The sequence below is a fragment of the Polaribacter sp. Hel_I_88 genome (assembly GCF_000687935.1).
Classification (GTDB): domain Bacteria; phylum Bacteroidota; class Bacteroidia; order Flavobacteriales; family Flavobacteriaceae; genus Polaribacter.
Window position 1 is genome coordinate 1,672,471 of the sequence record NZ_JHZZ01000001.1, and the last position, 57,671, is coordinate 1,730,141.

Annotated in this window: 54 protein-coding genes (2 of these 54 only partly in view); 35 read left to right on the forward strand and 19 right to left on the reverse strand. The window is 29.4% G+C overall.

Going from position 1 to position 57,671, the window contains the following annotated elements; translation table 11 throughout:
• The 8 genes from P161_RS0107535 to P161_RS0107570 all read left to right on the forward strand — a co-directional run.
• On the forward strand, positions 1-61 hold the end of the coding sequence (locus P161_RS0107535) for a SusC/RagA family TonB-linked outer membrane protein (RefSeq protein ID WP_026776406.1). Its footprint begins 3,170 nt before the window's first position; the window shows 61 of its 3,231 coding nt (coding positions 3,171-3,231); the start codon falls outside the window, past its left edge; the stop codon is at positions 59-61.
• A 6-nt stretch (positions 62-67) separates the two neighbouring features.
• Entirely contained in the window at positions 68-1,648 is a 1,581-nt protein-coding gene (locus tag P161_RS0107540) for a RagB/SusD family nutrient uptake outer membrane protein (RefSeq protein WP_026776407.1), read from the forward strand.
• Between the two features lie 12 nt (positions 1,649-1,660).
• A complete protein-coding gene (locus P161_RS0107545; protein WP_231494718.1) occupies positions 1,661-2,851 on the forward strand; it encodes a PKD domain-containing protein in 1,191 nt (396 codons plus the stop codon).
• A gap of 23 nt (positions 2,852-2,874) precedes the next feature.
• Positions 2,875-4,377, forward strand: a complete 1,503-nt coding sequence (locus P161_RS19070; RefSeq protein ID WP_051605697.1) for a PKD domain-containing protein — start codon at positions 2,875-2,877, stop codon at positions 4,375-4,377.
• Positions 4,378-4,531: 154 nt separating this feature from the next.
• Positions 4,532-5,236 (forward strand): FadR/GntR family transcriptional regulator, encoded by a 705-nt coding sequence (locus P161_RS0107555; RefSeq protein ID WP_026776409.1) that lies wholly within the window; start codon positions 4,532-4,534, stop codon positions 5,234-5,236.
• 146 nt (positions 5,237-5,382) lie between these two features.
• Complete coding sequence (locus tag P161_RS0107560) at positions 5,383-6,681, forward strand: MFS transporter (RefSeq protein ID WP_026776410.1); 1,299 nt, start codon at positions 5,383-5,385, stop codon at positions 6,679-6,681.
• A 35-nt stretch (positions 6,682-6,716) separates the two neighbouring features.
• The gene (locus P161_RS0107565; protein WP_026776411.1) at positions 6,717-7,481 is read left to right on the forward strand and encodes an SDR family NAD(P)-dependent oxidoreductase; all 765 of its coding nucleotides are present in this window, start codon (positions 6,717-6,719) and stop codon (positions 7,479-7,481) included.
• A 105-nt stretch (positions 7,482-7,586) separates the two neighbouring features.
• Positions 7,587-8,438, forward strand: coding sequence for a DMT family transporter (locus P161_RS0107570; protein WP_231494719.1), 852 nt, complete (start codon positions 7,587-7,589; stop codon positions 8,436-8,438).
• A gap of 187 nt (positions 8,439-8,625) precedes the next feature.
• On the opposite strand, the gene P161_RS0107575 is transcribed toward P161_RS0107570, so the two are convergent.
• The gene (locus P161_RS0107575; RefSeq protein WP_026776413.1) at positions 8,626-9,489 is read right to left on the reverse strand and encodes an RNA polymerase sigma factor RpoD/SigA; all 864 of its coding nucleotides are present in this window, start codon (positions 9,487-9,489) and stop codon (positions 8,626-8,628) included.
• Positions 9,490-9,517: 28 nt separating this feature from the next.
• Complete coding sequence (locus P161_RS0107580; protein WP_026776414.1) at positions 9,518-9,709, reverse strand: hypothetical protein; 192 nt, start codon at positions 9,707-9,709, stop codon at positions 9,518-9,520.
• Positions 9,710-10,106: 397 nt separating this feature from the next.
• Here P161_RS0107580 and P161_RS0107585 point away from each other — a divergent pair, with 397 nt between their 5' ends.
• Positions 10,107-10,598 (forward strand): hypothetical protein, encoded by a 492-nt coding sequence (locus P161_RS0107585; protein WP_155810442.1) that lies wholly within the window; start codon positions 10,107-10,109, stop codon positions 10,596-10,598.
• Between the two features lie 62 nt (positions 10,599-10,660).
• Complete coding sequence (locus P161_RS0107590; protein ID WP_026776416.1) at positions 10,661-11,008, forward strand: phage holin family protein; 348 nt, start codon at positions 10,661-10,663, stop codon at positions 11,006-11,008.
• Here the strand turns inward: P161_RS0107590 and P161_RS0107595 are convergent, their stop codons facing one another.
• Complete coding sequence (locus P161_RS0107595; protein ID WP_026776417.1) at positions 11,009-11,971, reverse strand: L-threonylcarbamoyladenylate synthase; 963 nt, start codon at positions 11,969-11,971, stop codon at positions 11,009-11,011.
• Between the two features lie 38 nt (positions 11,972-12,009).
• Positions 12,010-13,680: an RluA family pseudouridine synthase gene (locus tag P161_RS0107600; RefSeq protein WP_026776418.1), complete on the reverse strand. Its 1,671-nt coding sequence runs from the start codon at positions 13,678-13,680 to the stop codon at positions 12,010-12,012.
• Positions 13,681-13,849: 169 nt separating this feature from the next.
• On the opposite strand from P161_RS0107600, the gene P161_RS0107605 reads away from it, so the two are divergent.
• Positions 13,850-14,563, forward strand: coding sequence for a hypothetical protein (locus P161_RS0107605; RefSeq protein WP_026776419.1), 714 nt, complete (start codon positions 13,850-13,852; stop codon positions 14,561-14,563).
• 100 nt (positions 14,564-14,663) lie between these two features.
• Here P161_RS0107605 and P161_RS0107610 read toward each other — a convergent pair whose 3' ends face one another.
• The 3 genes from P161_RS0107610 to P161_RS0107620 form a co-directional block, all read right to left on the reverse strand.
• Complete coding sequence (locus P161_RS0107610) at positions 14,664-15,047, reverse strand: hypothetical protein (RefSeq protein ID WP_026776420.1); 384 nt, start codon at positions 15,045-15,047, stop codon at positions 14,664-14,666.
• A gap of 264 nt (positions 15,048-15,311) precedes the next feature.
• On the reverse strand, positions 15,312-18,155 hold the full coding sequence (polA, locus tag P161_RS0107615; protein ID WP_026776421.1) for a DNA polymerase I: 2,844 nt from the start codon (positions 18,153-18,155) through the stop codon (positions 15,312-15,314).
• Between the two features lie 343 nt (positions 18,156-18,498).
• Positions 18,499-19,329, reverse strand: a complete 831-nt coding sequence (locus tag P161_RS0107620) for a sterol desaturase family protein (RefSeq protein ID WP_231494720.1) — start codon at positions 19,327-19,329, stop codon at positions 18,499-18,501.
• Between the two features lie 103 nt (positions 19,330-19,432).
• On the opposite strand from P161_RS0107620, the gene P161_RS0107625 reads away from it, so the two are divergent.
• Together P161_RS0107625 and P161_RS0107630 are read left to right on the forward strand one after the other, a co-directional pair.
• The gene (locus P161_RS0107625) at positions 19,433-20,656 is read left to right on the forward strand and encodes a metallophosphoesterase (RefSeq protein WP_026776423.1); all 1,224 of its coding nucleotides are present in this window, start codon (positions 19,433-19,435) and stop codon (positions 20,654-20,656) included.
• 86 nt (positions 20,657-20,742) lie between these two features.
• Positions 20,743-21,036, forward strand: a complete 294-nt coding sequence (locus P161_RS0107630; RefSeq protein WP_026776424.1) for a co-chaperone YbbN — start codon at positions 20,743-20,745, stop codon at positions 21,034-21,036.
• A gap of 47 nt (positions 21,037-21,083) precedes the next feature.
• Here the strand turns inward: P161_RS0107630 and P161_RS0107635 are convergent, their stop codons facing one another.
• Genes P161_RS0107635 through P161_RS0107645 form a run of 3 tightly spaced genes read right to left on the reverse strand, consistent with a single transcriptional unit; the run spans position 21,084 to position 22,466 of the window.
• The gene (locus tag P161_RS0107635) at positions 21,084-21,428 is read right to left on the reverse strand and encodes a DUF5615 family PIN-like protein (RefSeq protein ID WP_026776425.1); all 345 of its coding nucleotides are present in this window, start codon (positions 21,426-21,428) and stop codon (positions 21,084-21,086) included.
• Positions 21,425-21,646 carry a DUF433 domain-containing protein gene (locus P161_RS0107640; protein WP_026776426.1) on the reverse strand — a complete coding sequence of 74 codons (222 nt, stop codon included), beginning with the start codon at positions 21,644-21,646 and terminating at the stop codon, positions 21,425-21,427. The genes P161_RS0107635 and P161_RS0107640 overlap by 4 nt, the downstream gene beginning before the upstream one ends.
• A gap of 28 nt (positions 21,647-21,674) precedes the next feature.
• Entirely contained in the window at positions 21,675-22,466 is a 792-nt protein-coding gene (locus tag P161_RS0107645; RefSeq protein ID WP_026776427.1) for a universal stress protein, read from the reverse strand.
• Between the two features lie 92 nt (positions 22,467-22,558).
• Here P161_RS0107645 and P161_RS0107650 point away from each other — a divergent pair, with 92 nt between their 5' ends.
• The 4 genes from P161_RS0107650 (at position 22,559) to P161_RS0107665 (ending at position 26,698) form a co-directional block, all read left to right on the forward strand.
• On the forward strand, positions 22,559-23,890 hold the full coding sequence (locus P161_RS0107650; RefSeq protein ID WP_026776428.1) for an MATE family efflux transporter: 1,332 nt from the start codon (positions 22,559-22,561) through the stop codon (positions 23,888-23,890).
• A 56-nt stretch (positions 23,891-23,946) separates the two neighbouring features.
• Positions 23,947-24,411: a hypothetical protein gene (locus P161_RS0107655; RefSeq protein WP_026776429.1), complete on the forward strand. Its 465-nt coding sequence runs from the start codon at positions 23,947-23,949 to the stop codon at positions 24,409-24,411.
• Between the two features lie 63 nt (positions 24,412-24,474).
• Positions 24,475-25,872: a HAMP domain-containing sensor histidine kinase gene (locus tag P161_RS0107660; protein WP_231494779.1), complete on the forward strand. Its 1,398-nt coding sequence runs from the start codon at positions 24,475-24,477 to the stop codon at positions 25,870-25,872.
• 43 nt (positions 25,873-25,915) lie between these two features.
• Complete coding sequence (locus tag P161_RS0107665; protein ID WP_026776431.1) at positions 25,916-26,698, forward strand: enoyl-CoA hydratase/isomerase family protein; 783 nt, start codon at positions 25,916-25,918, stop codon at positions 26,696-26,698.
• Between the two features lie 380 nt (positions 26,699-27,078).
• On the opposite strand, the gene P161_RS0107670 is transcribed toward P161_RS0107665, so the two are convergent.
• Entirely contained in the window at positions 27,079-27,432 is a 354-nt protein-coding gene (locus tag P161_RS0107670; protein WP_026776432.1) for a hypothetical protein, read from the reverse strand.
• 10 nt (positions 27,433-27,442) lie between these two features.
• Complete coding sequence (locus tag P161_RS0107675) at positions 27,443-27,895, reverse strand: pyridoxamine 5'-phosphate oxidase family protein (protein WP_026776433.1); 453 nt, start codon at positions 27,893-27,895, stop codon at positions 27,443-27,445.
• Positions 27,896-28,236: 341 nt separating this feature from the next.
• Between P161_RS0107675 and P161_RS0107680 the strand changes: the two genes are divergently transcribed.
• The 5 genes from P161_RS0107680 (at position 28,237) to P161_RS0107700 (ending at position 33,319) form a co-directional block, all read left to right on the forward strand.
• Positions 28,237-29,481, forward strand: a complete 1,245-nt coding sequence (locus P161_RS0107680) for a PAS domain-containing sensor histidine kinase (RefSeq protein WP_026776434.1) — start codon at positions 28,237-28,239, stop codon at positions 29,479-29,481.
• A complete protein-coding gene (locus tag P161_RS0107685; protein WP_026776435.1) occupies positions 29,478-30,539 on the forward strand; it encodes a response regulator in 1,062 nt (353 codons plus the stop codon). Before P161_RS0107680 ends, P161_RS0107685 begins: the two co-directional genes overlap by 4 nt.
• Positions 30,540-30,646: 107 nt before the next feature.
• Entirely contained in the window at positions 30,647-31,489 is an 843-nt protein-coding gene (locus P161_RS0107690) for a universal stress protein (RefSeq protein ID WP_026776436.1), read from the forward strand.
• Positions 31,490-32,049: 560 nt separating this feature from the next.
• A complete protein-coding gene (gene raiA, locus P161_RS0107695) occupies positions 32,050-32,352 on the forward strand; it encodes a ribosome-associated translation inhibitor RaiA (RefSeq protein WP_026776437.1) in 303 nt (100 codons plus the stop codon).
• 124 nt (positions 32,353-32,476) lie between these two features.
• Positions 32,477-33,319, forward strand: a complete 843-nt coding sequence (locus tag P161_RS0107700; RefSeq protein WP_026776438.1) for a universal stress protein — start codon at positions 32,477-32,479, stop codon at positions 33,317-33,319.
• 203 nt (positions 33,320-33,522) lie between these two features.
• Here P161_RS0107700 and gldD read toward each other — a convergent pair whose 3' ends face one another.
• From gldD to mutY, 4 genes are all read right to left on the reverse strand, one after another.
• On the reverse strand, positions 33,523-34,089 hold the full coding sequence (gene gldD / locus P161_RS0107705; RefSeq protein ID WP_026776439.1) for a gliding motility lipoprotein GldD: 567 nt from the start codon (positions 34,087-34,089) through the stop codon (positions 33,523-33,525).
• The gene (locus P161_RS0107710) at positions 34,082-35,410 is read right to left on the reverse strand and encodes a gliding motility-associated protein GldE (RefSeq protein ID WP_026776440.1); all 1,329 of its coding nucleotides are present in this window, start codon (positions 35,408-35,410) and stop codon (positions 34,082-34,084) included. The genes gldD and P161_RS0107710 overlap by 8 nt, the downstream gene beginning before the upstream one ends.
• 87 nt (positions 35,411-35,497) lie before the next feature.
• Positions 35,498-35,944, reverse strand: coding sequence for a single-stranded DNA-binding protein (locus tag P161_RS0107715; RefSeq protein WP_036841336.1), 447 nt, complete (start codon positions 35,942-35,944; stop codon positions 35,498-35,500).
• Between the two features lie 113 nt (positions 35,945-36,057).
• A complete protein-coding gene (mutY, locus tag P161_RS0107720) occupies positions 36,058-37,104 on the reverse strand; it encodes an A/G-specific adenine glycosylase (protein ID WP_026776442.1) in 1,047 nt (348 codons plus the stop codon).
• A gap of 141 nt (positions 37,105-37,245) precedes the next feature.
• Between mutY and P161_RS0107725 the strand changes: the two genes are divergently transcribed.
• The 5 genes from P161_RS0107725 (at position 37,246) to P161_RS0107745 (ending at position 44,441) form a co-directional block, all read left to right on the forward strand.
• Positions 37,246-37,536, forward strand: coding sequence for an HU family DNA-binding protein (locus tag P161_RS0107725; protein ID WP_026776443.1), 291 nt, complete (start codon positions 37,246-37,248; stop codon positions 37,534-37,536).
• Between the two features lie 318 nt (positions 37,537-37,854).
• Positions 37,855-39,405, forward strand: coding sequence for a ribonuclease E/G (locus P161_RS0107730; protein ID WP_026776444.1), 1,551 nt, complete (start codon positions 37,855-37,857; stop codon positions 39,403-39,405).
• Positions 39,406-39,590: 185 nt separating this feature from the next.
• Positions 39,591-40,703 carry a PepSY domain-containing protein gene (locus tag P161_RS0107735; RefSeq protein WP_026776445.1) on the forward strand — a complete coding sequence of 371 codons (1,113 nt, stop codon included), beginning with the start codon at positions 39,591-39,593 and terminating at the stop codon, positions 40,701-40,703.
• A gap of 96 nt (positions 40,704-40,799) precedes the next feature.
• Positions 40,800-43,172, forward strand: a complete 2,373-nt coding sequence (locus tag P161_RS0107740) for a TonB-dependent receptor (RefSeq protein WP_026776446.1) — start codon at positions 40,800-40,802, stop codon at positions 43,170-43,172.
• A 15-nt stretch (positions 43,173-43,187) separates the two neighbouring features.
• Complete coding sequence (locus P161_RS0107745) at positions 43,188-44,441, forward strand: DUF4374 domain-containing protein (protein ID WP_026776447.1); 1,254 nt, start codon at positions 43,188-43,190, stop codon at positions 44,439-44,441.
• Between the two features lie 370 nt (positions 44,442-44,811).
• Here P161_RS0107745 and P161_RS0107750 read toward each other — a convergent pair whose 3' ends face one another.
• On the reverse strand, positions 44,812-45,861 hold the full coding sequence (locus P161_RS0107750; protein ID WP_026776448.1) for an endonuclease: 1,050 nt from the start codon (positions 45,859-45,861) through the stop codon (positions 44,812-44,814).
• 126 nt (positions 45,862-45,987) lie between these two features.
• Here P161_RS0107750 and P161_RS0107755 point away from each other — a divergent pair, with 126 nt between their 5' ends.
• The 7 genes from P161_RS0107755 to truB all read left to right on the forward strand — a co-directional run bounded on the left by P161_RS0107755 (position 45,988) and on the right by truB (position 53,575).
• A complete protein-coding gene (locus P161_RS0107755; protein WP_026776449.1) occupies positions 45,988-48,738 on the forward strand; it encodes a TonB-dependent receptor in 2,751 nt (916 codons plus the stop codon).
• A gap of 18 nt (positions 48,739-48,756) precedes the next feature.
• Positions 48,757-50,178, forward strand: a complete 1,422-nt coding sequence (locus P161_RS0107760; protein WP_026776450.1) for a DUF5689 domain-containing protein — start codon at positions 48,757-48,759, stop codon at positions 50,176-50,178.
• A gap of 7 nt (positions 50,179-50,185) precedes the next feature.
• Complete coding sequence (gene mce / locus P161_RS0107765) at positions 50,186-50,584, forward strand: methylmalonyl-CoA epimerase (protein ID WP_026776451.1); 399 nt, start codon at positions 50,186-50,188, stop codon at positions 50,582-50,584.
• Positions 50,585-50,819: 235 nt separating this feature from the next.
• Positions 50,820-51,698 carry an ABC transporter permease gene (locus P161_RS0107770; protein WP_026776452.1) on the forward strand — a complete coding sequence of 293 codons (879 nt, stop codon included), beginning with the start codon at positions 50,820-50,822 and terminating at the stop codon, positions 51,696-51,698.
• Between the two features lie 4 nt (positions 51,699-51,702).
• Entirely contained in the window at positions 51,703-51,945 is a 243-nt protein-coding gene (locus tag P161_RS0107775; protein WP_026776453.1) for a DUF3098 domain-containing protein, read from the forward strand.
• 3 nt (positions 51,946-51,948) lie between these two features.
• Entirely contained in the window at positions 51,949-52,743 is a 795-nt protein-coding gene (locus tag P161_RS0107780) for an undecaprenyl-diphosphate phosphatase (protein ID WP_026776454.1), read from the forward strand.
• 133 nt (positions 52,744-52,876) lie between these two features.
• Entirely contained in the window at positions 52,877-53,575 is a 699-nt protein-coding gene (gene truB / locus P161_RS0107785; RefSeq protein WP_026776455.1) for a tRNA pseudouridine(55) synthase TruB, read from the forward strand.
• A 167-nt stretch (positions 53,576-53,742) separates the two neighbouring features.
• Here truB and P161_RS0107790 read toward each other — a convergent pair whose 3' ends face one another.
• Positions 53,743-54,189: a hypothetical protein gene (locus P161_RS0107790; protein ID WP_026776456.1), complete on the reverse strand. Its 447-nt coding sequence runs from the start codon at positions 54,187-54,189 to the stop codon at positions 53,743-53,745.
• A gap of 71 nt (positions 54,190-54,260) precedes the next feature.
• Positions 54,261-55,046, reverse strand: coding sequence for an amidohydrolase (locus P161_RS0107795; protein ID WP_026776457.1), 786 nt, complete (start codon positions 55,044-55,046; stop codon positions 54,261-54,263).
• A gap of 78 nt (positions 55,047-55,124) precedes the next feature.
• Here P161_RS0107795 and P161_RS0107800 point away from each other — a divergent pair, with 78 nt between their 5' ends.
• Positions 55,125-57,671, forward strand: the 5' portion of a protein-coding gene (locus P161_RS0107800) for a PD-(D/E)XK nuclease family protein (RefSeq protein ID WP_026776458.1). 192 nt of this gene lie beyond the right edge of the window; the window shows 2,547 of its 2,739 coding nt (coding positions 1-2,547); it begins with the start codon at positions 55,125-55,127; its stop codon lies off the right edge, out of view.

Sequence of the window (57,671 nt, forward strand, 5' to 3'; positions counted from 1 at the left end):
TCAAAGAGGAGATGGACCAATTGTTAAAACGGTTTCTGCAGGTATTAACTTTCAATTTTAAAAAATTATGAAAAATATATATAAAAATTTAATCGTTTGTTTTTCTTTCATAACACTATTCTCTAGTTGTGAAACTGAATTAGACTTACAAAACCCAACTGCACTTTCTTTAGAAGAATTATTGCAAACAGATGATGGTTTTATAATGTTATCAAATGGAATATTAGACGCATATCAAAAAGTACCAGCTAACGAATTTTATTTAACAGAATTAAGATCAGATAATTCTAGAGCGAATTCAGAAAATGGTAATTTCCCACTAATTAGCTCTTATAATGTAGAGCCTAATAATGGAGATGTTGCAGCATATTACTCAAACAATATGCATACCATTAAACATGCAAATACTATTATAGACAATCGCTTTTTAGCTCCAGAAAGCCAACAATACACTGTTGGTGAAGCATACTTTATGAGAGCATTGTGTCATTTTAATTTGGTAAGAGCTTATCAAAATATACCTTATATCGATAAAGTTTTAGACATTACAAAAGAAGAAGCTTTACAGTATAAACAATTACCAGAAGCAGAGGTTTACGCAAAAATTATTGAAGATTTTAAAACCTCAATTGCTTATTTAGATAATGCAGAACAAAATAAATATAGACCATCTAAAGGAGCAGCAATTTGTTTAGCAGCAAAAGCATATTTAAGTCAGCCATCACCTAACTATAGTGAAGCAGAACTTTTATTAGCCTCTGTTGTTGAGAATAATGGATCTTATGGTTACGATTTAATTTTTACTGAAAGAGCTGCTGCTACAGATTTTAATGGAAATGGAATTGTTAGTGATAGTGAATATAATGCAACTTTAGCAATTGATTTTGGAAACGTTTTTGGAAACGACTTTAATGGAGATTATGCTGAAGAAGAAATAGTATTGGATGGCTCTTGGGCAAATACTGGAATAGAAAAAAATAAAGAAATCATTTTTTCTATAGCTTATGATTTGGTGAATAGTGATAATTATGTAACTGCAGATAGTGGTTTAGGAGATCAAGTAGAAACTGATTCTGAGTCGTTTAGTTTTGCAATGACGTTGCAAGGACCTTCAAATGGAGTTAATATTGCTACAAATGAACTTTTAGAAGTAATGACGCCAGAATTACAACCTGTAAGATTTAATGCTACATTTATAGCACTATCTTATAATCCAACTATTTTAACAAACGATACATTTAATGCTAAATTTCCTACAAATGGTGAAATTGGCGACAATGATTGGATAATTTTAAGATATGCAGATGTGTTGTTATTATATTCAGAAGCAATCTTAGCAGGAGCAGAATCTACAACAGATGAAAGAGCAATAGAAGCCTATAATAAAGTAAGAAGAAGAGCTGGTTTAGAAGAAAATTCTAATTTTGTTCTTACCAAACAAGAATTATTAGATGAAAGAAGAGCCGAATTTGTTTTTGAAAATCAGCGTTTATTTGATTTAATTAGATTTGGAGAGGCAGATAATGTATTAAGACAATTCTCAATAGATAACAGTTTAAATTATACAAGCGAAAAGAAATACCTTCCTTTTCCTCAAAGAGAAATAGACAATTTACCTGGTTTTTACAACCAAAATAACGGATACTAAAATAATATAATGATGAAAAAACATATAAAAAATTTAAAATATATTGTGTTAGTGGTGTTAGTTTCGCTAACCTCTTGTTTAGATGATTCTTTGCCAAATGTTGGTGATTTGCCAGATTTTACAAATCCAACACCTTTTTACAACGTAGAAGATGTTTCAACGTCTAGCTTTGACTGTAATGATGTAGAGATTTCTGCAAATTATGATTTTAATTTTCAGGCAGGTTCTAACCTAGCTGTAAATGGTACACAATATCAATGGGCTGTTACACCTTCTGATGGAGTAACTTTTATCAACAAAGATTTACCTATTCTTAAACAAGCTATTCAAGGAGAATTAGCTACAGTTGTAGCTATTGAAAACGAAATCGCTAAATTAGAATTTAAATTACCTTGTGAAACAAATGCTGCAAGAATTGCTGTTTTAGAATCACAAATTGCAGGTTTAAAGGCAGATTTACAAACCGCTAACAATAACCTTTCAGAAACAACCTTACAAAATGTTGCTAATTTAGAGGCACAAATTGCTGCTTTACCAGCTGCAACTTTACAAGATAGAGAATTAATTTTCTCATTCCCAAAGCCAGATGTGTACACAGTAAGTTTAACAGTTACAGATGATCTTGGAAAATCAGAAACAACAGAAAAATTAATTACCGTAAATCAAGCAGTACCAACAATTGCAATTCCAGAAATAGGAGAAGCAAGTTTTGAAGATGGTAGTTTATTTGATGGTACAGGAGATGGTAGAGATTCTTGGAGATCTCCAAGTAGCTCAAGATGGGGTTCTGTTTTTCAAATTAATACAGATTCTAATGGAAGAGGTGAAGGAAATGATTTACCTGATGGAGTTCAAGCAGCTAAATTTCCTGCAGACGGAACTAGAACTGGTTATCAAGAAATAGCTTTAACACCAGGAGCAACTTATGTTTTAACATACTTTACAACTTTTGATGGTTTAAACACTTTTGGAGATTTAACAGTAGCAATTGTAAGCACAAATGCAAATAGTCTTGATGAAGCTAGATTAGCAGTAAATACAATAGCTTCTAGAACAGATAATAATGTGGGTAGAGTAGACAATGTGTTTAAAAAGCATGCACTTACATTTGAAGCTGGTACTAATGAATCTGCTATTATTCTAATAACAAATACAGGAGTAGAAAGTAGATTGGATGCTTTTGAAATAATCGTTAAACAATAACATAGAGTCTAAAATTTAATATTATGATTTATAATAAATTAATTAAAAAATTCTACAGAAGTCTTTTTGCATTACTTGTTATTTCTATAAGTTTTGCATCTTGCTACGATTCTGGTTTCGAAGAATTTGTACCACCAACAGGAAACGTAAATAATATACAACCCACAACCCTTTTTACAGCCACAACAAATGCTGATGATAATTTAGGGGTGATTTTTAGAAGTTATTCAACAGATGCAGCTTCATATTTGTGGGATTTTGGAGATGGTAACACATCTACAGAGGCAAACCCAGATTATGTTTATTCAGCAGGAGGTTTATATCAAGTAAAATTAACAACAACAAGTGCAGAAGGTTTAATAGGTAAAGATTCTACAAATGTAGCACCTATATTTATTGATTTTAGTTTTACCAGTATAGACTCTCAAGTAACATTTACAAATATTACAGATGGAGCAGCCAGTTTGGTTTGGAATTTTGGTGATGGAGAATCAGTAAGTTGGGAAGCTGAAGATACGCAAACAGATCCAGATTTTAGTCCAGTACATACCTATGATACTGCAGATGTTTTTGATGTAACTTTAACTGCTACTACTTTTTCAGGTAGAGAAGTTTCTGTTACAAAAAAAGTAGAAGGCTTAGTTTTAGCTGCAATACCAGATTTTTCTTTTTCTTCTAATGGATTAAGAGCAGAATTTACAGATGAATCTCTTTTAGCAGAATCTTATAGTTGGAATTTTGGGGATGGAGCAACATCAACAGAAAAAGATCCTGTTCATATTTATGCTGCAACAGGAACTTATGATGTAACTTTAACAATTACAAATACAGCAAATGTAGAAAGAAGTATTACCAAGGTAGTACCAATTGGTGGTGTAAAACCAACATTTAAAGCAATTGTTCTAAATGGTACAGGAGACGAGTTTCAAGGTACAACTGGAGATAATGCAGATGCTTGGGATATGACTCCAAACAGTACAGTAAATGATGATGATTTAGGCACAATAGATAGTCCTTATAGAGCAATTTGGTTTAATTCAGATTTAGATGATTGGTTGGCAGCAAATTGTGTAGATACAGATGAGCAACCTGGCTCTACAAGTGATGGTAACAAATTTGCAGGTTTAGGAGATAGAGGTTTAAAAATTAATGAACCTTGTAGAAGATTATATCAAGTTGTAACTGTAGAAGCAGGTGTAGAATATAGCTTTACCATTCAATCTCGCTCAGAATCAGATGATACTCAAACAGAGGTGTTTATTTTAAATAATGAAATTACAAGTGAAGACGCTATTAATACAGTAGCTGAGAGAGATGCAAATGCAGATGCTTATTTTTTAATCGATAATGATTTTAATAGCTCTAAAGCATCAAGTTCTGATAATACTTTTACAACAACTACATTTGGTTTTAAAGCATCTACAAATAAAGTTGTTATTTATGTTAGAGCAATTTCAGCAAATACAATTGATGGTTCTAGAGAGGTTTTTTATGATAATATTGATATAATTACCCCTGGTTTTTAAATTAGAAGTCTTATAATTACAATAAAATTATGCTACTTAGTATACATCAAAATAAAACTGAGTAGCATAAAAAAAATTTAATTTTTAATATAAAACTCTAAAAACTAATTATTAATTAAATTTTATCTTTGCGTATAATTTAACAAAACGAAATATGAAACTAGAGGCTCTTTCAAAATCTGACAACTCTGTTATTCAAAAAAATATAATATCTAAAATTAAAGATTTAATAAACTTTAAAAATTTAGAACCAGGAGATAAATTACCTTCTGAAAGAATGTTGTCGGAAAAATTCGAAGTATCTAGAGGCAATGTTAGAGAAGCAATACAAAAACTAGAATTTTACGGTCTTCTGAAATCGATTCCACAAAGTGGCACATTTGTAGCAAATATTGGAGTAATTGCTATGAATGGAATGATAGAGGACATTTTAAGATTAGAAGAACCAGAATTTAAATCTTTAGTTGAAACAAGAATCTTATTAGAATTAAAAACGGTAAGATTAGCATCAACAAGAAGAACTGAAGAAGACTTAAAAAAGTTAGAGCAGGCTTTGCATGCTTACAGAGATAAAGTTTTAAATGGCGAAGATGCTGTTCAAGAAGATTTATTATTTCATTTAGCTATTGCAAAAGCAAGTGGTAATAGTACTATGAATAATTTTATGTTAATAATTATTCCTGAGATTATTACAAATTTTCAAAAGTATCATGTGTGTGATGCAGGTTTGTCTAGAAGAGGTATCACAGACCATCAAGCAATTTTTGATGCAATTAAAAGCCAAGATCCACAATTGGCTAAACAAAAAATGAAAGAACATTTTAAAGAATTGTATATGTATTGTTATAATTTGACATAGAATTTCTTAAAAATCTACTTTAATTACACCTTATTTAAACATTTCTTAAAAATTATTTTTTTAATAGATGTTTTTTTAATATAAAATCATTAGATTTGGTAAACCAAACTGGTGAACCAATTTTGGTGTTAATTTAAAATTAAAACATGAAAGTAAAAGGTTTAAGATGGTGGGTTGTTGGTCTTGTGGCTTTAGCAGCAGTTATCAATTATATAGATAGACAAGCATTTGGAGCTTTATGGCCAGATATTGCAAATGACTTGTTTCCAGAAATGGATAAAGATGGTCATAAAGCAATTTATGGAACAATATCAACAGTATTTATAATCTCTTATGCTGCAGGACAAGCTTTATTTGGTAAAATTTTTGATTGGATAGGCACAAGAATAGGTTTTGCACTTTCAATTGGGGTTTGGTCAATAGCTACATTTCTTCATGCATTTGCCCAAGGCTTATTAAGTTTTTCAATATTTAGATCAATATTAGGTATTGCAGAAGCTGGTAACTGGCCTGGTGCTGCAAAAGCTAATGCTGAGTGGTTTCCAACAAATGAAAGAGCACTTGCACAAGGTATTTTTAATTCTGGAGCAGCTGTTGGAGGCATAGTAGCGTATCCTGTAATTGGTTTATTGTCAGTCTATTTTGATTGGCAAGCAATATTTATAGTGGTTGCTGTTCTTGGTTTTTTATGGTTATTACCTTGGTTGTTTATCGTAAAAGGTGTGCCAAATGCACATCCTTGGTTATCTGAAACTGAAAAATTATATATACTTTCTGGACAAAAAAATCAAGAAATTGATGAAGAAGGTAACTACGAAGAAGAATACACACCAGATACTAAAAAATTATTTAAACACAAGGAAAGTTGGGGTGTTGTAATAGCTTCAGCAGCAATTGATCCAATTTGGTGGCTTTTTATTGTTTGGATACCAATTTATTTATCCGAAGTTTTTGGAATGGATGTAAAAGAAATAGCATTCTCAGCCTGGGTACCTTATGTTGGAGCAATGATAGGAGCAATTTTTGGAGGTTTGCTTGCTAAAAATAGATTGTCATCTGGCTGGTCTGTAGATAAAACAAGAAAAATGACAATCACTTTGGGTTGTGCCATTATGATTCCTTGCTTTTTTCTATTAAAAGATCCAGGAACAGCAATTAATGCAGTAATTATTATGGCTGTTTTACTTTTTGGTTTTCAAGTTGCAATCGGAAACATACAAACGTTGCCAAGTGATTTATTTAGTGGCAAAATTGTTGGTACACTTTCTGGCTTTGCAGGTATGGCTGCCAAACTTGGTGCAGCAGGATTAACCATTTTAGTAACGTTTATAACAACAGGAGGTAACTACACACCTGCATTTTTAATTGGTGGTGCATTAGCCATAATAGCATTATTAGCTGTTTGGGTATTATGCCCCAAAATAGCACCTTTAAAAGAGAAATAAATTAAAAAGAATTATTAAAGAATAAATTAAATAATATGAGTAATACAAATGGTAATGTAGCAATTATAACAGGAGCTACAGGAGGAATAGGTTTTGAAGTAGCAAAAAGATTAGGTAAAGATGGCTACATTGTTATTTTAAATGGTATTGATGATGCAGCTGGAGCTGAAAGATTAAAAGAGCTAACAGATAGTGGAATTACAGCTGAGTATTATGGTTTTGATGTTACAGATGAACATGCAGTAACTTCTCATATTACTAAAATAGGAGAAAAGTACGGAAAAATTGATGTGTTGGTTAACAATGCTGGTGGTTTAGGAGGTAGATCTCGTTTTGAAGAAATGACAACTGAATTTTATAGGTTTGTAATGGCTTTGAATTTAGATTCAGCATTTTTTGCTTCTAGAGCAGCAATTCCTTTCTTAAAGAAAAGTGATAATGCATCAATCATAAATTATACTTCGAACGCTGGTTGGAATGCTGGTGGACCTGGAGCAGGAATTTATGGAACTTCAAAAGCAGGTGTGCATGCAATTACTAGAGCATTGGCTAAAGATTTAGCAGAATATGGAATTAGAGTAAATGCAGTTTCTCCTGGAACTATAGATACTCCATTTCATGCACAAATTAAAGAAACAAAACCAGAGGTTTTTGCTTCTTGGGCAAACAATATTATGTTAGGTAGATTAGGAAAACCAGAAGATGTTGCTGGAGTGGTTTCTTTTTTAGCTAGCAAAGATGCTGCTTTTATTACAGCAGAAACTATACAAGTTGGTGGTGGACAAGCTTTAGGAATTTAAAAAGTTCAATTTAAAAACACATTCTATATAAAAGCCGTTTTGTAACATTTACAAAACGGCTTTTAATGTTTACATTTATCAATTTTAAAGTTGTTTATCAAAAATATGAAAACGAATCAGGCAATTTTATATATGGTTTTTAGTGTTATTGCCTTTGCAATGATGAATGCTGTTGTAAAATATTTATCAACATTTAATGTATATCAAATTGTTTTTTTTAGATCTGTAGGAACTTTAGTGATTACAGTACCCATTGTTTTAAAACAAAAAATACCATTTTTTGGAAACGATAAAAAAAAATGGATGCTACTTAGAGGTATTGCAGGTGTAATCTCATTAACCTGTTTTTTTCAATCTTTAAACTATTTATCTGTTGGCACAGCTGTTTCACTTCGTTATACTTCACCTATTTTTGCTGCTATTTTTGCTTTTATCTTTTTAAAAGAAAAAATTAAACCAATTCAATGGTTACTATTTCTTATTGCTTTTATTGGAGTATTAATTATAAAAGGTTTTGGAACAAATATGGATTCTGTGGGGTTGATATTGGTCATGATTTCAGCAATTTTTCTTGGAGTTATTTTTGTCGTAATTCGTAAAATTGGCGATAAAGAAAGTCCATTAGTAATTATAAATTACTTTATGATCATGGCTTTTGTTTTTGGCGGAATTTTATCCATAAATAACTGGAAACAACCAACATCAACAGAATGGTTATTGCTATTAAGTTTGGGTTTTTTTGGGTATATAGGTCAATTATATATGACCAAAGCCTTTCAGTCTGATGAAACTAGCATGGTTGCTCCATTAAAATATTTAGAAGTTATCTTTATGATTATAATCGGCGCTTTATGGTTTGATGAAATTTATAATTTTTGGACATTGTTCGGAATTTTTTTAATACTGTTAGGTTTAGTATATAACATCTATCTAAAAAAGAAAAAGAATAATGCCTGATATTATTTTTTATAGCTCTCTTTTATCAATATTAAAAATTATGTTATAGGCTGTATTAAAACAACTAGAGTCATATGGTTATTTTAATTTCTCTAACAATGAAGTGATTAAAAAAAAATATTAAAATTAAAAAAAAACCAAAGAAGATAATTCCTTGGCTTTTCTTAAGTATATTTTTATTAAAATTTTATCCTAAATAATATCGTAAAACTTCTGTTTTCGATTTGTTTTGTAAACGTCTAATAGCTCTTTGTTTTACTTGTCTTACACGTTCTCTTGTTAAATCGAACTGTTCACCTATTTCTGCTAAACTACATGGAGATTTACGCCCAATACCATAAAACATTTTAATAACTTTAGCTTCTTTATGAGACAAAGTACCTAAAGCTCTATCAATTTCAGTAGTTAAAGATTGTTTCATTAGTTCGTTATCTGGTCTTGGCGATTCTCCAGACTGTAAAACATTGTACAAATTAGAGTCTTCTCCTTCTCTAAAAGGAGCATCCATAGAAAGATGTCTACCAGAGTTTTTCATACTTTGCTCTACGCTATTTACAGTGGTATCTAGTTCGTTCGCAATTTCTACATACGTAGGTATTCTCTCATTGCGTTGTTCTAATTTCGAGTATATTTTTTTAATCTTACTAATACTTCCAATCTTATTTAAAGGCAAACGTACAATTCTAGATTGATCTGCTAATGCAGACATAATCGATTGGCGAATCCACCAAACAGCATAAGAAATAAACTTAAAACCTCTAGTTTCATCAAAACGTTTGGCAGCTTTAACCAAACCTAAATTACCTTCGTTAATTAAATCCGATAATTTTAAACCTTGATTTTGGTATTGTTTTGCTACAGAAACAACAAATCGTAAGTTCGCTTTTACCAATTGATCTAATGCTTTACCATCTCCTTTTTTTATTTTCAAAGCTAGTTCAACTTCTTCATCAGCAGTTATTAAGCCAATTTTACTAATTTCTTGAAAATATTTATCTAAAGATTTTGCATCACGATTGGTTACTTGTTTACTTATTTTAAGTTGTCTCATATATGGTATAAAGTTTTAAAGATTAATATTAAATAAATAGATTACAATCATCGCAGTTTTTCATTTTGCCATAATACGTTTCTCTATATTTATGTAGTGTTTTTGTTGGGATGCCAAAAACGTATTTTTTTATATAAATAACACGTGAATTTAACATGCCCATTGCAGAAGAATAATATTTTTCTTGTTTTGTTCTTCTTTTAATTTGAATAATTTTCATAATAATAAATTTAGAAATGCACGAATGAGCATTTTTAAGTTTGATAATAAAATTTGATGAATATATTTTCTGCAAAAATTAGATGCAAAAAATTAGCTAGAAAGCTTGAGTGCTAAATTTATCAGAGTGATGAACAAAAACAATAAAATCGCAATTGGAGACTTTGTTATTTAGGTTACGATAAATAGAAGCTTTTTTCATAGTTTACAAAACTACGAAAAATAAGTCTATTTTGCTAAAAAATAACACTTTATTATCGTTTTTTGTGTAAAAATGAATAAAAATTAGCTTTTTTTGCCAATTTTCGAAATGAGCTAAAATTCAGTTTATTTGTGTTAATGAAGTTTATATTATTCTTGTAACTTTGCATCAAACCCCAAAACACACAATCATGAGAATGATGCATAAACTTACATTCGTAATATTCCTTATAATTTTTACTTCTTGTAACATAAGTACCAAAACAAAAAGAATTAATAGAAATTTAATAGACAATAAAAACATTTCATTGTTAAATATTGATGAAGACAATAAAGTACTTATTAGAAAAGATTACTATGGAACCTATTCATTTACCAGCTGGAATGCTTATAATGTAGCCAACACACAAGTTCATCAAGTTGAAAATTTAGATTATAATAGCTCTGTACAAAGAATTGAAAATTTGAAAAAGAACATCTCAAAATTATCTTCAACAATACCTGATTGGTTAGAAACTAACAAAGTTTTAAAAGAAATAGAAGATGTTAAAGAAGAGTATGCAACATTACTAAAAGAGAAAGATAAAACCACACAAGATATCAGAGAAAACTGGGAAGACCTTAGTGAAGAATTTGATGATTTACGCCAAGAATTGAGTGAAACAATTAAAGATTATAGAACTGAATAATTCTTGCTTTTATTTTTTGAAATTGTTATTTTTATAAGAATCAACCAAACTTAAAAACGACTATGAAAACATTTCTAAAAATTTTATTAACAGCATTGGCAGTTATACTTTTGGCTAATATTTTACCAGGTGTAGCAGTTGCTGGTTATGTTTCTGCTATAGTTGTGGCCATTGTAGTTGCCTTGTTAAATATGATTGTTAGACCACTTTTAATCTTTTTAACATTACCTGCAACTCTTATAACTTTTGGATTATTCATTTTTGTAATTAATGCAATTATAATTTTATTGGCAGATAAATTAATTGATGGTTTTACAGTTACAGGTTTTTGGGCAGCGCTTTTCTTTAGTATTTTACTGTCTATATTTAGATCGTTTTTATTTTCTTTGTTAGAGGATAAAAAACAATAATTAGTCTATAAAAGCAGCTCTTTCTAAACGATCGTTCATCGATTTTCCTAAGCCGAAATTTGGCATTTTTTCTACAATAATTACATCTAAATTTAAAGAATCTAATTGATGCAAACTGTCGTACAATTTTGATGCAGCTTCATGTAAGTTTTTTTCTTCGGATAAAATAATCTGAGTATCAATTTTATCGCTTTTATAAAAAGTATCGAAAGTTAAAACACCTATTTTTTTTGTGGAATGTTTTTCAATTTCTGAAACAATATCAGTCGTTAAAACTGTTTGTGTTTTTGGCGAATAATGTTTGTTCAACATTCCAGGAGCATCAGGATTTTCTTCCTTTTTATTTTTGATGGATATTTTACCAACAACAGCTTCAATATCTTCTAAAGACAAAGCACCCAATCTGTAAATTATGGGTTCATCATTTTCAAAACCGATAATCGTAGATTCTATACCATTTTTACAAAAACCACCATCCAAAACCATTTTGAGATCATTTTTAAAGTAATTTTCTACGTGTTCAGGTTTTGTTGGACTAATATTGTTAAAAGGGTTGGCACTTGGTGCTGCCAAAGGGAAAGGCAATTGCTCTAAAAGCGATAAAGTTACAGGATGATTTGGCACACGTACTGCAACAGTATCTTTACCAGCAGTAATTATATCTGGAATATTCTTGTTCTTTTTCAACACCAATGTCATAGAACCAGGCCAGAAAGTATTGGCTAATATTCTCGCTTTTTCAGGAATTTCGCTAACAATCGTTTCCAACGCATCAACTGAAGAAATATGTACAATTAAAGGATTAAAAAACGGACGCTTTTTAGTTTCGAAAATACGTTTTATGGCTTTTTCGCTAAAAATATTACCAGCCAAACCATACACAGTTTCTGTAGGAATTGCAACCAACTCTTCGTTTTCTAATAACGAAATTGCTTTCTGTATGTCTTTAGAAATAATGCTCATAATTAGTTGCAAAATTACATATAAAATAAATAGATTTTTTAAAAATCAGCATCAACTGTAAAACTCATTTTTTTGTGGGTTGTTGGGTGCAAAAATTCAATAAATTGCGCATGCAAATGCAATCTATTTGCTTTTTTACCATACAAATCATCACCCAAAATAGGCATATTTAAACCATTTTTATGAGCTGAATGCACTCGTAATTGATGTGTTCTGCCAGTAATTGGATAAAAATAAACTCGAGTTTTTCCATTTTCTTTTTGGATGATTTCCCAATTGGTTTCTGCATTTTTTCCATGCACAAAATCTACCAATTGTTTTGGCCTGTCATCTAAATCTACTCTAATTGGCAGTTTTATAGTGCCTTTTTTTGTTGATAAATCTCCATTTAACAAAGCAACATAGCGTTTTTTTACAGTTCTATTTATAAACTGTGCTTGTAAAACTTTATTGGCTTCTTTTGTTTTTGTCAACAGTAAAATACCAGAGGTAGACATGTCCAATCTATGCACAATTAAGGGGCCAGATGCTGTTGGGTATTGCTCTTTAATTCTACTATATACAGAATCTTGAATTGTCTTACCTGGAACAGATAAAAATTCAGCAGGTTTGTTGACTACAATTAAAACATCATCTTCAAAAATAATGTCAAGTTTTTTGTCTTCGGATAAATTTTCTAGCAACAAATTTTTCTCCATTTCAATTCCTTGCAACATGTGGTTTAAAATGGGTTTGCATCTACTTTGGCAAGCAGGATAGTAGTTTTTGTGTTTTCTAATAGCTGAATTAGGCGAAATTCCCCACCAAAATTCTGCCATACAAATTGGTGTTAAATCGTTTGCAAACGCATAATTTAATAATTTTGGAGCAGCACATTCTCCAGAACCTGCAGGAGGTTTTATAGTTGGATCATCAAAAATAGCTAACAAACTTTTTAATTCTTTTTGTTGATTTAAAAATGCATATTTACTGAATAAAGTTTGTTGTAAAAAGTTCGATTTTTCCCTTCGTTCCTTTTTAAGAAATGCAATTCTATCTTCAAAAAAAGCCAATTCTTTATCTGATTTTTCAATTTTTGTTTGATAATATTCTACTAGTTCTTTATAAAAAAACTGATCGTTATAACTTTCTTGTGTTAGTTTTTCAGTTAACTTTTTAAAATCGAAATCATTTAAAATACCTGTTGCATTTTTCTTTCTAAGTTTTCTATCTTTTTTAGAAAGTTTCATTTTTTTGCGTTGATGTTCTAAATCATCAGCAACTGTTTGATGTAATTTTTTATTTGCTTTTTTAGTAACGATGTAGTTTTTATCTTTCTTTAGGTTACTTAATTCTTCATTAATTTTATCAATTTCACCTTCACCTTTCATGTAAAAACTACCTTCAGTTCTCATATTAAACACAGGAGGAACAAATTTTTCTGGCAAACTTTTATCAGCCAACTTGCCAGAAAAAGCCGCTAAATAGCCAATTTCATTATTTTTATTTTTTACCACCAAAACTCCAAACATCTTACCAACTGGCAATTCATCCAAAGTTGAATTGATGCCAAAATTGTGTTTAAAATCTGTTTGATTTTCTAAATAATGGTGAATTTCTTCTGCTGCAAAAACCGCTAAAGGATGAGCATCATAATAAAAAGGAAACGTAAATTTATCTGGAAGACTAATTTTAGAAATATCAGATTTAAAATGTAGAAAGTGTTTCAATTTGCTTTTAATAAATGTCAAAGATAGGCAGTTTATCAAGATAACAAAGAAATAGATTTTTTTTAAAACTGATTTTTCTGCATTCTCTAAAGAGTTAAAACAAACCTTATTTGCGTTAAGTGAAATCTTACTATTCCTTTAATTTTGTATCAAACATTAAAACAATCATATGAAAAATATAAAAATAAACTCAATAAAATTATTTGCATTAGCATTTACAGCGTCAAGTTTTATGCTTGTTTCTTGTGATACAACAAAGAAAAATACCACAGATACTAATGTTGTAGAAAAAGTAGAGATTGAAAAAGATAACTTAGAAGTCGAAAAAGAAACCTTAGATGGTAATTTAGATAACGCTGAATTAAAAGAAGGGGAAGTTAAAACGCGCACATATATAATGAAAGAACAAACGCCAATTGTATACAATTTAGATGCAAATGGTATTGCTGGTTTTGATGATTGGGCAGATTTTACAGTCATAAACTACGAATTGGCAGCAATTAGAAAAGCGAATTATATTACCACTACTCAGCGTGTAAAAAACATGAATTATAGAATTGCAAATCTAGGAAACACCATTCCTTCTTGGTTAAAAACGGAAGAAGTTATGGAAGATGTTGCAGATATTCAAAAAGAATATTTAGAGTTGATTAAAGAAAGTAATGCTTCTGAAAATGAGGTAAAAGAAAACTTAGAAGAGCTTTCAGAAAAATTTGATGATTTAAAAGAAGAGTTAGATGAGACAGTTGCTCAATATGTAAAAATTCATGAAAGCGCAATTGAAGAATTTAACGAAGAATACAAAAAAGGAAAAATTGAAGCTGCTATTGAGGAATATAATGAAGAAATAAAAAAACTAGATAAAATTATAGATAATAAATAGTATTTAATGAATTAACCAGAAAGAAGAAAAAGTTTTTTAAAATAGGGTAGATTTTTGAAGTCTATCCTATTTTTATGCAAATTATGTATTGATACAATGTTTAATATGCTGTTGCAGAAGGACAAAATAACAAATCTGTAGGCGTATCAACATCATATAAATATTGGTGACCTCTAGTTTCTTTTTTACAAAAAGGTTCAATTAACCTTACCATTTTTTTGAAACCTTCTAACGTTAAAATACAGAAAAAATTTTCATTGTCTTTGGTTAAAATTCCTTCATCAGATTTAAATAATCCAAAAATTAAATTGCAATTTCTAGATTCAATAAAATCTACTTCTGCTAAATTTAATTTCTGTTTTTTATGGATCACAGTTTCTTCTAACAACTTCTTAAATTTGTTAGCTTCTTTTTTATCAAAATTATACAAACGAACCAAATTTTCGTCAAGTCCATTATAGTTTTCTATGTAATCTACTTCCATTTTGTTTTTATAATATTGTAATTTCTGATTAAAAAGCACTTCGACAAGCTCAGTGTGACATTATTAATATTAATTCAAATTGTTAATTGGCTAATAAAAATTATAGTTAATTTTAAATATTCATAATCACAATTCCTAATGGCAATTAGTTTAACGTCTGTAAGTCTGAGTTTGTCGAAGACAGTAACGATATTATTCTTCGATAAGCTCAGAAAGACTTTGTAAAATTTAATTGTTTTTAGTAAGGATAACATAATTAAATTTCTAATGCGCTTCCAACCAATTATAACCAATACCAACTTCGACATCTAAAGGGACCTCCATTTTAAAGGCGTTTTCCATTTCGAATTTAATAATTGGTTTTACAATTTCTAATTCGTCTTTTGGCACATCAAAAACCAATTCATCATGCACTTGCAATAACATTTTAGATTTAAAACCTTCTTTCTCAAAACGATTATGAATATTAATCATCGCTAATTTAATAATGTCTGCTGCAGAACCTTGAATTGGGGCGTTTACAGCATTTCTTTCAGCTCCACTTCTTACCATCGCATTTCTAGAATTGATATCTTTTAAATATCTACGTCTGTTTAAAACAGTTTCTACATAGCCTTTTTCTCTAGCAAAATCAACTTGACTAGACATATAGGCTTTCAGTTTTGGATACGTTTCATAATAGGTGTCAATCAATTCTTTGGCATCACTTCTGCTCAAATCTGTTTGATTGCTCAATCCAAAAGCAGAAACTCCGTAAATAATTCCAAAATTGACGGTTTTTGCGTTACTTCTTTGCTCACGAGTTACGTCTTTAAGTTCCACATTAAAAACTTTAGAGGCTGTTGAAGCATGAATATCTTCTCCATTTTTAAAGGCGTTAATCATGGTTTCTTCTTTGCTTAAAGCTGCAATAATTCGCAATTCAATTTGAGAATAATCTGCTGCTAACAAAACATGATCATTATTTCTTGGGATAAAAGCTTTACGCACTTCACGCCCTCTTTCTGTTCTTATTGGAATGTTTTGCAAGTTCGGATTGTTAGAACTCAACCTTCCTGTTGCAGCAACTGCTTGCATATATTGTGTGTGAATTCGCCCAGTTTTTGGGTTGATTTCATTTGGCAACGCATCAACATAGGTACTTTGTAATTTTTTATATTGTCGATATTCCTGAATATTTCTGATAATTTCGTGGTCTTTTGCCAAATACGATAAAATATCTTCGCCAGTTTTATACTGACCCGTTTTTGTCTTTTTAGGTTTGTCAACTAACTTCATGTTTTCAAAAAGAACGATTCCCAATTGTTTAGGCGAAGCAATATTAAATTCTTCTCCTGCCAATTCGTAAATGTTTTTTTCAAGCCTGTTGATGTCATCAGTCAATGCAACAGAAAGTTCGTTTAAAAATTCTGTGTTGATGTTTATTCCTTCAATTTCCATGGCTGTTAATACAGAAACCAAAGGCAATTCTACATCATTAAATAATTTTGTTACGTTTCCAGTTTCTAATTCGCCTGCAAAATGTTCTTTTAATTGATAAGTAATATCTGCATCTTCTACAGCGTATTCTGTTTGATCTTTAATAGGAACATCTCTCATAGAAAGTTGATTTTTACCTTTTTTACCAATCAAATCAGTAATTGAAACTGGTTGATAATTCAAATAGGTTTCTGCCAAAACATCCATATTATGCCTCATATCTGGGTTGATCAAATAATGAGCAATCATAGTATCAAACAATTTTCCTTTTACAGGCATTTTATAATTTGATAAAACTTTGATATCATACTTTAAATTATGTCCAATTTTTTCAATTTCTTGGGATTCAAAAAATGGTCTAAATTCTTCTAAAATTGTTGCTGTTTCCTCTTGATTTTCTGGAAACGAAACATAATATCCTTTGCCAGCTTCAAAAGAAAAAGCAATTCCAATAAGTTCAACTTCTAACGCTTTTAAACCTGTAGTTTCTGTATCAAAACAAACTGAATTTTGTTGCATCAATTTATCAATTAGCAATTTTCTAGAAAAAGGAGAATCTATATGTTGATAAAAGTGATTTGTGTTTTCTATATTTTTAAAACCAGATGCAGTTTGTGCTTCTGAAATGCTTCCTGCTCCTGGAGCAGCAAATAAATCAAACTGACCTTCAACTGGTGGTACAGATTTTTTAGAGGTAGATTTTTCATCGGTAGTATTTTCTGCTGAATTTACTCTTTCTGCATTTTCTTCGGCGAAGGTTTTTAAGAAGTTGGTTAATAAGTTTCTAAACTCTAACTCATTAAAAATCTCGGTAACTTTTTCAATATCTGGTTGATCTAATGTAAAATCTTTGGCGTTAAATGTTACAGGAACATCTAACATAATGGTTGCTAATTTTTTAGAAAGTAAGCCCAATTCTTTAGCAGCTTCTACTTTTTCTTTCATTTTTCCTTTTAGCTGATCTGTATTTTCCAAAAGGTTTTCCATAGAACCAAATTGTGCTAAAAACTTTTTGGCAGTTTTTTCTCCAACTCCAGGTAAACCAGGAATATTATCAGAAGAATCGCCCATCATTCCCAGAAAATCGATAACTTGTAAAGGATCTGTAATTTCGAATTTAGCCAACACTTCTGGAACGCCCCAAATATCATAACCACCTCCAAAACGTGGTTTGTACATAAAAATATTTTCGGAAACCAATTGTGCAAAATCCTTATCTGGAGTTACCATAAACGTTTGGTAGCCTTCTTTTTCTGCTTGCTTAGAAAGTGTGCCAATTACATCATCTGCTTCAAAACCTTCTTTTACCATAATGGGTATATGCATGGCTTTTAATATTTCATAAATAAATGGAATGGCGTCTTTAATAGGTTCTGGAGTTACATCTCTATTGGCTTTGTATTCCTCAAACATTTCAACTCTATCTACACTGCCACCTTTGTCAAAACAAACTGCTAAATGATCTGGTCTTTCACGTTTAATAACATCTAAAAGTGAGTTCATAAAACCCATAATTGCAGAAGTATCTAATCCTTTGCTATTGATTCTTGGGTTTTTTATAAATGCGTAATATCCACGAAAAATTAATGCGTATGCATCCACTAAAAAAAGTCTTTTTTGATCTGCCATTTTATCTATAATTGTAAAAGGATAAAACTACAAAAAACTGTGTAAAATTGGGCTTTTTATGTTGATGATTTTGATAAGAATCTTTGTTGGCGATTAATGCCGCGAATTCACGAATTATAAGTTTATAAGAAAATAGCAAGTGTTATTTCCCTTTCTGGAAACATCTCACGAAAAACTACGCACAGTTTTGAGACTCTTTCAGAGTGACAAATTACTTGTTATAAAGTTTGAGGAAAAAGTAGCATGTATTATTTGTTATGCTGAAAGCATCTCACGTAAACCTTTATAACTTGCTTCATGAATAAAAAATCTGTGAATTCGTGGCATCAAATTAAAAAATCATTTACCTTTTATACTCCACAGATTTCAACCCTTTTTTAAAAGGAGCTTTTAGTTGATATAGAATATCTTCAGATTTTTCTGCATCTAAAATATCAACTCCATACACAATATCTTTGGTGTCTTGATATATAAAAGTTCCAAAAATTCTGTCCCAGAAAGAAAAGATATTTCCAAAGTTGGTATCTGTCCAAGGCATTACATGATGATGATGAAATTTGTGTGTGTTAGGCGAAATAAAAACATAACTAATTGCTTTGTCTAATTTGGTTGGTAAACTAATATCTGCATGCGAAAAATAGGTAAAAAGAACCGTTAAAATTCTGTACATTAAATAATAAGAAACAGGCAAGCCAGCAATTAAAACACCCAGTAAAGCAAAGGTTTCTCTAAAAATAAAATCGATTGGATGATGTCTTGTTCCAGAAGTTACATCTACATGCGTATCACTATGATGTACTGTATGAAATCGCCACATAAATGGTATTTTGTGCAATAAATAATGCACTAAATATTGTGAGGTAAAATCTAAAATCATAATTGCTAAAATGATTTCTACCCAAACAGGAAAATCAACCAAATTTAACAAACCAAAATTTGTGGTATCAATCCAAAGAAAAACACCCACAGTTATCAACCCAAAAATTACATTTATAAGCATTGTAGAAAACAGTAAAACGAAATTAGTTTTCGCGTGTTTCCATTTGTTATATTGATGTTTTTTAAGCGGATAAACGCCCTCTAAAATCCAGAAAATAGATAAGCAACCCACAATCCAAATAAACTTTTGTAAGCTACTTAGATTCTCAAAAAAAACAACAATAGTATCAATCATTTTGATGAAAATTAAATGATAAATTTACTAAAAAATTTAACAGCAGGTTAAAAACCTTTGGTTTTTTAACAGTTACCTTTGTCCACATTTAAAAAATTTAGATATGCCTCGTTGGTTAATTCCTGTTCTTATTTTACTTGTTGTTATTGTTTCTGTTGAGATTTATACGTTTCAAGCTTTTAAAACAATTTCTAAAAGTAAATTAGTCCGTTTTTCTTATATAGCAATTAGTGTTGCTGTGTATGCGTATTTTTTCATTACCATTTTAACGTATGATAGAGGCAAAGGACAAACACCAGAATTTCAAATGGCAATGGGAATTATGATTACTTTTTCCATTCCAAAATTGATTATTGTTCTGATTCTTTTTGGTGAAGATATGTATCGATTGGTTTTAAAAATGTTCTCAGCAATTTCAAGTTCAGAAACACAATCTTTGGTTGGGAGAAGAAAATTTATAGCGCAAATAGCTTTAGGGTTAGCTGCCATTCCTTTTGCTTCTTTTATTTATGGAATTATTCAAGGAAAATATAATTATAAAGTGATTAAATATCAACTTTCTTTTGATGATTTACCTGAAGCTTTTGATGGGTATACCATTACTCAAATTTCAGACATTCATTCAGGAAGTTTTACCAACAAAGAAAAAATACAATATGGTGTAGATTTGATAAATGAGCAAAAATCTGATCTGATGTTATTTACGGGTGATATTGTAAATAATAAAGCCGATGAAATGGATGATTGGATTGATGTTTTTAAACAGTTAAAAGCCAAAGAAGGCAAATTTGCTATTTTAGGAAATCACGATTATGGAGATTACATGGATTGGAATTCGCCTCAAGAAAAAATTGATAATTTTCAAAAAGTAAAAGAAATTCATCAAAAAATAGGATTTGATTTATTGTTAGATGAACATAGATATTTAGAAAAAGACGGACAAAAAATAGCCTTAGTTGGAGTAGAAAATTGGGGAAAAGGTTTTAATCAAGCAGGAGATTTGCAGCGAGCATCATCAAAAATAAAAAAAGAAGATTTTAAGATTTTGATGAGTCACGATCCTAGTCATTGGCAAGAAAAAGTAAAAAAAGACGATTTCAATTATCATTTAACATTAAGTGGTCATACACATGGTTTACAAATGGGTATTGAAATTCCCGGGTTTTTACGATGGAGTCCATCTCAATATGCCTATAAACAATGGGCAGGTTTGTATCAAGAATTTGGCAGGTATATTAATGTAAATAGAGGTTTTGGATATCATGCATTTCCTGGAAGAGTTGGTATTTGGCCAGAAATTACGGTAATAGAATTGAAAAAAACTTGATCATCAGCTTATTTAATAAGAAATCTTATATTTGTAATACTAAAATTCAAAAGTTGTAAATTTTATACGTTTAAAAATATTCCATTATGACGAAATTCGGAGAATTAATCAGCACTGAAACACCAGTTTTAATCGATTTTTATTCAGATTGGAATGCTATCGAAAACAACTTAGATACTTTAAGAAGTGTTGCTGCAGCTTTGGGGGAAAAAGCCAAAGTAATTAAAATCGACATCAAAAAAAACGAAACTTTGGCAGATGCTTTGCGTGTAAAGGGAAATCCAACGTTTATGATTTATAAAAATGGCGAAATGAAATGGCGTCAAACAGGTTTTCATGACGCAAATACCTTAATTAGTTTGGTTCAGAAATATTTTTAAATTTTTAAAATGACAAAAATTATATCAATTACAAATTGAATACAATACTAATTTGTAATCTCTAAACAAGCAATTTTACTATATTCAATTTTTTCAATAAAATCAGAGATAGTTAATTGGTGTTTTTTTAAAATTTCAGCAATATTTTTTGTTGTTGTATTTCCTATTCTTAACCAAATTATTTTTGGAGGATTTCCTTTAATATTTGCAATATCAGAAAAATCGGCATCAAAAGTTACTATTGAAAAATTATGTATTTTAGAATATTCCCAAATATCTGTATCAGTAGCATTTTCAAGATTTAAGCTCCTTATTTGTTTAGAATCGTGGAATGTGTTTTGAATCTTTTGAATAATTCTGAAAGAAATATTTTGATCAAAGAGTAGTTTCACGATGCAACTCTTACTATGTTTTCTCTATTTGCTGCAAAAGATAAACAAGCATTAATACTTTCTTTATTTAGTTCAGGAAAATCTTTTAAAATTTCTTTTTTTGACATTCCATTTGCTAACCAGTTTAAAACATCGTATACAGAAATTCTAGTACCAATTAGTATTGGCTTTCCAAACCTTTTATTTGGCTCAATAGTTATGTATTTCTTGTAATCAATCATTTTTTTTTGTTTAAAGATACACTTTTTATTTCCCTTTTAAAATCAATAAAGGAACATTGGTATAAAATTCTTCTTTTAAAATCGTGTTTTTTTCCCAAAGTTTTTGAAAGAAACCTCTTTTACGTCTAAAAACACATAACATATCTGGATTATGAGTTTTAATGTGCTCCAAAACTCCTTGAAAAGTAGTCGCGTTTTCAGTAACCGTTAAAGTAGCTTGTAATTTTTCTAATTCTTTATGAATCACTAGATCTTCTTGTTTGTAATTTGGTGTTTTTACCAACAATAAATTTACTTGAGCATTAAACTTTTCAACGATATTCTGTAAAGGATGCAAAGCTGTTTTGCTTTTTAAAATACCAGATTTAAAAGCTAATAAAATATTTTTAATTGGAATGTATTGGTAGTTTTCAGGTACAGTTAATAAAGGAACATCTGTCTGTTTTACAAGGCTCCCAGCAGTTTTTCCTAAAAATATTTCTTCTTTTATAGAGTTGCTTTTTGCTCCAATAATAACTAAATCAATTCCTAATTCATCATCAATAGATACAACACTGTCTACTACAGAACCTTTTGCAGAAATTAATTTAATTTCTACGTTTTTTTTATCTACAGAATTTACCATAGTGCGCAAATACAAATTCGTTTCACGTTCAATAATGTTGTTTACATTTATAATGGTTCCCATTTTAGTTGGTGCACTATACGCTCTAAAAACAAAAATTTTCGCATTTGTTTCAGCTGCAAAATCAATTGCATATTGCAAGGTGTTTTGAGCGTTTTCTGTAAATCCGATAGGAACTAAAATATTTTGCATGGTAAAATTTTTAAGACTACAAAGTTACTAATTTTTCAACAAGTAAAGTATTTTCTGTTTTTAAGAAATGTACATTTGTAAAAAATATTTTTTTGAATACAGATATTAGTTTTAAACGAATTAACAAGCTGGCAATTCCTGCTTTAATTGCGGGTATTGCAGAACCTTTACTATCTATTACAGATACAGCAATTATTGGTAATATTAATGAAAATGCTACAGAAAGCTTAGCTGCTGTTGGTATTGTTGGTGCTTATATATCTATGTTAATTTGGGTTTTCGGACAAATAAGAAGTGCAATTTCATCGATAATTTCTCAATATGTTGGCGCTAATAAATTAGATGAAATAAAAACGTTGCCTGCACAAGCTATTGCCATTATTGTAGTTTGTAGTTTGTTGGTTTTAGCAGTTTCATATCCTTTTGCCAAGCAAATATTTCAATTTTATAATGCTTCAGGAGTAGTTTTGGAGTATTGTATTGTTTACTTTAAAATTAGAATTTTCGGTTTCCCATTTTCTTTATTTGTTTTTGCGATTTTTGGAATTTTTAGAGGATTACAAAACACATTTTACCCAATGATCATTGCTATTATTGGAGCTTTATTAAACATTGTTTTAGATTTGGCTTTTGTATATGGAATAGAAGGTTTTATAGAACCTATGTATATTGAAGGAGCTGCGTATGCTAGTGTAATTGCTCAAGTTACAATGGCAATATTATCAATTTTTTTGTTAATTAAAAAAACAGATATTTCCTTAAAAATTAAGACTAAATTTCACCAAGAAATTCCGAAATTATTAGGGATGATTGGCAATCTTTTTATAAGGACAATTGCTTTAAATACAGCATTGTATTTTGCAACTGCTTATGCCACAGGTTATGGAAAAGAATTCATTGCAGCTTACACAATTGGTTTAAATATTTGGTTGTTGGGCGCTTTTATGGTTGATGGATATTCCAGTGCAGGCAATATTTTAGCAGGAAAATTATTGGGTGCAAAAGAATATAAAACCTTATTACTTTTAAGTATTAAATTAACAAAATATGGTTTTATAACAGGAATTATTATTGTTGCTTTTGGCTTTTTGTTTTATAATTTTATTGGGCTAATATTTACCAAAGAACCTTTGGTTTTAGAACAATTTTATCACGTTTTTTGGATCGTTATTTTAACACAGCCTATAAGTGCAATCACTTTTATTTTTGATGGAATGTTTAAAGGAATGGGCTTTATGAAGTATTTAAGAAACGTTTTAATTCTCTCTACAGCTTTTGTTTTTATACCAACTTTATTGTTTTTTGATTGGTTAGATTATAAATTAGTTGCTATTTGGATTGCTTTTACTTTATGGATTTTAGCGAGAGGAATTCCGCTAATTATTAAATTCAGACGTACATTTTTGCCTTTAGCAAATGGATAAGCCAACTTTGCAAACACTTTTTATTTACCTATATTTACTATTAAATCAATTTAGAGATGAAAATAAAAAAAATAGTCTTTATCCTTTTTTTTGGAATAGTTATTGTAGCATGCACGAAAGAAAAATCATTAGAAACTTATATGACAGATTCTTGGCAAACCACCTATTTAAAAATAGAAATGCCAACCTATGAGAAATCGGATTCTTTGTATGTTTTTGAAGATAAATTTGATAATGAGCCAGAATTAATTGCACAATCTGTGTACCATAAAGATGGTACTTTTGATGCTTGGTTTATCAATAAAGAAGGAGAAAAGATTTCTGAATCTGATGGAAATTGGAGTGTAAAAAACGATTCGCTTTTTGTTGATTTTTCATACAATAATAGAGATATAAAGGTTGGCTATCATATTGAAAAAACTGAAGAAGGTTTTTTAGGGAAAAGTACTTTTGATTGGGATAATGATGGGGCTTTTGATGATTTTTTAACAATGAAAACAAAACGTATAAAAACAAACTAAAAGTTGATTAATTTTAAGAAAGTATCTTTAAAAATACGTATTTTTTTGTCCACCATTTTGCTGGTGTTATTGGCATCCATCTTAATTTTGGTGGTTACAGTGTATCAATATGATGAGCAAACAAAAGATTACAATATTCATCGTTTTGAGCGAAAAGAAGCCACAACTATAGAAACTATTGATTTAGAATTAACGAACAAAACAAGTTATCCTGTAAAGACAGAAAACTTATCAAAGATATTTCAAGAGCGTATTTATGAAATTTCATCGATCAACAAATTAAATATTTCTATTTTCGATTTGCATGGAAATTTATTAGTTTCCTCTAAAACCAATGCTTTTGAAGATAGTCAAATTAAGCCTTTAAGTTACAATAATCTCAATAATTTAAACCAAAACTCAAACCATAGAATTTTAATTTCTGATGAAATAGATGGTATGGGTTATCAAGCTTCTTACACCTACATTCACGACCCAAAATTTAAGAGAATTGGTATTTTAGAACTACAATTTAGCCAAGATAATTCAGAGATTGAGGAAGAATTAAAGGAGTTTATTTCTAGATTAGGTTTGGTGTATTTATTAATGTTGATTATTGCTATTGCTTTAGCCTATTTTTTATCAAGTTACATTACACGTTCTATAAAAACGATATCCGATAAAATGCAGCAAACTCGTTTAAATGAACGCAATGAAAAAATTATGGTAGATTCTGCCAGTTCAGAAATCGAAGTTTTAATTGAAGCCTACAATAATATGATAGATCAATTAGAAGAAAGTGCTGTAAAATTGGCAAAAAGTGAGCGTGAACAAGCGTGGAGAGAAATGGCAAAACAAGTTGCGCACGAAATTAAAAATCCACTGACACCAATGCGTTTAACCGTGCAAAGTTTTGAGCGTAAGTTTAATCCTGAAGACGAAAAAATTAGAGAAAAGTTGGCAGAATATAGCCAAACTTTAATTCAACAGATAGATGTAATGAGTTCTATTGCTTCTGCTTTTTCTGATTTTGCAAAAATGCCAACTCAAAACAGAGAAAAAATAAATGTGGTAAGTGTCGTAAAGTTGGCTATTGATATTTTTAACGAAGATTTTATCAGTTTTAAAACAACAGAAAAAGAATTATTTGCAAATTTAGATAAAACGCAATTAATTAGAGTGGTTACCAATTTGGTTAAAAACGCCTTGCAAGCTATCGAAAATGAAGAAAATCCTATTATTGATGTGATTGTTTTAACAGAAAAAAACAATATAAAAATTATAGTTTCAGACAATGGAAAAGGAATTGCAGAAGACGTAAAAGATTTAATTTTTGAACCTAAATTTACCACCAAAACAAGTGGAATGGGACTTGGTTTAGGAATGATAAAAAATATTATAGAAGCCTATGAAGGTAGAATTTCTTTTACATCAAAAGAAGGGATAGGAACTATTTTTACTGTAATTTTACCAAAAGAATAATTAGTAATTGCCTTGTTTTTAAAGGCTTTAAAAAATAAATAGAATGGATTTCGAGAATATAATCGTAGAAAAAGGAGATGGTCTTGGACAGATAACCATCAATAGACCAAAAAAATTAAACGCTTTAAATAAAGATACTATTACAGAGTTAAGTTTAGCGTTTAAACTTTTGGAAGAGGATGCAGAAGTAAAGGTAATTATCTTAACAGGTTCTGGAGAAAAAGCTTTTGTAGCTGGTGCAGATATTTCTGAATTTGCTAATTTTTCTGTAGATGAAGGAGGAAAATTAGCCCAAGAAGGACAAGAAATATTGTTTGATTATGTAGAAAATTTATCAACACCAGTTATTGCAGCCGTTAATGGTTTTGCTTTAGGTGGAGGTTTAGAATTGGCAATGGCTTGTCATTTTAGAATAGCTTCAGACAATGCAAAAATGGGTTTACCAGAAGTTTCTTTGGGTGTAATTCCTGGTTATGGAGGTACACAACGTTTGCCACAATTAGTTGGTAAAGGCAAAGCAATGGAGTTAATTATGACTGCTGGAATGATTTCTGCAGAGGATGCAAAAGATTGTGGATTGGTAAATCATGTAACTACTTTAGAAGAATTATTGCCTTTGGCAGAAAAGCTAGCTGGTAAAATTATGCGAAACTCATCTGTAGCAATTGCAAGTGCCATTAAAGCTGTAAATGCCAATTTTAAAGATGGTGTAAATGGTTTTGATATAGAAATTAATGAGTTTGGAAACTGTTTTGGAACTGAAGATTTTACAGAAGGAACTACTGCTTTTTTAGAAAAAAGAAAGCCAAATTTTCCTGGTAAATAAGTTTATCATTGAAATAAAAAGCATAAAAAACGAGCCATTATTGGCTCGTTTTTTTTGAATTTTACTATGTCTCGTCCTGAAATATTGTTACAGTCAACATTATAAAAATGGACTCAAATTACAAAAAGTGTACAAAGAAAGCTTACAGTTTAAGTTTAAAATTACAGATTGTTCAAGAGACTGAACAAGGTTTGTTATTACCCCTAACAAGCTACAGATAAATACGGAATTCAAGCAAAGTCAACGATTCTGACTTGGTTAAAGAAACATGGTAAGTTTGATTATCAGTATATAATTCAAAAAGGCAGTGATGAAAAATTACTACCTTTAATTTATAAATCTTGTAACGCTATTTTAGGACGTCACACCTTTATGAATCCTTAATTTTTAAATTCTTTCGCTTTAAATTGTCTTTTTCGGTTATAACCAATAATAGCAACAGTTAAGATAAAGATATTTAAAATGGTTCCAAATTTTGCGTCTTTCCAATTCATAATAATTAAATATTGCGAAAGGCTAACAGCTATAATTATCAGATTTATCCATTTTTTATTATTTAATAATGCTGATGATGCATATATAAATATTAAAAATGTTAGCAGCCAAAGTGCTCCCATAGGTTTTGAAATGTTTAAAAGTTCGTTAAATATTTCTGTAGAGAAAAAAGCTTTTATAAAACCTATTAGATGTAAAAAACCATGAAAAATAAGTAAGAGTGCATAAAAGTATTTCATAATTAAATTTTTAGTGATTTCTAATTTTTCCTGTTATTTCATCTAGGGTAATTTTAAATACTAAAGGGATTTCTTCTTTATTAATTTTACTGGAAAATTCTCCAATAAAATGTAGGTTTCTTTCTTCTTTTCTTAATATGATATCTTTAATGCCGTCTGCAAATTCATGTAATTTGCTTTTTGCATCAATACCAGAAAGTTCTTCGTAAATTCCGTGAGCTAAAACAGAAGTCCAATCTGTAAAGCTTTTTATTTCTGCAACCTCTAAAGAAACTTGTTTGTTTTGATGCATTGCTATTGTTTTATGTCCTTTATTAGAATAGCCTATAATGGTGTCTTTAGAATCAAAAAAGTACGTAATTGGTACAATAAATGGTCTATCTCTATAAATGTACGCGAGGTAACCTATATAATTATTAGCTAAAAAATTAATGCTGTCTTGTTGGTTTAAATTTTTTATCATCATAATTATTTTAAAGATTAATAGCCAATTTATAATATATAATAAAGATAAACTATGATATTAGTCAGTTAATATTTTATAATGTTAGTTTTGTAGAACTAAGGATGGTTTATTTTTTAATGTTTCTATTAAAACGTTACAATATTCAAATTATCAGTGCTTTGTAAATTTAATATTAATTATGATGCAAAAACTCTTTTGTAAAAATTTAAAAGCTTTTGATCTAAGTAGATCAAAAAAAATCAATAATATAATATATTAAAGGATTGTAAAATTATTATATATCATTTTTACAAAGGTTCTTATTTAATCTTTTTTGTACATTTATACTAAAAAAAAGAATGTTTAATCAAGATCAAGATGTATTTAATGTTTTATTAGGGTCAGTCTCTGAAGGTGTTATTGTTGTAGACGAACATCAAGTAATTATAGAGGCAAACGAATCTGCCCTTAAAATGTTTGGCTATGAAGATAATGAACTTATAAAGCAACCTTTAAATACGTTAATTCCTCGAAATTATCATGCAGAACATGGAAGCCACTTTAAAGGTTTTATGAAAGATAAAAAACGCAGAAGAATGGGGCAAGGAAGAGATATTTTTGGCGCAAGAAAAGATGGTAGTATTTTTCCTTTAGAAGCTGGTTTAAATCCTTTTACTATTTATGGGAAAAACTATGTAATGGCATTGGTTATAGATATTACATTGCGTAAAAAACAGGAACAAAAAATTATAGAATTAAATACTGATTTAGAGGATAGAGTAGCTCAAAGAACCAAAGATTTAAAAAAAGCAATTGAAGGGCTCAAAACACTAAATCTTGAGTTAGATGTTGAAAATAAAAAAAGAATTGAAGCCGAAGAAGAAACTAAAATTGCCTTAAAAAAGGAACAAGAATTAAATGAATTAAAAACCAAATTTTTATCTTTAGTTTCTCACGAATTTAAAACACCTTTAAGTGGTATTTTAACCTCTACAATGTTGTTAGGTAAATATAAACTAAGTGAGCAACAAGAAAAAAGAGATAAGCATATTAAAACAATTACAGATAAAGTTCATTATTTAAATAATATTTTAAATGATTTTTTATCGATAGAAAAATTAGAAAGAGGAGAATTAACTTACAATCCAACATCTTTCAAGTTAAGTAAAGTTGTAGATGAGGTTGTGTACAATGCTAATATTCTATTAAAAGGTGGACAAAAAATAAATTATCCAGAAAATATTGATGATTTTCTATTGTATCAAGATGAAAAAATTGTAGAATTAGCCCTATCTAATTTGGTACATAATGCCATAAAATATTCATCAGAAAATACCATTATAGATATCATGATTTCTCAAAATGATAAAGAAACTACTTTTAAGGTAATAGATAATGGAATTGGCATCCCAGAAAAAGATCAAAAAAATATCTTTAACCGTTATTTTAGAGCAGAAAATGCACTGCTTTCTCAAGGTACAGGAATAGGACTAAATATTGTAAAAAATCATATCGAAAACCTAAAAGGAACCATTTCTTTTACAAGTACAGAAAACAAAGAAACTACATTTACATTTATAATACCCAACAAAGCAACCAAATGAAAAAAATATTATTGATAGAAGATGATGCAGTTTTGAGAGAAAATACAGCTGAACTATTAGAGCTTTCAAATTATACTGTTTCAACAGCACCCAATGGAAAAATAGGAGTACAATTAGCATTCGAAAAAATACCAGATATTGTGGTTTGTGATATTATGATGCCAGAATTAGATGGTTATGGTGTTTTAGAAGCATTGTCTAAAAATAATAGTACAAAATATATTCCTTTTATATTTTTATCTGCTAAAACAGAACGTAAAGATGTAAGAAAAGGAATGGATTTAGGTGCTGATGATTATATTACAAAACCATATACTGAAGACGAGTTAATAAGTGCGATAGAAAGTAGGTTAGCAAAAGCATCAATTTTAAACGATGAAAGAAATAGCACTGCTAATGATCAACTTAAAGAAGAGGAAGAAGATGAGAACGAAATAAGAACTTTAAATGATTTAAAGAACTTTTTTGATGACAATGGTACCATTTTCGAATACAGTAAAGACGCTGTTATTTTTAAAGAAGGAGACAATTCTAACTTTATTTATTTGATTTGTAAAGGGTTTGTAAAATGCCATAAATTTGATGAACAAGGTAAAGAATTAACCACAGCACTATATAAGGAAGATGATTTTTTTGGCTACACTTCTTTTACACATAATATTCCATATCAAGAAACGGCTACAGCTTTAAAAGACACAGAATTGGTAGGGATTCAAAAAAGTGATCTCATAAAAATTTTAAACGAAAATCATAAAGTTACCTTAGCACTTATTGAACTTTTAACAGATAATATTTCTGGCATAAAAGACCAATTGCTAGAAATGGCATATAGTTCTGTACACAAAAAAACCGCAAGCACAATTCTTAAGTTTGTAGAAAAAATGAATCAAAAACCAGAAGAAGCTATTAAAATTTCTCGTAATGATTTAGCAAGTGTAGCTGGTATTGCAACTGAAACTTTAATAAGAACTATTTCTAGTTTTAAAAAACAAGGACTTATAGAGATTGAAGGTAGGTCTATTAGAATCTTAGATATTAAAAAATTACAGGAAATTTAGGAGTTATTTTTTAAATGTTTTTTAAAAAGGTAGCAAAAAACGATATGACCAATATCATTTTTTTAGCTTCATCTTCTTTTTAGTTTTGATATGTAAAGAAACTATCAATGAAAAACATTTTACTTCCTACAGATTTTTCTAAAAATTCATGGAATGCAATTGAGTATGCAATTAATTTTTATAAGGATACTCCTTGTAATTTTTACTTGTTAAATGTTGGTAGAGAAAGTAATTTAGTTGTGAATGATTCTCCTTATATTCCTAATAAAGATGTGCTTGAAAATCTCATCTTAAAACCTTCAAAACAAAAATTAAAACAATTTTTAAAGCAAATAAGAGAAGAGTTTCCTAAAAATAAAAAGCACAATTTTTATACTTTAGTAGACTATAATTTTTTTATTGATTCTATTAGAAAGCACGTTAAAGAAAAAGAAATCGATTTAATAATTATGGGAACCAAAGGAGCTTCTGGTTTTAAAGAATACATGATTGGTAGTAATACAGGAGAGGTTATTACAAAAGTATCTTGTACTACTTTAGTGGTGCCAGAAAACGCAAAATACACAGCGCTTAAAGAAATTGCTTTTCCTACAGATTTTATTTTATCTTATAATACTCAAATCCTAAAATCAATTTCAGCAATACTGCAGAAAGAAAACGCGTCTTTGCGAATTTTACATATCAATAAAAAGAAAATTCAATTAACAATAGACCAAGAAAACAATAAAGATGTTTTAGAGGATTTATTCAGCAATTTTGAAGGTAGCTTTCATAATTTAACCAACACAAAAGTAGAAGATGCTGTGCAATGTTTTGTGGAAAGTAGAAACATAAATATGATAGCAATGGTTGCTAAAAGTTTAAACTATTTTCAGCAAATATTATTTCATTCTAAAGTAGAGAAAATTAGCTACCATACCAATGTCCCTTTTTTAGTATTACACGAATAATTTACTATTCATCAATCGTTTATTTCTTCTTTTAAAATTTAGTTTATTGCTTTTCTTCAATATATAATAGTATTTTTTTTAAGTGCAAATCCCAAAATTAAAAAGGAATATTTTTTTTCTAAAACTGATATATGTCATATTTTAAATTTACAAACTACTGTATATTTGATGTATACAAACACAAAAAAGTTCTTTAAGTTATTGATAAAAAAATTACGGATTAATAGAATTTGTAAACTAAAAATTGAGTTTGAATCTATTGTTTAGTGTCGTGTAATGTTTTACTTATTAATAGGTAAAATATATTTTAGTATTCTAAAATTGGACAATAAAATCATACTCCTTTATGAACAGGAAGTTTCGGCTTCCTGTTCTATTAAAAAAAAGCCTTAATTATCTATATGGTAATCAAGGAGGTTATGAATAGATTGTAGCTATTATTGAACTTGTGTTCTCTAATAATTTTAAAACTATTCTGCAAAGGGGAGCTTAAACTCCCCTTTTTTTATCTTTAAAAACAATTAAAAATAGTATTTAAATAACTGTTAAATCATCATAAAATGAAAATAAATATTCAATTTGTAACAATGCCCACAAGCGAAACAATGCAAAATTATGCAATTGAAAAGCTAGAAAAAATGGCTCGAAAATACGATTCAATTATAAGTGTAGAAGTTTTTTTTAAGAAAGAAAACGATCCTAAAGGTAATGGTAAAATTTGTGAAATGGTGGTAAGCTTATCTGGTCCAAGAATATTTGCTTCTTCAAATGAAAAAAACTTTGAAGTTGCTGTAAAAAGTACCATTAGCGATTTAGAAAAGCAATTAGAAAAGCGAAAAGCAATTGCAAAACCTTACGCTTAAAACACAAACCAAGTACTCTGTAAATAAAGGCCTTCTTTTAAAGAGGGCTTTTTGCTGTCTGATAAATATCATTGTATTATGCTGTATTAATCCTTATTTTTAACAATACTTAAAATTTACAATGATGAAAAAAATACTTTTACCAACCGATTTTTCTGATAATGCTTGGAATGCAATTGTATATGCTCTTAAACTTTACAAAAATCAAAAATGTAAGTTTGTGTTGCTTAATACATATACTCCCATGATTTATAATATAGATTATATGGAGATAAATGGAGCTACAGCAAATGTTGTTAACTCTATCAGAGAAACGTCAGAAAAAGGATTAAATGATGTGCTTACTAAGATTCAAAAAAAATTTAAAAACCCAAATCATAGTTTTACAATGCTTTCTTCATTTAATACTTTGGTGAGTGAAATTAAAGAACTACATCAAGAAAACATTATAGATTTTATAGTAATGGGAACTAAAGGAGCCACTGGCTTAACAGAAATTTTATTTGGCTCTAACACAATTCACGTTATAAAAAATGTAAAATGCCCAATTTTGGCTGTACCAAGTGGTTTTGGTTTTGAGTCTCCAGAAGAAATATTATTTCCATCAGATTATGAAATTTCTTTTAAACAAAAACATTTACAACCAATTATAGAAATTGCTGAACCTTATACCTCACGAGTTCACTTTTTAAACGTTTCTTTTGGCAATGATTTAACTGATACACAAATTGAAAATAAAAAAAGACTAGAAAGTTCATTCAAAAAAATTGCACATATTTTTCATAGCGTTCCCAATCAAAATGTAACAGATGCTATTGCTAGATTTGGTTTAAAAGTGGATATTAATTTGTTGGTAATGATTAACAACAAACACTCTTTCTTTGAAAATTTATTTTTTCAATCAAAAATACATCAAATAGGGTTTCATTTAAACATTCCTTTTTTAATTATACCTTCTAAAGTTTAATCATAAAGTTCATTTTTGATTCACTATTTTTTAATTTTTCTTACATAAATAATGGTGCTAATACTTTATAGGTTTTTACTCTGACTATTTTGCGAATATTAAGTAGTTAACATCTTGTAAAGTTATAAATACCGCTGAAATATGTTTTATAAACCTATAATTGCCTTAAAATTTATTTGATAAGAAACATCAACTTTCGGGAATTAAAGTGGTTTCCAATCTAATGTTTCTACTAACTTTAAGACATCTTTTTTAATGTAATCTACAGCTGGCAAAATAGAATCGTAATTTGGTTTTGCATAAAAATAGAGCGATCCTTTTATAAAGTGAGTTGTGCTATCTGTTGCATGAAACTGTAGGTGAGAAGCTGCGTTTCCAGTAATTTCATATAATGAACCGAAAACTCTTTTATTAGGGTTTACAAAATCTTTTGGTACAATTTGTTCTGCTTTTACAGCGTGTTTAAAAACTAGTTTTTCTGCTTCTGTTAAGAGTTCTTTTAAGTTGTTTTCTACAGGTCTGTAAGTAATATCTATAGATGCTTTTAAATTTGGATATGTAATTTTTAACCAATTATTTGTTTCATCAATTATTTTTGTAGATTCTAAAACATCAAAAGAATAGGGTCTTGAAACCTCTAACTTTTTGTATTCTTTATCAGGGTATTCTAAACTCAAATATGCTTTTGGTTTTGGTAGCACAGCATCATCACAAGAAATAACTAATAGAGTAAAGATGATAGAAAAAAGAGAATAGAGAATCTTACGCATTTCTTGTTGCTTTTACTTGTTTTATGCGTTTTTTATCTAACGCTTCAATAGTAAACGTATAATTCTTGAAGATTATTTTCTCGTTCTTTTTAGGAAATTTTCCAGAAATTTCCAGGATAAATCCAGCTAAAGTTTCGCTTTCACCTTTTTCTTGTTCAAAGATTTCCTCATCTTCATCATCTAAAACTCTACAAAAATCCTTAATAGTTGTTTTACCTTCAAAAATATAATTATTTGCGTCTATCTTAGAATAATGTAAATCTTCATCATCAAATTCGTCATTAATATCGCCAACAATTTCTTCAATTACGTCTTGTAACGTAACAATTCCACTTGTGCCTCCATATTCATCAACAACAATTGCTAAATGGTTTTTACGTGCTCTAAAATCGTCTAGTAGATCATCTAATTTTTTGTTTTCAGGCACAAAATAAGCTTCACGAACCAAATTTTGCCATTTAAAGTTTTTCTTATTTAAATGTGCTAATAAATCTTTTGCAAATAAAACTCCAATGATATTATCTGAATTTTCTTTGTAAACAGGATTTCTGGAATAGCCATTTTCTAGGATTTTTGCTAAAACAACTTCGTAAGTTTCATCATCGGAAATTGCAAAAATATCGATTCTAGGAATCATAATTTGAACAGTTTCTGTGTTTCCGAAATTTACAATTCCTTGTAATATTTTTTGTTCGTCTTTGGTAGTGGCTCCTTCCGAAGTTAGCTCTAAAGCTTGTGATAAAGTTTCTACAGAAAAATTTGAGTTTTTACTGCCAAGTTTCTTTTCGATAAATTTTGTAAGTGTTATTAGTGGCAAGCTAAAAGGAGTTAAAATAACATTGATTATTTTAATGAATTTTGACATTTTTCTTGAAAATGGCAACGCATTTCTAGAAGCATATACTTTTGGTAAAACTTCTCCAAACAACAAAATTAAGAAAGTAACTAAAACAATTTCAATTAAAAAACGGATGGGAATTGTAAAGAAGTATGCATTTAGTTGAGTATCGAAATCGCCAAAAAGAGTTTCTGCTAAAGAAGCAAAAAGTAGTACAATTAAAATATTAATAAAATTATTGGTAATTAAGATGGTTGCCAATAATTTTCGAGGTCTTTCTAATAAAGTAACAATTATATTTTCTCCTTTAGCTTCGTGAGTAAGTTCATTTAAATCGCTTTGAGAAAGCGAAAAAAAGGCAACTTCAGTACCAGAAATTAATGCAGAACTAATTAATAATAAGATTAAAACAATAGCATTTATTCCAGTTAAAAAATCGATGGAATTTAATAATAAATATAAATGTTCGGGATCTGGATTCAAGTTTTATAGTTTAGTTTCCTGTTTTTACAGGAATGACAATTTTAGAAGAAACATTAAGGTAAAAACCCCAATGAAACATTTTTTAAATTAAAATGGTAAATCGTCATTTTCTTCTTCTTTTACAACCGATTTTGGTTGTTCAGGTTTTGCAGAAGCTGGATTGTTTTCTTGTGTGTTGTTACCCATATCTGCATTTTTTTTGGTCGATAACATCGTCATTTCATTTACTTGCACTTCAGTAGAATAACGTTTTACACCATCTTGTTCCCACTGTCTGTTTTTCAGTTTTCCTTCTACATACACTTTATCTCCTTTGCCTAAATATTTTTCACAAACTTTAGCCAAACCATTTCTAACAACAATATTATGCCAGTCTGTATTGGTTACTTTTTCGCCAGTTTGTTTGTTGGTATAGCTTTCACTTGTTGCAATTGGAAAACGCCCAACACAATTTTGATCATCAAAATAATGCATTTTTACGTCATCACCTAAATTACCGATTAAAATTACTTTGTTTATTGTTCCTGCTGCCATAGTATTTATTGTTGTCTGGTCGAGCGCAGTCGAGACCTAAATTAATCTCTCGACTGCGCTCGAGGAGACAATTCTATTGTCGTAAAAAATCTACATCAAAAGTACTAAAAATATCAATTACTTTTTGGTTGATATTCCTCTAAAAAATTAGCAATTAAAACAGGAACAGGATATTTTTTAATATCTGTCCAATTTACGGTTGCTTTTTTTAAGGTTTCAGTTTCAACAATCCAAAATTGAGTGTATAAATGCTGATGAGAAAGTTTGTGTACAATTTCTTTTTTGTTAAAAAGTGAAATCGTGGTTTCATCAGGAAATAGTTGTATAAATTCTTCGGATGCAATTAAATCATTTTTATCGATAATTTTATCACTCTCAATTAAAGGAAATTGATACAAACCTTGCCAAATACCTTTGCCTTTTCTTTCGGATAAAATGGTTTTATCAACCGCAGTTTTTATCACTAAAAAATTAAAATACCTGTTTTTAATCTTGATTTTCTTCTCTTTAACTGGTAATTCTTTTGTTAATTTCTTTTCGAAAGCCACACAACTATCAGCAAAAGGACAGGTTTCACACAGTGGATTTTGAGGTTTACAATGCAAAGCACCAAAATCCATAATAGCTTGATTATAGGTTCCAGATTGCGAAGTATCTAATAAGGACTGTGCTAAGATTTTAAATTCTTTAATTCCTGCTGATGAATTAATGGCTGTTTTAATGCCAAAATAGCGAGATAAAACTCTGTAAACATTCCCATCTACAACCGCATTTGGTTCATCAAAACAAATAGAAGCAATTGCAGAAGCTGTATAATCTCCAATTCCTTTTAGTTTTATGAGTTCTTTATAGGTTGATGGAAATACGCCATTTAATTCGTTAGCAACATGTTTTGCAGTAAAATGTAGGTTTCGTGCTCTAGAGTAATATCCTAAGCCTTGCCACATTTTAAGAACGGTACTTTCATCTGCATTTGCAAGGTCAAAAACGGTTGGAAATGTTTCCGTAAACTTAAGGTAATATGCCATGCCTTGCGCAACTCTGGTTTGCTGCAGCATAATTTCTGAGAGCCAAATAAAGTAAGGATTTTTAGATTTTCGCCAAGGCAATTCCCTGTCGTTTTGTAAGTACCAGTAAACTAAAGTGTTAGAAAATTTCATTTTTTAAAAATAGTTTTGCAATAGTACATCATAAAATTCACATAAATTTAATCGTTTATATTTTTGGAGTTGATTAATTATCATATATTTGCATCCGCAATTTTCGAATACAATTAATAAAAATATAGTAAAAATAGAGACATGACGAAAGCAGATATCGTATCAAAAATTTCAGATAAATCAGGAATCGAAAAGACAGACGTTTTAGCAACTGTTGAAGCATTTATGACTGAAGTAAAAGATGCATTAGAAGGTGGTGACAACGTTTATTTAAGAGGTTTTGGTAGTTTTATCATCAAAACTAGAGCAGAAAAAACTGGTAGAAATATTTCAAAAAATACAACTATTAAGATTCCAGCTCATAACATTCCAGCTTTTAAACCAGCAAAAACTTTTACTGAAGGAGTAAAAAATAAAGTAGCTGTAAAGTAACAAAATACTAATCTAAACCGTTAAAGGTTTAAAAAAACAACAGATCATTATGCCAAGTGGTAAAAAAAGAAAGAGAGCAAAAATCTCTACACACAAAAGGAAAAAAAGAGCTAGAGCAAATAGACACAAGAAGAAAAAGTAAGCTAATGCTTACTTTTTCGTTTATTGTATAGCGAAAAAGAAATTACAGTACAAAAAGTTCATTGACATTAAAAGATTTGCGAGTTGTAAGCCAGTAAATCTTTTCACGGTATTTAAAAATACCTGACATTATTAATCCATCTGCACACTAAAGTGCAGTGTTAAAACCAGTTCAGTATGAAAACAGAATTGATTATTCGTTCAAATTCATCTGATATTGATTTTGCCTTATTAAGAGATGGAAAACTTATTGAATTAAATAATGAAACAACTGGTAACAAATTTTCTGTAGGCGATATTTTTTTAGCCAAAATAGGAAAAGTGTTAACAGGTTTAAACGCATCATTTGTAAATGTTGGCTATCCAAAAGATGGCTTTTTACATTATCATGATTTAGGTGCGCAAGTAAACTCATTAAATTCGTTCCTTAAGAAAGTAAGCACAGGTAAGTATAAAGAATTCACTTTAAAAAACTTCCAGAAAGAGGAAGACATTAACAAAGACGGTAGTATTAACAAAGTATTAAAAACAGGGCAAAACCTGTTGGTACAAATTGTAAAAGAACCAATTTCTACAAAAGGCCCAAGATTAAGTTCAGAACTTTCTATAGCTGGTAGGTATTTGGTATTAGTTCCTTTTTCTAACAGAGTTTCTGTTTCTCAAAAAATAGAAGATCCGAAGGAAAAAGAACGCTTAAAAAGATTGGCAAAGAGCATAAGACCTAAAGGTTTTGGCGTTATTTTAAGAACTGTTGCAGAAGGTAAAAAAGTAGCAGAATTAGATAAAGATTTGCAAAACTCATTAGAACGTTGGACAACCATGTGTAAGAGAATTCCTAACACAAATACACCAACAAAAATTTTAAGTGAGTTAAACAGAGCATCTTCTATTTTAAGAGATGTTATGAATGAAACTTTTACAAATATTGTAACAAATGATGAAACTTTGAAAGTAGAAATTAAAGAATATCTGCAGGAAATTTATCCTGAAAAGGAGAAAATTGTAAAGTTACACAAGTCTGAAGTGCCTATTTTTGAAAAATACGGAATCGAAAGACAAATTAAAACATCGTTTGGAAAAACAGTTTCCATGAGCAAAGGTGCCTATTTAGTTATAGAGCACACAGAAGCTTTACATGTTATAGATGTAAATAGTGGAAACCGATCAAACAAAGCAGGTTCTCAAGAAGATACTGCATTAGAGGTAAATCTTATTTCAGCAACTGAAGTAGCACGTCAATTACAATTGCGTGATATGGGAGGTATTATTGTAGTAGATTTTATTGATATGCACAAAGCTGAAAACAGAAATAAATTGTTTCAGCATTTAAAAGAACAAATGGCTTTGGATAGAACAAAGCACAAAATTTTACCACCAACTAAATTTGGTTTGATACAAATTACAAGACAAAGGGTAAGACCTGAGTTAAGTATAAAAACTACCGAAGACAATCCAAATAAAAATGGTCAAGTAGAAGCTCCAATAGTTTTGTTAGATAATATAGAATCTGATTTAGAGAAATATATTATTAATTTAGAGCAGCACAAATCAACCGATAAAAAGATACAATTACACATTCATCCTTTTATTGCTGCCTATTTAACAAAAGGAGTAAATTCAATTCGTTTTAAATGGTATTTAAAACACAAAAAGTGGATTACAATTATACCTAGAGATGCTTACACATACTTACATTATAAATTTACTTCTTCAAAAGAAGAAAAATAAGTTTATATATAAGGCAATAATTTATTATCAAAAAAACCCGAAACTTAAAAGTTTCGGGTTTTTCTTTTTTAAAAGAATTCATAAAGTTTCATATCTTTTTAAGAGATAAATTTCTCGTTTTTCTTATTTATAATTATTTTAAATAATATCTTTGCATTTCTTAAAAATCTATAATTTTATATTGAATGTTACAGCATAAAAAGTTTAAAAAGCTTATTAGTAATATACATTTATGGCTTGGTTTGAGTTCTGGTATACTTGTTTTTATTATTGCAATAACTGGTTGTATTTATGTTTTTCAAGATGAAATTAAAGATGTTGTTTATAAACATCGTTTTGTAAAATATCAAGAAACTAATTTTGTAAAGCCTTCTTTAATTTTTGATTTAATTGAAGAAAAGTATCCAAATTCTCAAGGTAGTATGGTTGTTTATAATGGTAAATATAGATCTGCAGCTATTTCCATTATGGTTGATGAAGTTCCTTATACTATTTATTTAAATCCTTATTCTGGAGAAATAATACACGAAGAAAATTTAGAAACTGAATTTTTTATGGTCATAGAAAATTTGCATCGGTTTTTATTGTTACCAGAAGAAATCGGAAAGCAAGTTACCGGTATAGCTACCATTATTTTTATTTTAATGCTTTTATCAGGCTTGGTTTTATGGTGGCCAAAAAAGTTAAAAAGTGCAACACAAAATTTTAAAATTAGATGGAAAGCAAAATGGAGAAGAAAAAATTACGATTTGCATAGAACTTTTGGTTTTTATATAATTTTACCTTCCCTTTTTTTAGCTATTACAGGCTTAGCTTTTACGTATGAGGTTGTAGAAGATGGTCTTTTTACAATTGGTAATATTGGAGAGGATTCTGTAAAAAAACAAGAACCAATACAGTTTGATAATATTGAAGTTGCAAGTTCTAAAGCATTAGATGCTTCTTTCTTTAAAACACAAGAATTATCGCCAAATAATAATATGCTTTTTGTTTGGAAACAGTTTAACGGTTTGCCTATTGTAACAGGAGCTTATCCTAAAGCTTTAGTTTTCGACAATCAATCTAACTTTTTATTTCATCCAGTGAATGGAGATCTTTTAGAAACTCAGTATTTTAAAGATAAATTGGGTGGAACCAAACTTCAAGAAATAAATTTTGGTTTGCATACTGGTCAATATTTAGGGCTTTTTGGTAAAGTTATGGCTTTTTTAGCAAGTCTTTTAGTAGCTTCTTTACCAGTTACAGGTTTTTTGATCTGGTATGGAAGAAAAAAAAGAAAAAAAAATAACTTTATATAGTTTCAAATAAATTTTTCATCCTTATTTTTGCATTTTATTTATAATTAGTCTTAATTAATATAATTTAATTATTAACAGAAAATAAAACGTATTTAATTGAAATATTTATTAAAAATTTTACTCTTACTTCTATTTATTTCTATGTCTAGTTTGGCACAAAAAAATACATTTAGTATTGCTGGTAAAGTTACAGATGAACTTGGATACCCATTATTTGGTGCCAGTGTAGCTGTTAAAAACACCAATTTTGGAACAACTACAGATTTTGATGGAGTTTTTAAAATTGAAATTAAAAATCTTACTTCAATTATTTTAGAGTTTTCTTATTTAGGTTTTCAAAAACAGACCAAAATTGTAGATTTCAAAAATAATAGCAAACAAATAATAAATATTGTTCTTAAAGAATCAGCAGATAGTTTAGAAGGTTTAAGTATTGTTGCGAAAAGTAAAATTAGAAGAGCCAGAGAACAAGCCTATGCAGTAAATGTTGTTAAAGCAGCAGAATTGTTTAATACAGGAGCAAATATTAATGAAGTTTTAAACAAAACATCTGGCGTTAGAATTCGAGAAGATGGTGGTTTAGGTTCAAATTTTTCTTTTTCTTTAAACGGATTTTCTGGCAAACAAGTAAAATTTTTTTTAGACGGAATTCCTATAGATAACTTTGGATCTTCCTTAACTTTAAATAATTTTCCAATAAGTCTGGCATCATCTATAGAAATTTATAAAGGTGTTTTGCCAATTACTTTGGGCTCTGATGCTTTGGGTGGTGCTGTAAATATTGTTTCTAGAACTACACCAAATTATTTGGATGTTTCTTATGGTTTAGGCTCTTTTAATACACATAAGGCAAACGTAAATTATGCTTATACTTTAGAAAAATCTGGTTTTACAGTTAGATCAAGTGCTTTTTATAATTTTTCTGATAACAATTATAGCGTAAAGGTTCAGCCTATAAATTTGCAAACAAACCAACGTTTACCACTGCAAGAAGTAGAACGTTTTCATGACAATTATAAATCTGCAACAGCACAAATTAACATTGGTTTTGTAAATAAATCTTTTGCAGATAATTTATTAGTCGGTTTTATTGCTTCTGGCAATGATAAAGAAATACAAACTGGAGTTACCATGAACCAAGTTTTTGGTGGTAGAACATCAAATTCATCAGCATTTATTACTAGTTTAAAATACGATAAAACAGACATTTTTACAAAAAATTTAGATTTTAAAATGTATGCAGCATTTAATAAGTCTAAAAATCAGTTTAGAGATACTACAAGATTACGTTACAATTGGTTGCAAGAAACCATACCAACTTCTACTGCAGAAAGTTTTAGAACACAACTTTTAAATAATGATGATGAGTTTTTAGTTACCTCTAATTTAGCATATAAAATATCTGACATACATAGTATTTCGTTAAATTATCAATTTATAGATTTTAGCAGAAGCTCTAGTGATGTAGAAAATCCTGACACTATTTCTTTTCAATTTCCACAGCAATTGCAAAAGCAAACTTTTGGTTTTGCGCATCAAGCAAAATGGCAGCGTTTTAATATAACAACTTTTGCAAAGTATTATTTATTAGATGCTAATTCTTTTGATACCTCTGTTACATCTAATCTTCTAGAAACAAGACAATCATCCTTAAATAATTTTGGTTATGGTTTTGCTGCTACCTATTTTATTTTACCAAAATTGCAAATAAAGTCTTCTTTTGAACGCGCTTTTAGATTGCCAGAATCTGTAGAATTGTTAGGTGATGGCCTTTTTACAAGAAGAAATGCAAACCTTTTACCAGAAGAAAGTTACAATTTTAATTTAGGCGTAAAATATGAATCAAATAGTTTTAGCAATCATATTTTTAATTTTGAAACCAATTATTTTTTAAGAAATACAAACGATTATATTCGATTAGACCAAGCGCAATCTCAGCCTGTAGACAGACAATTTATAAATATTGGTAAAGTTTTTACAAATGGTTTTGAAGTTGATTTACAATATAGATGGAAACAGAAATTAAGAATTAGTGCAAACGCAACGTATCAAAATATTATAGACAAACAAGAGTTTATAACAACTACTAATTTAGGAGGAACAATAGAAACTCCCAATTTAAATTTCGATTTTAAAGTGCCAAACATCCCATTTTTATATGGAAACTTAAATGTGGATTATTCTTTTAAGCCATCACCAAAAAATAACAAATTAAATATTGGGTATTCTTTAAATTATGTGGAAGAATATTTTTTTACACCCAATCAATTAGGAGCCAATAATCAAGACAATATACCAACACAATTGTCTCATAATGCTATGGTTTCTTATGAAATTGATGAAGGTAAATACAACATTTCTTTAGAAGCAAGAAATATTACGAATCAAGATTTATTTGACAATTATTTATTGCAAAAACCAGGGAGATCATTTTTTATAAACTTTAGATATTACTTAGAAAAACAATAAATTAAAACAATTATTATGACAATTACTAAAAACTGGAAAAACCTATTTTTTATTCTATCGATTGCATTTTTAATAGGATGTGATGATGATAACACTGAAACTCCTGATAATAATAATACCGAAAAACAATTTGTGTTAGGGATTGGAGTTACAACACCTACAGAAACCACAAATTTTTTATTAAGTACAGATGATTTAATGACAGGAACCTTATCATTACAAGGACAAGGAACTCTGCAAGATGGTTATAGAGATTATGGTTTTGGGGCCAATACCTTTTATAGTATTGGTGGTTTAGGAGTTACAGATGTAAATACAGTAACAACAGATGGCGCAAATGGTTTAAATATTGAAACAGGATTAACTTTTCCTTTTCAGTTAGATGGTTTTAGAGAAGCAAATGGCGTTGCAAATACAATGGTTGGTATTTCTTTACCTCAAAGTCCGTCTACAAGCGAAAATATTACGTTTTATAATGTAAATATTTCTGGAAATTCAATTACAAACTCTAATACAGTACCAGTAAGAGACGTATATAATGAAACTACAGATTGGATTTTTACAACTGGAATGCAAGTTAGAGGGAATAAGCTTTTTCAAACATTTTATCCAATAGATAATGCAACTTTTACTACTAATAATACAGATACTCAATATGTTGCTATTTACAACTATCCTGCATTTACTTTAGATAAAGTAATTACAGATACTCGTTTTGGACCTGCAGGTGCTTTTAATACAAGAAGTGGAATTTTTGTAACAGAAACAGGCGATATTTACACAGTTTCTAACAGTAATTTTGGATTTACACAAGCAACAAAACCAGCAGGAATTTTAAAAATTGAAGCAGGAAGTGAAACTTTTAATGAAGATTATACTTTTAATACAGAAACAGCTGCAAATGGAGGTAAAATAATACATGCTATTTATGTGGGCGATAATAAATTGTTTGCAGAAGTTTCTACAAAAGTGTTAGAAGAACCAGATGGTTCTAATGGTTTTGGAAATGTATATACAGATTCTAATTTGCATTTAGCTATTGTAGATTTAGTAGCAAAAACAATTACAAAAGTTGCAGGTGCTCCAGAATTTATAGGAAATGGAGGAAGAAGTTTTGCGGCTTTTAAAGATGGTAATGTCGTGTATTCTTCTATAAAAGATGCTAATGGTATCGTAAACATTTATCAAACAAATTTAGATACTGCAACAGCAATTAAAGGTGCACAAGTAGATGCTACTTTTGTTGGTGGAATTGCAAGAATTAGATAAGTATGTTAAAGCTACAATTATAAATTTTTACTAAAAACCCTAAAATTTTTTAAAGTTTTAGGGTTTTTCTATTTTATGAAGTTAGTTATGTAAAGTTTCTCATTCTGCAAGAATTTTACAGAGTTTGTTTGCACTTGGATAATACTATTTTTTAGGTGACGAACAGACTTCATAATTTTTTTACATCCAGTTTTGTCTTTTCGACCTTTTGCGAGAAATTACATAAAGAAACTAAACATTATATTAATTTTGTTAGAGACTTTTTTTAAAAGTTTTAAATAACAGCTTTCTTGATATAAGTAACAAATGAAAAGAACCACAAAGATTTAAACATAAGAGTTTTTTCCCCTTTGGGGAATTACAGGGGATTTTACTCTTTCCTTTTAATCAAATACATATAAACAGGATAATGATCTGAATAACCACCTGTATAACCAGCACTTGAAAAACTTCTCTTAGGATAGCCTTTAAATTGCCCTTTTCTACTGGTTAAAAATCGCTTGTTAAATATTTTTGCTTGAAACATTTTATACGTAGAAAAATCTTTTTCGCCTTTGTCCAATAAAGGTGATGAAATTAAAATCATATCAAATAAATTGATATTATCTCTGTAACCTAATGTATTAAAGCCTCTTCTAAACAAATCTTCATAAGGATTGTAAATATCTAAATCACCAACTTGGCTTTTATCACTTTTAGTTTTTAGCACTTCTTTAAAACTCGCGTTTATGGGGTCGTCATTAAAATCGCCCATAGTTAAAATCTTGGCATTTGGATCTTTACTTCTAATCTGATCAATAATCCTTAAATTTTGATAGGCTGCTTTTTCACGTAAAGGCCTACTTTTTGCTTCTCCACCACTTCTGGAGGGCCAATGGTTTACAATAATATGAATCAATTCATCATCTAAATAACCAGAAACTAATAATTGGTCTCTTGTATATACTTTATAACCATCTCTATAAATATTTGGATTAAAAACCTCATGATGCACAGGTTTAAAATATCTCTTTTGATAAATTAAAGCTACATCAATTCCTCTTTTGTCTGGAGAATCGTAATGAATAATTCCATAATCTTTTTTTAAAAGATGTTTAGATTTTACCAAATCTTCTAAAACACTTAAATTTTCAACTTCAGAAACACCCAATATTGTGGGACTTGTATTGGCTTTGTCTTCTCCAATTTGTGCAATTACGTTTCCTAACTTATCAATTTTATCCCAATAAACTTTAGATTTGTTCGCTTTCAAAGCCATCATTGGGCTTGCTTCGTCGTTTTTTGAAACATCATTTATGGTATCAAAAAGGTTCTCTAAATTGTAAAAAGCAATGGTTCTAATTTTGTATTTTTTGCCTTGAGCATAATTTAAAAAGACATTAAATATTAGAATTACTAGTAGGAATTTTTTCTTTTTTATTTTCATTTTTTACATCAAATTTAATGAATAAATAATATTATTATTTAAAAAAAATAAAAATTACAGGATATTTTTAATTAAAAAACACTAACTTCACTTCGCTATTAAATTGAAAAAGAAAAAGTTATGAGTAAAACTATTGTTTTGATAGTTGTCTTTCTATTGTTTTTTACAACTATATTTTCACAAAATATTTTAAAAGGAATTGTTGTTGATAACGATTCTAAAACTCCACTAAAAGGTGTTTTGGTAAGTATTCTAAATATACCAAACACGCAAATTACCAACGAAAAAGGGTTTTTTAAAATTGATAATATTCCCAATGGAAGTTATATTTTGGAACTTAAATTTGCGGGTTATGAAACTCAAAATTTCCCTATTGAACTTGCTGATGAAACTATTGATTTAGGAAGTATTTTATTTTACAAAGATTTCACTGAAGATCAAGATTTAAGTTTAATTACCATTACAGATGATGAATTAAATGACGATACAAGTGCTGCAGATAATATTGCAGGACTTTTACAAGCCACAAAAGATATTTTTCTGAGAACTGCTGCTTTTGAGTTTAGTTCCTCTTTTTTTCGTGTAAAAGGATTAGATTCTGGAAATGGAAAAGTGTTGATTAATGGCATTGAAATGAACAAAATCTATGATAGCAGAGCTCAATGGAGTAATTGGGGTGGTTTAAATGATGTTTTGAGAAATCAGGAATTCAGCAATGGTTCAGCTCCTTCAAATTTTACTTTTGGTGGCCTTTTAGGTTCTTCAAATATGAACACAAGAGCATCAGAACAAAGACCAGGAATCAGGCTTTCTTACTCATCATCTAACAGAAGTTATGTACACAGAGCAATGGCTACTTACAGTTCTGGAATGAGAGAAAATGGTTGGGCTTTTACATTTTCTGGAAGTAGAAGAACTGGGCAAGAAGGTTTTAATGACGGTACATCTTACAATGCATATTCCGTTTTCACATCGATTGAAAAAAAGATAAACGAAAACCACAGCTTCAATTTTACGGGTATTTTTACTCCAAATAGAAGAGGGAAATCATCTCCAAATACACAAGAAGTTTTCGACTTAAAAGGAATTGCTTACAATGAATATTGGGGGAATTTAAATGGCAGAAAAGCCAATTCAAGAATTAAAGACGTAAATGAACCTATTTTAATGCTGAATCATTATTGGAATTTGAGCAGCAAAACCGAATTAAATACAAATATTTCATATCAATTTGGACAAATTGGTAACAGTCGTTTAGATTTTAATGCAGGCGCAAATCCAAGTCCTACTTATTATCAATATTTGCCAAGTTATTTTGTGGCAAGAGATGAATTGGCAAGTGCGTATGAATTTCAACAAGAATTTTTAAACGATGGTCAATTAAATTGGATCAGGATTTTTGATGCCAATATTACAAATGCTTCAGCAGATTTGCCCAGTGGTTATGTGTTGTATGAAGATGTAAATGACGATTATCAAATTACAGTAAATTCAATTTTAAATTCGGCAATTAGTAATAACATCAACATAAATGCAAAAGTAGAATACAGAAAATTTAACTCCAATAGTTTTGCAAGAGTCATTGATCTTTTAGGTGGAAATGGGTATTTAGACATTAATAATTTTGCGGATACAGAAGATTTAAAACAAAACAATTTAGCAACTCCAAACAGAATTGTTGGCGTAAATGATAAATTTAGATACAATTACAACATAAATGCAACTATAGCCAAAGGTTTTGTACAAGGGCAATTTAAATATAATAAAGTCGATTTTTATGGAGCAGCTAATGTATCTCAAACGAATTATCAAAGAGAAGGTTTGTATCAAAATGGGCGATTTCCTGATAATTCTTTAGGAAAATCAGAACAATTAAGTTTCACCAATTTTGGTGTAAAAGGAGGAGTGACTTATAAAATTACAGGTCGCCATTTGTTAGATGCAAATGTTGCCTATATTACAAATGCACCAACCATTAGAAACTCGTTTTCTAACTCTAGAGAAAATAATAATGTAGTTGATAATTTGGTGAGCGAAAATGTTTTTTCTTCAGATTTTAGCTACATTATTAGAAGTCCAATTTTTACAGGAAGACTCACAGGTTATTACACCTATATTGAAGATGCCACAGAAATTTCTTTTTATTTTGCTGATGGAGTTGGTGGAGATAATACTGCTTTTGTGCAAGAGGTTTTAACAGGAATCAACAAAAAACACTTGGGAATTGAAGTGGGTCTGGAAGCCCAAGTTACATCCACCATAAAACTAAAAGGCGCAGCTGCTATTGGGCAATTTACGTATGATAACAATCCTGATTTATATTTAACAACAGATGTTGCAAACGAAGGTGTTTTTGATGATAAAGGTCGTTCTCAAAACTATGTTTCTAATCTAAAAAACTATAAAGTTTCTGCTGGTCCACAAAACGCGTATTCAGTTGGTTTTGAATATAGAGATCCAGATTATTGGTGGATTGGAGCTACTGCAAATTTCTTTGAAAACACCTATGCAGATATTGCTCCATTAAACAGATCTAGCAATTTTTTTACAGATGATGATGGTTTGCCTTTTGAAGATTATGATCCAGTTTTAGCAAGAAACTTATTACAGCAAGAACGTTTTGATAATTATATGGTGGTAAATATGATTGGTGGAAAATCATGGAAAGTTGGCGATAAATATATTAGCTTTTTTGCAACTGTAAATAATGTTTTAAATACCGTTTATAAATCTGGCGGATTTGAGCAAGGACGAAACGCAAATTTCAGACAATTAAGAGACGATAAAGCCTTAAATACACCAGTTTTTGGCAATAAATATTGGTATGGAAGAGGAACAACGTATTTTTTAAATGCTAGTATAAGTTTTTAAATTCTAGAAAAAATGAAAATGAAAAGAAAGAAAATCATCAAAATAATAGGGATTGTAGCTATCTGTTTCCATTTTACAAATTGTGTAAATGACAACGATTTTGAGATTCCTGCAAGTTTAGGAAACGAAGAAAACACAAAATTAACCAATCTTTTAGATAGTATTCAAGCTGGTATTTATCAATTAAAAACCATAAAAGAAGTTAAGGAATTATATATTTCTGGCAACGAACCTTTAAAAGTTGCTTCTAAAATTGTGGTAAAAGGCTATGTAGTTTCTTCGGATCAAAAAGGGAATTATTTTAGAGAATTTTACATGCAAGATGCTCCAGAAAACCCAACTGCAGGCTTAAAAATTTCGTTGAATTTAAGCAATAATTATAACAAGTTCAATTTTGGTAGAGAAGTATATATTTTTTTAAAAGACCTATATATTGGCGAAACAAATTCAGGCGATGGAATTATTACCATTGGTGGGAAAATAAATCCTACAGATGCTTTAGAAATTCAAAGTGTTTCTACAAATCAACTAGAAAAACATGTTTTTAGATCTGAAAACACTCTTGAAATTATACCGAAATTAGTTTCTTTGGCTGGTTTAAATGCTAGTGATATTGGTACTTTTGTAAAAGTGGAAAATGTTGTATTTCCTGAAAATTTACAAGGAAAAGCCTTTGTAGATCCTACAGAAGATTTTGATACACAAAGAAAAATACAAACTTGCCAAACATTGGGTTTTGCAGATTTATTAGTAGAAACAAGTTCTTTTGCTAGTTTTGCAAATAAAACATTGCCTTCTGGAGGTGGAACCATAAAAGCTGTGGTTTCCAATGATTTTGGTGGCGATTTTTTGGTGTTGGTTTTAAATTCTGATGAAGATATTTCCATGGATGGAGAACGTTGTACAACATTATCAGAAAGCGATTTTTTAACAATTTTGTTAGAGGAAGATTTTGAAAATGAATCAGGAGAAATTAGCGTAACAGATTGGTTAAATTATAGAGAGGAAGGTACACAATCTTGGCGATCGTATTCAGATACGTATTCGCAAAGCAAAGCTGCAAGAGTTGGTTCTAGAAATTCTGGAAACGCAAGTACAATTACCTGGTTAATTACAAAAGGTGTAAATTTGGACACAACAAATGAGGAATTTTTATCGTTTGAAACTTCAAATAGTTTTGCAAATGGTAGTAATTTAGAAGTTTTAATTTCCACAAATTGGGATGGAACAAAAACAAATGTAACAGCTGCAACTTGGGATATTTCACCAGCAAACATAGTTTCTGATGGAGAAAATTTTAAAAATTGGGTTCATTCCACGTATATAAATTTGTCAGATTATTCAGGAACAGTGTTTATCGCTTTTAAATATACAGGAACAGGAAATATCAATTTTGATGGAACATACGAATTAGATAATATTAAAATAAATGCCAGATAATTTTAAGATGGATAAAATAGAACATATAGGAATTGCAGTAAAAGATTTAGAAAAATCGAATCAATTATTTGCAGCACTTTTTGGAGAAAATCATTACAAAACAGAAGAAGTACTTTCTGAAGGTGTAAAAACCTCTTTTTTTAAAACAGGACCCAATAAAATTGAATTGTTAGAAGCTACCAATCCAGAAAGTCCGATTGCGAAGTTTATTGAAAAAAAAGGCGAAGGAATTCATCATATTGCTTTTGCTGTTACTGATATTGTTGCTGAAATTAAAAGGTTACAAAATGAAGGATTTACAGTTTTAAATGGAATACCTAAAAAAGGAGCAGACAATAAATTAGTTGCTTTTTTGCATCCAAAAACTACAAATGGAGTTCTTATAGAACTTTGTCAAGAGATTTAGTGAAACTCACTTTTAAAAAAGTCGCAAAGCAACTTATTTAAAAGTGTTAGTTGAACTAATCCCGCTTTTTAGCGGGATCTTTTAATTATAATATTCTAAAGTTTATTAAAATACAAACACTTTTTCTCTTAATTTAGAAATTTTACTCAAAATATTTACTGCAAACTGCATACTGTAACTGTAAACTGCCCATTATTTTTTATTATCTTGCACCGATTTTAAACAATAAATAGCAATGTCCAATAAATTTGATTCATATCAAAAAAGACGCTTAACATCTTCTTACATATCTGTTGTAATTAGCATTGCTTTGGTGCTTTTTATGGTGGGTATTTTAGGGTTGATTGTTCTAAAATCAACAAAAGTTGCCAATTTTGTAAAAGAAAAAGTAGCGATAACACTTTTTATAAAAGATAACGTAACTCAAAAACAAATAAAAACGTTTAGAGAATCTCTGTTAGAAGAAGAGTTTACAAAAAAAGCAGTGTACACAAGTAAAGAACAAGCTGCTAAAAAATATAGTGAAGAAATTGGCGAGGATTTCTTACAGTTTTTAGGAGAAAATCCGCTTAAAAACGGAGTTGATATTTATTTAAAAGCTGATTTTGTAACACCTGAAAAAGTAGCGGAATTAGAAAAGAGATTTTCTAAAAATGCTTTTGTGGCAGATGTTTCTTACGATAAACCTTTGATTAATCTTTTGACGAAAAACATTAAAAGGATTAGTTTCTGGTTGTTAGTTTTAAGTAGTTTTTTTGGGTTGATCGCCATGATTTTAATCAACAGTTCCATAAGATTATCTATCTATTCAAAACGATTTAATATAAAAACCATGCAAATGGTGGGTGCTACAAAAAGCTTTATTAGAAAACCATTTATATGGAGAAGCATAAAACTAGGGTTGTTTGGCGCATTTTTAGCATTAATTGCTTTAGCAGTGGTTGTCTATTATTTAGATCAATTTATACCAAGTTTAGACTTTTTAAATGATTATGCAACATTAGGTTATATAGCTGGAGGTGTAATCTTATCAGCGTTGATAATTACTTGGATTAGTACATTTTTTGCAACACAACGTTTTTTAAACCTACAAACGGACGAACTTTATTATTAATATTATGAAAAAAGAAGTGAATCAAGAACGAGAATTTTTATTCGGTAAAAGGAATTACATCATCATGCTTGTAGGTATTGTTTTTATTACTGTTGGCTTTATTTTTATGTCTGGTGGAGGTAGTGAAGACCCAAATGTTTTTAATGAAGAAATATACAATTGGCAACGAATTCGTTTAGCACCAACTTTAGTAATTATTGGTTTAGCAATAGAAATCTATGCTATTTTAGCAGACCCGAAAAAATAAACTATGGATGTTTTAGAAGCAATAATTCTTGGAATAATTCAAGGATTAACCGAGTTTTTACCAGTATCCTCTAGTGGTCATTTAGAATTAGCAAAAGCCATTTTAGGCGATACTTCTGTGCCAGAAGAAAGTTTAACGTTTACAGTAGTTTTGCATTTTGCAACAGCTTTAAGTACGTTGGTTATTTTTAGAAAAGAAGTTGCAGAAATTTTTAAAGGATTGTTTCAATTTAAATGGAATGATGAATTAAAATTCTCTCTAAAGATAATTATTTCTATGATTCCTGCAGTGATTGTAGGTTTACTTTTTGAAGAACAATTAGAATCTTTTTTCGGCGGAAAAATACTTTTAGTAGGAATTATGTTGCTAGTTACAGCAGTTTTATTATTGTTGGCAGACAAAGCAAAAAACACCAATAAAGAAGTTTCTTTTTGGAATTCTGTAATTATCGGCATTTCGCAAGCCATAGCAATGTTACCAGGAATTTCTAGATCTGGAGCAACCATATCCACCTCTGTTTTATTAGGAATTGATAGAACAAGAGCTGCACGTTTTTCTTTTTTGATGGTAGTTCCTTTAATTTTTGGAAAAATTGGTAAAGATGTTTTAAGTGGTGATTTAAACTTTCAATCCTCAGAAATGATCTCTATTTCAGCAGGTTTTATTGCGGCTTTTTTAGCAGGTTTATTAGCTTGTAAATGGATGATTGCAATCGTTAAAAAGAGTAAACTTTCTTACTTTTCAATCTATTGTGCAATAGTTGGTTTTATTGCTATTGGATACGCACTTTTGAGTTAGTGAAACTCAATTTTTATGCATTATGCAGTAATTCATAAAAATTGTTAGTCGAATTAATCCTACAAAAAAGCAGAGTCTCTTTTAGATTAAATTTATTACATAATTTACATTTTCACATTAAAATAACTTGATATTGAGAACTGAAGAAGATTTTAAAAACGGTCAAGTTCTATTGATTGACAAACCTTTAGAGTGGACATCTTTCCAAGCCGTTAATAAATTGCGTTGGCACATCAAACAGCGATTTAAAATCAAAAAGATTAAAGTTGGTCATGCAGGAACTTTAGATCCTTTAGCAACTGGTTTGTTAATTATTTGTACAGGTAAACAAACCAAAGAAATCAATACATATCAAGGTCAAGAAAAAGAATATACAGGCACTTTTACAGTTGGTGAAACAACACCAAGTTACGATTTAGAAACAGAAATCGACGAAACGTATCCAACAGAACATCTAACAGAAGCCCTTTTAAAAGAAACTACAAAACAGTTTATTGGCGCAATTCAGCAAAAGCCACCTATTTTTTCCGCAATTAAAAAGGATGGAAAACGTTTATACGAATTAGCTAGAAAAGGCGAAACTACCGAAATTAAATCGAGAGCTGTAACGATTACAGAGTTTGAAATCACTAATATAAACCTACCAAAAGTAGATTTTAGAGTAGTTTGTAGCAAAGGAACTTACATTCGCTCTTTGGCGTTCGATTTTGGAAAAGCATTAAATTCAGGCGCACATTTATCAACCTTAAGAAGAACAAAAATTGGTGATTTTTCTGTTGAAAATGCAACTTCTATTGAAGGTTTTATTGAGAGTTTGGGAGAACGTAGTTAATTTTATTTTATTCCAATTATTTATTCTTTAAACCTTTACTTTTAAAAAATCTTGTTAATCTACTGTTGGTTGGGTATGTTCTGTGTTTGGTCATATTGTTGAAAATAAGTGCAGTCACAAATAAAATTAATGTTCCATTTTGGATTAGGAATAAACTATTTATGTTTTTACCATCTTTTTTCTAATTCATCAAAATTCCTTTCATAAAAAAATAAAAAGGCATCAAATGCATCTTTTTTCGTTTGTTCAGGTATTACACTACAAAAATCTTTATCATAAAAATCGTATTGAACAAGACCTAACCATTTTGTCTTTTTTCGAGTTATTGGTCTTTTAAAACAAACGTAAAATTCATATTCGTCTAATTCACCAACTATTGAAACTGATATTCCTTTTCCATCATTATCATCTAAATTTATTGATGGTGAGCGATGAACTTGAATTTCGTTCGCACATAATTGCAACTTCAATAAATTTTCCCATTCAAAATTTTCAAACTTTTGAATAAACTCATCTTTTGTTAAAAGTTGTTCATTCAATTCATAAGATTTCAAGGGATGAGATTCAGAATATTTTAGTTTCATTTTCGGTTCTTTAAATGTTTGCCAACTCATTATTTGAATTATATAAAATCAAATATAACAGTTTTCAAAGCAATTTAAAGGAAATGAAAACCTTTTACAAACTAAATAATCTTAATCTCAAAAGAATCTCTATCATTTAAAAAACCCAATTTTTCTCTAATTGCTTTTTGATTCGATTTTACTAAAGTTGCTTTTACTATACCAACCTTATTTTTGGGTAAATTAGAGAGTTCTTCACCCAAATAATCTATCACTAAAGAATTTCCTGAATATTCGTAATCATTGGCATCTTTTCCAGTTCTATTAATACCAATTGTGTAACTCATATTCTCAATAGCTCTTGCTTTTAAAAGCGTTTCCCAAGCTTTAATTCTGGTAACTGGCCAATTTGCCATAAAAATTAACAAATCGTAATTTTCTGTGTTTCTTGCCCAAACAGGAAAACGTAAATCGTAACAAATTAAAGGGCAAATTCGCCAACCTTTATAAGTTACAATCAATTTTTTATCTCCAGAATTGTAGGCTTTATGTTCACCAGCCAAGGTAAACGAATGTCGTTTGTCATAGGTTTCTGTTTTTCCTGAAGGATGCACAAAAACCAAGCGATTGTTGTATTTGTTATTGTCTTCAATAACCAAACTACCAGTAATGGCAACTTGTTTTTTTGATGCCAATTTTTGCATCCAAGTAATGGTTTCTCCGTCCATTTTTTCTGCAACTTTTTCAGGATTCATGGTAAAACCGGTGGTGAACATTTCCGGCAAAACAACCAAATCTGTACTTGCTGACAAACTCTTTATGTGTTCTTCAAAAAAAGCACGATTTTTTGCAGGATTTTCCCAAATTAAATCTGCTTGAATTCCGACAATTTGTAGTTCATTTTGCATCAAAATAAATTTAAAGATTATAGAAGTATAAAAGTAAGTTTTTGTAATTTAGGAAATCAAAATTATGCCAAAAATTCTATGCAATCTTTTATTTCAGAAACGATAGATGATATTTTAAAAACTACAAATTCTTTTGAGGATGTTGTTTTTATTTTGCCATCACAAAGAGCCAAAGTCTTTGTAAAACAAACTTTTAAAGATAAAATTTCGGTAGGGTTTTTACCAGAAATGCTAAATATAGAACAATTTATTCAGCAAATTTCTGGCGTTCAAAAAGCAGATAATATTCAGTTGTTGTTTCATTTTTATACGATTTATAAAAGCGTTGAGCAAACTCCAGATTCTTTTGATACGTTTTCTTCTTGGGCATTAACAGTGTTGCAAGATTTTAATGAAATTGATCAGCACTTAATCAACACAAAAGGTATTTTCACCTATTTAAGAGATATTGAACGCCTTAAAAAATGGTCTGTAAATGGTACGTTTACAGAAACAGCTTTGATAAAAGATCATTATTCTTTTTTAGAAAAACTGAACATTTATTATGATGCTTTTTATACATTTTTGTTAGCTGAAAACATCGGTTATCAAGGTTTAATGTACAGAGAAGCTTGTAAAAAAGTTGATGAATTTTTAGCTAAAAACACCAATAAAAAATTCTTTTTTATCGGTTTTAATGCGTTGAATAAAGCTGAAGAATTCCTATTTCAAAAAACATTGCAAAATGGAATTTCAGAAATTTATTGGGATTTAGATGAAACTTTTTTCAAGTCTAATCATCAAGCAGGAAAATTTATCAGAAAATATAAAAGTAGTTGGAATTATTATGATAAAAACGAAATAAAACTTTTAGGTGATACCTTTTCTGCTGCAAAAAAGATTCAAGTTATTGGTGCTGCAAAAAATAATACGCAGATAAAATATACTGGAGAAATTTTAGAAAAAATTACCGATTTTAAAAACACAGCTTTGGTTTTAGCTGATGAAACTTTGTTGCCTGTTACCTTAAATTCGTTGCCCAAAAATGTTGATGCCATTAATATTACAATGGGGTATCCTTTAAAAGATATCCCAACAACGAGTTTGTTATTTTCTATTTTTCAGTTGTTTATTTCGCAAGAAAAATTACAGAAAAGTAGCTTAAATGAGTTTTATTATAAAGATGTAATTCGTTTTTTTAAGCATCAATCTATTTATGGTTTAATTGCTAAGATTGATAATTTTACGGAAACAATCGCAAAAGATAATCAGACTTTTATTGCAAAAAATCATTTGGACGATTTGCTAAAAGAAGAAAAATCGGAAGTAAAAAATATCATTTTAAACCTGTTTAAACCTTTTGATTCTGTTGAAAATTTTATAGATAGAATACTGACTTTAATCGACCTTTTAAAAGTGGAGGTAAATCCTTTAGAAAAAGAATATTTATTTAGATTTTATACTGTTTTTACGCAGTTGCAAGCTTTGCAAAATGAGTTTCATTATTTTACCGATTTAAAAACCTTATCGTTATTTTTTAATCAGTTAATAGCTTCAGAAAGTTTGTCTTTTCAAGGAGAACCTTTAAAAGGTTTACAGTTGATGGGAATGTTAGAAACACGTGTTTTAGATTTTGAAAACATCATTTTAGTGTCTGCCAACGAAGGTGTTTTGCCTGCCAATAGTCAACAAAATACGTTTATTCCTTTTGATGTAAAAGTGGAATATGGTTTGCCAACGTATAGAGAAAAAGATGCTATTTTTTCGTATCACTTTTTTAGGTTGATGCAAAGAGCAAAAAACGTTTTTATTTTATACAACACAGAACATGATATTTTTGGAAGTGGTGAAAAAAGTAGATTTGTAACGCAATTAGAAATGATGAGAACAGATATTGTTCAGAAAATTATTTCACCAAAAGTTGTCGCACAAAATGCCGAATTAAAAACCATCGAAAAAAATGAGTTAGTTTTTAATCGACTAAAAGAATTAGGAAAAGCTGGTTTTTCACCTTCTTCTTTAACTAATTATTTATACAATCCTGTTGCTTTTTACAAACAGAAAATAGTACGAATCAAGGAATTTGATGATGTTGAAGAAACAGTTGCTTACAATACCTTAGGAACTGTTGTGCACGAAACTTTAGATGAGTTGTACAAACCTTTTATGGGTGAATTTTTAAAGGTTGATAATGTATCATCCATGGAAAAAATTGCTAAGGATTTAGTTTCGAAACATTTTAAAATCCATTTCAAAAATGGAGATATTTCTACAGGACAAAACCGATTAATTTTTGAAGTTGCTAACAGATTTGTAACGAACTTTTTATCCAAAGAAAAAGACTTGGTTAAAGACGAGCATAATCAACTAAAAATAATTGCTACAGAAGAAAATTTATCAGCAGAAATAGTTATTGAAGGGTTTGAATTTCCTGTAAAAATTCATGGAAATGTAGATAGAGTTGATGAGCTAAATGGCGAAATTAGAATTATTGATTACAAATCTGGAATGGTTCAAGCTAGTGAATTAAAAGTGCTAGATTTTGAGAAATTAAGAGAAAAAGAACAATTTAAAGCCATTCAAGTTTTAATGTATGCGTATTGTTATGCCCAAGAAAAAAAGTTTGATTTTTCTAAAAACTTAAAA

What these genes read in the sequence shown, in the direction of transcription:
- P161_RS0107540 (WP_026776407.1), top strand. Translation starts at nt 68, where the DNA reads ATGAAAAATATATATAAAAATTTAATCGTTTGTTTTTCTTTCATAACA.
- P161_RS0107545 (WP_231494718.1), top strand. Translation starts at nt 1,661, where the DNA reads ATGAAAAAACATATAAAAAATTTAAAATATATTGTGTTAGTGGTGTTA.
- P161_RS19070 (WP_051605697.1), top strand. Translation starts at nt 2,875, where the DNA reads ATGATTTATAATAAATTAATTAAAAAATTCTACAGAAGTCTTTTTGCA.
- P161_RS0107555 (WP_026776409.1), top strand. Translation starts at nt 4,532, where the DNA reads ATGAAACTAGAGGCTCTTTCAAAATCTGACAACTCTGTTATTCAAAAA.
- P161_RS0107560 (WP_026776410.1), top strand. Translation starts at nt 5,383, where the DNA reads ATGAAAGTAAAAGGTTTAAGATGGTGGGTTGTTGGTCTTGTGGCTTTA.
- P161_RS0107565 (WP_026776411.1), top strand. Translation starts at nt 6,717, where the DNA reads ATGAGTAATACAAATGGTAATGTAGCAATTATAACAGGAGCTACAGGA.
- P161_RS0107570 (WP_231494719.1), top strand. Translation starts at nt 7,587, where the DNA reads ATGAAAACGAATCAGGCAATTTTATATATGGTTTTTAGTGTTATTGCC.
- P161_RS0107575 (WP_026776413.1), bottom strand. Translation starts at nt 9,489, where the DNA reads ATGAGACAACTTAAAATAAGTAAACAAGTAACCAATCGTGATGCAAAA.
- P161_RS0107580 (WP_026776414.1), bottom strand. Translation starts at nt 9,709, where the DNA reads ATGAAAATTATTCAAATTAAAAGAAGAACAAAACAAGAAAAATATTAT.
- P161_RS0107585 (WP_155810442.1), top strand. Translation starts at nt 10,107, where the DNA reads ATGATGCATAAACTTACATTCGTAATATTCCTTATAATTTTTACTTCT.
- P161_RS0107590 (WP_026776416.1), top strand. Translation starts at nt 10,661, where the DNA reads ATGAAAACATTTCTAAAAATTTTATTAACAGCATTGGCAGTTATACTT.
- P161_RS0107595 (WP_026776417.1), bottom strand. Translation starts at nt 11,971, where the DNA reads ATGAGCATTATTTCTAAAGACATACAGAAAGCAATTTCGTTATTAGAA.
- P161_RS0107605 (WP_026776419.1), top strand. Translation starts at nt 13,850, where the DNA reads ATGAAAAATATAAAAATAAACTCAATAAAATTATTTGCATTAGCATTT.
- P161_RS0107610 (WP_026776420.1), bottom strand. Translation starts at nt 15,047, where the DNA reads ATGGAAGTAGATTACATAGAAAACTATAATGGACTTGACGAAAATTTG.
- polA (WP_026776421.1), bottom strand. Translation starts at nt 18,155, where the DNA reads ATGGCAGATCAAAAAAGACTTTTTTTAGTGGATGCATACGCATTAATT.
- P161_RS0107620 (WP_231494720.1), bottom strand. Translation starts at nt 19,329, where the DNA reads ATGATTGATACTATTGTTGTTTTTTTTGAGAATCTAAGTAGCTTACAA.
- P161_RS0107625 (WP_026776423.1), top strand. Translation starts at nt 19,433, where the DNA reads ATGCCTCGTTGGTTAATTCCTGTTCTTATTTTACTTGTTGTTATTGTT.
- P161_RS0107630 (WP_026776424.1), top strand. Translation starts at nt 20,743, where the DNA reads ATGACGAAATTCGGAGAATTAATCAGCACTGAAACACCAGTTTTAATC.
- P161_RS0107645 (WP_026776427.1), bottom strand. Translation starts at nt 22,466, where the DNA reads ATGCAAAATATTTTAGTTCCTATCGGATTTACAGAAAACGCTCAAAAC.
- P161_RS0107655 (WP_026776429.1), top strand. Translation starts at nt 23,947, where the DNA reads ATGAAAATAAAAAAAATAGTCTTTATCCTTTTTTTTGGAATAGTTATT.
- P161_RS0107665 (WP_026776431.1), top strand. Translation starts at nt 25,916, where the DNA reads ATGGATTTCGAGAATATAATCGTAGAAAAAGGAGATGGTCTTGGACAG.
- P161_RS0107670 (WP_026776432.1), bottom strand. Translation starts at nt 27,432, where the DNA reads ATGAAATACTTTTATGCACTCTTACTTATTTTTCATGGTTTTTTACAT.
- P161_RS0107675 (WP_026776433.1), bottom strand. Translation starts at nt 27,895, where the DNA reads ATGATAAAAAATTTAAACCAACAAGACAGCATTAATTTTTTAGCTAAT.
- P161_RS0107680 (WP_026776434.1), top strand. Translation starts at nt 28,237, where the DNA reads ATGTTTAATCAAGATCAAGATGTATTTAATGTTTTATTAGGGTCAGTC.
- P161_RS0107685 (WP_026776435.1), top strand. Translation starts at nt 29,478, where the DNA reads ATGAAAAAAATATTATTGATAGAAGATGATGCAGTTTTGAGAGAAAAT.
- P161_RS0107690 (WP_026776436.1), top strand. Translation starts at nt 30,647, where the DNA reads ATGAAAAACATTTTACTTCCTACAGATTTTTCTAAAAATTCATGGAAT.
- raiA (WP_026776437.1), top strand. Translation starts at nt 32,050, where the DNA reads ATGAAAATAAATATTCAATTTGTAACAATGCCCACAAGCGAAACAATG.
- P161_RS0107700 (WP_026776438.1), top strand. Translation starts at nt 32,477, where the DNA reads ATGAAAAAAATACTTTTACCAACCGATTTTTCTGATAATGCTTGGAAT.
- gldD (WP_026776439.1), bottom strand. Translation starts at nt 34,089, where the DNA reads ATGCGTAAGATTCTCTATTCTCTTTTTTCTATCATCTTTACTCTATTA.
- P161_RS0107715 (WP_036841336.1), bottom strand. Translation starts at nt 35,944, where the DNA reads ATGGCAGCAGGAACAATAAACAAAGTAATTTTAATCGGTAATTTAGGT.
- mutY (WP_026776442.1), bottom strand. Translation starts at nt 37,104, where the DNA reads ATGAAATTTTCTAACACTTTAGTTTACTGGTACTTACAAAACGACAGG.
- P161_RS0107725 (WP_026776443.1), top strand. Translation starts at nt 37,246, where the DNA reads ATGACGAAAGCAGATATCGTATCAAAAATTTCAGATAAATCAGGAATC.
- P161_RS0107730 (WP_026776444.1), top strand. Translation starts at nt 37,855, where the DNA reads ATGAAAACAGAATTGATTATTCGTTCAAATTCATCTGATATTGATTTT.
- P161_RS0107735 (WP_026776445.1), top strand. Translation starts at nt 39,591, where the DNA reads ATGTTACAGCATAAAAAGTTTAAAAAGCTTATTAGTAATATACATTTA.
- P161_RS0107745 (WP_026776447.1), top strand. Translation starts at nt 43,188, where the DNA reads ATGACAATTACTAAAAACTGGAAAAACCTATTTTTTATTCTATCGATT.
- P161_RS0107755 (WP_026776449.1), top strand. Translation starts at nt 45,988, where the DNA reads ATGAGTAAAACTATTGTTTTGATAGTTGTCTTTCTATTGTTTTTTACA.
- P161_RS0107760 (WP_026776450.1), top strand. Translation starts at nt 48,757, where the DNA reads ATGAAAAGAAAGAAAATCATCAAAATAATAGGGATTGTAGCTATCTGT.
- mce (WP_026776451.1), top strand. Translation starts at nt 50,186, where the DNA reads ATGGATAAAATAGAACATATAGGAATTGCAGTAAAAGATTTAGAAAAA.
- P161_RS0107770 (WP_026776452.1), top strand. Translation starts at nt 50,820, where the DNA reads ATGTCCAATAAATTTGATTCATATCAAAAAAGACGCTTAACATCTTCT.
- P161_RS0107775 (WP_026776453.1), top strand. Translation starts at nt 51,703, where the DNA reads ATGAAAAAAGAAGTGAATCAAGAACGAGAATTTTTATTCGGTAAAAGG.
- P161_RS0107780 (WP_026776454.1), top strand. Translation starts at nt 51,949, where the DNA reads ATGGATGTTTTAGAAGCAATAATTCTTGGAATAATTCAAGGATTAACC.
- P161_RS0107790 (WP_026776456.1), bottom strand. Translation starts at nt 54,189, where the DNA reads ATGAGTTGGCAAACATTTAAAGAACCGAAAATGAAACTAAAATATTCT.
- P161_RS0107795 (WP_026776457.1), bottom strand. Translation starts at nt 55,046, where the DNA reads ATGCAAAATGAACTACAAATTGTCGGAATTCAAGCAGATTTAATTTGG.